The organism is Desulfovibrio legallii, assembly GCF_900102485.1.
Taxonomy (GTDB): Bacteria; Desulfobacterota; Desulfovibrionia; order Desulfovibrionales; family Desulfovibrionaceae; genus Desulfovibrio; species Desulfovibrio legallii_A.
Genome location: NZ_FNBX01000001.1, coordinates 56,540 through 113,149 on the forward strand (window position 1 = coordinate 56,540; position 56,610 = coordinate 113,149).

Below are 56,610 nucleotides of genomic sequence, written 5' to 3' on the forward strand. Positions count from 1 at the left end.
AGATCTCGTCTGCCGATATGCATAGCATCCTCCTGTTTGTGCTGCATAGCACATACTATGGTGTTAAAAAAATCACTATCTGGTATGGGGCGGGCCGGTCAAGGCTTCCGGACGAGCTTGACAATCTTTTTGCAAAAAAAATTTTTAGCGCCCTCTGGACGCGCCCGGAGAAGGACTTACTTAAAGGACGCGCTGGGCACACCAGCCGCCCTATCCGCACGCTTTACGATTTTCAGCCAAAGGCGCGCCCCGCCGCGCGCCGGGCCTGCGGCGGACCGCGCCGGACCCTCGCTTGCGCGCTTGCGGTTCGGATACTGAAGATTTTTCCTGAGGAGGATCCGGATATGTCCAAAATTATCGGCATTGACCTGGGCACCACCAACTCCTGCGTTTACGTCATGGAGGGCAAGGACCCCAAATGCATTACCAATCCCGAAGGCGGCCGCACCACCCCTTCCGTGGTCGCCTTTACTGATAAGGAACGCCTGGTGGGCGACATTGCCAAACGGCAGGCCGTCACCAATCCCAAGCGCACCATCTTCGCCATCAAGCGGCTTATGGGCCGCAAGTATGACACCCCTGAGGTGGATCGCTGGAAAGAGCACTCCCCCTACGCCATCGTCAAGGCCGCCAACGGCGACGCCGGCGTGGAAGTGGACAGCCGCACCTACAGCGCGCCGGAAATCTCGGCCATGATTCTGGCCAAGCTCAAAGCCGACGCCGAAGCCTACCTGGGCGAAACCGTGAGCGAGGCCGTCATCACCGTGCCCGCTTACTTCAACGACGCCCAGCGGCAGGCCACCAAGGACGCGGGCCGCATCGCCGGCCTTGAGGTCAAGCGGATCATCAACGAGCCCACCGCGGCCTCCCTGGCCTACGGCGCGGACAAAAAGGCCAACGAAAAAATCGCCGTCTTTGACCTGGGCGGCGGCACTTTCGATATTTCCATCCTGGAAGTGGGCGACAACGTGGTGGAAGTGCGCGCCACCAACGGCGACACCTTCCTGGGCGGCGAAGACTTCGACCAGCGCGTCATCAACTACCTGGTGGAAGAATTCAAGAAGGAAAACGGCATCGACCTCACCAAGGACAGCATGGCCCTGCAACGCCTGAAAGAGGCGGCGGAAAAGGCCAAAAAAGACCTCTCCACCTCCATGGAGGCCGAGGTCAACCTGCCCTTCATCACCGCGGACCAAAACGGCCCCAAGCACCTGCTCATGAAGATCGGCCGGGCCAAACTGGAATCCCTGGTCAGCGACCTGGTGGACCGCACCATTGAGCCCTGCAAGAAGGCCCTGGCAGACGCGGGCATGACCGCCGCGCAGATCGACGAAGTCATCCTGGTGGGCGGCATGACCCGTATGCCCCTGGTGCAGCAGGTGGTGGGCAAATTCTTCGGCAAAGATCCCAACCGCTCCGTGAACCCTGACGAAGTGGTGGCCATGGGCGCGGCCATTCAGGGCGGCATCCTGACCGGCGACGTGAAGGACGTGCTGCTGCTGGACGTGACCCCGCTTTCCCTGGGCATTGAAACCATGGGCGGCGTGTTCACCAGGCTCATCGACCGCAACACCACCATCCCCACGCGCAAAAGTCAGGTCTTCACCACGGCTTCGGACAACCAGCCCTCGGTGTCCATCCATGTGCTCCAGGGCGAACGCCCCATGGCCGCGGACAACATGACCCTGGCCCGCTTCGACCTCACGGGCATTCCCCCGGCCCCGCGCGGCGTGCCGCAGGTCGAGGTCTCCTTCGACATCGACGCCAACGGCATCGTTAACGTTTCGGCCAAGGACATGGGCACGGGCAAGGAGCAATCCATCAAAATCACGGCCTCGTCCGGCCTTTCCGAGGACGACATCCAGCGCCTGGTGCGCGAGGCTGAGGCCCACGCCGGCGAGGATAAGAAAAAACAGGAAGTGATCGAAGCCCGCAACCATGCGGACAGCCTGATCTACGGCACGGAGAAATCCCTGACCGACCTGGGCGACAAGGCCGACGCTGCGGTGAAGAGCGACATTGAGGCCAAGATCGCCGAGCTGCGCAAAATTATGGAAGGCGAGGACGCCGAGGCCATCAAGGCGGCCACCGACGCTCTGGCCAAAGCCTCCCACAAGCTGGCTGAGCAGCTCTACCAGCAGCAGGCGCAGCAGACCGGCGGTCAGCCGGGCGGGGCCCAGCAGGATGCCGGGGCCGCCCAGAGCGGCAACAACGGCGGCGACGACGTGGTGGACGCCGACTACACCGAAGTGAAAAAATAGCAAACTTGCCAGCGCGCTTGCGCTGTACTAAAAAAGGTCTGGCTCCACGGAGCCGGACCTTTTTTTTCACTATCAAAAAAATGGAGGCTTCATGCCCTGTCTCCGCCGCACCTGGATCGTGCCGACGCTGCTCCTGCCTTTCTTTCTGCTGACCAGCGGCTGCTACATGGCCCCGCCGCCTCCGGATTCCGGTTACGACAACAGCCCGCCGCCCAGCCGGACGCGGCCCGAACCGCAGCCAGCGCCGCAGCCCCGGCCCGCGCAGCGGCCTGAGCCCACGCCTGCGCGCCGGCCCGACGCCAAGCCCGACCGCCCCGCCGTCAAACAGCAGCGGGACCGCCGCCCCGACCAGGCGCGCCCGGCAGGCGCGCAACGCCCGGCGCAGGAGCGCCCCCAAGGCCGCGACGCCGCGCAGCAACCGGATCGCCCCCAACAGCCATAGGATGTTGCCATGCCCTCTTGCCGTTCTTTTTTCCAGCCTTTGCGTTTGTTGGCCCTTCTGGCGGCCCTGGGCGGCCTGACCGCCTGTCAGATGCCCTTCGGCCTGGGGCAGCGAGCGACGCAGCCCGCCAAACCGGCCAAGCCCGCCGCACCCGCCGGTCCCTGCGTGGTGCTGGCCCTGCCCGCATCCGGCCCCTACGCCCCCATTGCCGGCAAAATCCGCCACGGGGCGCAGCTGGCCAAGGACGAAATGGCGGCCAACGGCGTGGCCATTCGGCTGGAAACAATCAACACCAGCGAGAGCGCCTGGCTGCAGAAGCTGGCGGCGCTGCCCCCGGCCTGCGCCGTGGTGGGCGGCCCCCTGCAAACCGGCGTCTATGCGCGGGCCCGTGAGGCCGGCGCGCTGGAGCAACGGGCCTTCTTCACCTTTCTGCCCACCCTGGAGCCGGGCGACGAGGGCGCGCGGGCCTGGCGCATGTTCCCCAGCCCGCAGGACCAGATCGACGCCCTCATCCACTTTGCCTCCGAAGGGCTGAACATCCGCACCTACGGCGCCTTTTATCCCAACGACGCCTACGGCATGCGCATGACCGGCCTGCTGGAACAAAGCCTGGCCAGCCGTAACATGCTGCTGCAAAAGGCGGTCTACAACCCGTCGGATCCCGCCTCCTGGAGCGCGGCCGTGGCCCCGCTCATCAACGCCCAGACGCCGGAAGGCGGCACCGCGCCCATTCCGCAGACCGCTTTTGAGGCCCTGTTCCTGCCCGATTCATGGAAGAACATGGAGATGCTCACCACCAGTCTGCTCTACAACGGCGAGGACCGCCTGGTGCTGCTGGGCACCACCCTCTGGGAGCAGAGCCTGACCGGGAAAACCGTGCCCCATGCGGAAAGCTACGCCCTGGCTGTCTTCCCTGGGGCCTGGAACGCCCTGCAGGCCCCACGCGCGCTGCAGGTTCCGGGTACGGATTTCTGGACGGCCCTCGGCTACGACTACGCCCGCTTTGCTGCGGCCCTGGGCCTGGAATCCCGGCCCGAGGCCGCCCAAGTCACGGCCCGGGCCCGTCGCGCCGCGCAGATGATCTGGGGCATGGCCCCCGTGAGCTGGGACGCGAAGGGCGTGGCCCATCAGAAGCTCTTTATTTTCGGCGTTACTGCCCAGGGCATGACGCCCGTTACCCTGGACGCCTTCCAGCAGACCCGGACCCAGGTGCTGCAGCAGGCCGCCCTGCGCATGCAGGGCCTGCCCCCGGTGGACGCCGCGGGCAATCCCCTGGCGGCCCCTGCCGCCGGTGCGGCCGCCGATATGGCGGCCCCGGCCCAGCCCGCCGCTGCGCCTGTAAGCACCACCCCGCGCCCCTCGTACAAACTGAGCCTGCCCGGCAACCGCTGATCGGCCCCACGCCGCCAACGCCGCAACAACGACTATGAGGTAAGGATACACGCATGAGCAGCAAAACCATCGGCAAGGAAGACGTGCGCCACATGGCCGCCCTCTCCCGCCTGCAGATCAGCGAAGCGGAACAGGACATGTTCGCCCGGCAACTGGGCGACATCCTGGGCTATATGGACGTGCTTTCCCGCGTGGACACCAGCGCGGTGGAACCCCTCTACAGCCCGGCCCTGCACCAGGGCCCCCTGCGGGAAGACACGGCCGAACGCCGCCGGCGGCGCGAAGAAATTCTTGCCAACGCCCCCGAAGCGGACGGAGAATATTTTATCGTGCCCCGCATCGTGTAAAAACCGGGCCCCACACAGCACCACGCCGAGAACGCCATGACCGACATCTGCTCCCTTACGCTGACCGCCCTGACCAGGGCCCTGCAAACCAAAGAACTGAGCGCCTCGGAGGCCACTGCCGCCTGCCTGGAGCGCATCAACGCCACCGAACCCCGCCTGGCCGCCCTGCTCACGCTGGACCGGGAAGGCGCGCTGGCCGCGGCCGCCGCACTGGATAAAGAAGGGCCGGATCCCTCCCGCCCCCTCTGGGGCGTGCCCATGACCGTCAAAGACGCCCTTTCCACCAAGGGCCTGCGTACCACGGCGGGCTCGCGCATCCTTGAAAACTACACGCCCTTCTACGACGCCTGGGCTGTGGAGCGCCTGCGCGCCGCCGGGGCCATCATCCTCGGCAAGGCCAATCTGGACGAGTTTGCCATGGGCTCCACCACGGAGAATTCCGCCTACCAAACCACCCGCAACCCCTGGAACACCGCCAAGGTGCCCGGCGGATCCAGCGGCGGTTCCGCGGCCTCGGTGCGCGCGGGCCAGTGCTTTGCCTCCCTGGGCACGGATACGGGCGGTTCCATCCGCCAGCCCGCCGCCCTCTGCGGCTGCGTGGGGCTCAAGCCCACCTACGGCCGGGTTTCGCGCTACGGCCTCATCGCCTACGGCTCCTCCCTGGACCAGATCGGCCCCCTCACCCGCACGGTGGAGGACTGCGCCCGCGTGCTGGGCGTCATTGCCGGGCACGACCCGCGCGACGCCACCAGCGCCCCCCTGCCCACGGCAGACTATGCTGCCGCCCTGGAAAGCAAACCCCTCAAGGGCGCGCGCCTGGGCCTGCCCAAGGAATTTTACGGCCAGGGCCTGGACCCGGAAGTGCGCGCCGCCTGCGAAGCCGCCCTGCATACGGCGGAAGCGCAGGGCGCGACCCTGGTGGACGTAAGCCTGCCCCATACGGACGCGGCCATCGCCACCTACTACATCATCGCCATGGCCGAGGCCAGCTCCAACCTGGCCCGCTTCGATGGGGTGCGCTACGGCCGCCGGGCCGCGCAGATCAACAATCTGGAAGAACTCTATGTGCGCTCGCGCAGCGAGGGCTTCGGCCAGGAAGTCAAACGCCGCATCATGCTGGGGGCCTATGTGCTTTCCTCCGGCTATTATGACGCTTACTACCGCAAGGCCGCCCAGGTGCGCCGCTGCATCCGCGACGAATACCTGACCGCGCTGGAACAGTGCGACGCCCTCCTGGCCCCGGTTTCCCCGGTTACGGCCTGGGATCTGGGCAGCCACAGCGGCGACCCATTGCAGATGTACCTCATGGACGCCTACACCCTGTCCCTGAATCTGGCGGGCCTGCCCGGCCTTTCCCTGCCCGTGGGCCTGGGCGCAGCCAGCCGCATGCCCGTGGGCATGCAGCTCATCGGCAAGGCCTTTGCCGAGGCGGAACTCCTGGCCCTGGGGCAATCCCTGGCCCAGGCCCTGCCTTCCATCGGCGCACCGGAGCTGTAAGCCAGGGCCCCGCTGCCCTTTCATACGCCCATAGCAAAAGCCCCTGCGTTGGCCAACAACGCAGGGGCTTTTTTTCGTCGTGCAGTTATGGGCATTGCAACGTTGCAATGCCGTGGCTGAGTGCAGACCACCGTTGAGGCGTAAGCGCGCGGTTACGCGCCACAACGAGCGTGCCGCAGACTTTGAGAATGCGTATTCTCAAAGGTAATCCGCTCTATGGTCTGGCGCGCTCAGACCCGCGTGCCAGACCAGCCGCGCGAAGTCTGGATCAGACCGTCGCGGCGCACCAGGCAGCAGGCGCACCCGGGCAGACTGTCCGCCAGGGCCAGGGCCTGGCGCGGCGGCAGGACGGAAAAAGCCGTGGCCAGGGCATCGGCCGTGCAGCCGTCCGGGGCCGCCACGGTAACGCCGGCCTGGGCCGCGTCCTGCCCCGTAGCGGGGTTAATGAGATGGCTGCGGGCGTGGGCCGCATCGTAAAAAGCCTCATATACGCCGGAGGTGGCCACGCCGCCGCCCTGCGGCAGCTCCAGAACCTGCAGCGACCTGCCGCGCACGCGCGGGTCTTCCACGCCGATGCGCCAGGGGCGGCCCGCCGCGTTGCGGCCACGGGCCACAATGTCACCGCCGGCATTGACGCAGTGGTCAGGGCAGCCTGCCGCGCTCAGCTCCCTGGACATGGCGTCCGCAATGTGCCCCTTGGCGATGCCGTCCAGGGTAAGGGCCATGCCCTGCCGCTCCAGGCGCAGCCCGCCGTCGTCCAGGCGCAGGCGCTCCATGCCCACCAGGGCCAGGGCCTCGCGCGCTGCGGCCGCCGAAAAGGCCGCCGGGTTCTCCCGGCTGTTTTCCAGCAGCGTCACCAGGGGCAGCACCGTGGGGTCAAAAGCGCCGTCCGTAAGGCGGTGCATATCTGCCGTAACGCGCAGCAGGGCCGTCAGCCGGGGCGGCACGTCGCGCAGGCGCCCTGCGGCATTAACCTGCCCCAGGGGAGCGTCGGCCGTAAAGCGGGTAAATATTTTTTCCAGCTCGCGGCCCAGGGCAAAGGCGCGCGCCGTGGCCTCCGCCGCCTGGTCCATCGTGGCGCGGGCCACGCTGACGGTGACCAAAGTGCCCATGAACAGGGCGGAGCGGCTCTCGGGCAGGGGCGCGTCCGTCGCCAGGGCGGGCGTGCGCGCGGCAACGGGCGCGGCGGTCAGCAGGGACAACAGCGGGGCCGCCCCCAGAAGGCCGCCGCCCAAGAGCGCGGCCCGCAACATATCTCTACGGCTGTAACACCTGGGCATACTTTCCTCCATAGGCCGCTTCAGGAGCGGACCGCTTCCTCTTGGCGCGCGTGCGGTTCCCGGGCCGTGACGGCCGTGAGGGCGTCGGGGGCGTCCTCCGTGCATTCCGCCGCCTCGGGCGGCCTGGTGTAACGAAAGATTTTTCTGGGGCAGGCGGCCACACAGGCCTCATGGCAACTTGTCCCATAGGAACAGCAAAGCATATGGTCGATGACGATGCGGTTGTCCTCCAGCCGCACGGCCTTGGCTGGGCAGGCTTTGACGCACTTCATGCACTTGATGCAGCCCACCTTGCAAACGTCGGTAACCGCCCGGAGTTTCTCGCGCGTGTTGCAGTATACGGCCACTCTGGCCCGCAGGGGGGTCAGCTCCAGCACGCCGCGCGGGCAGACGGCAATGCAGGTGCCGCAGCCCGTGCAGACGGCGGTATTGACCTCCACCACGCCGTCCACAATGCGCATGGCGTCAAAGGGGCAGGCCTGCACGCAGTCGCCAAACCCCAGGCAGGAGAAGGCGCATTCGTCCGTGCCGCCGCGCATGAGCGCTGCGGCAGCGCAGGAAGGCATGCCCTGATACTCGTAACGCGGCCCCACCTGCCCGCCCAGCTTATCGCAGCGGCGCAAGGCAAACAGCGGCTCGGCCTCAGCCACGGTCTTGCCCGTCAGTTCGCCCACCACAACGCTGGTGGCGGCCCCGCCGGCGCAGCACTTGTTGGCCGGCACATTGGGGTCGTTGAGCACGGCCCTGGCATAGCCCTCGCAGCCGGCAAAGCCGCAGCCGCCGCAGTTGGCCCCGGGCAGGGCCTCCAGCACGGCCTCAATGCGCGGATCCTCCTCCACATAAAAAACCCGGGCCGCCACCGCCAGAATGATGGAAGCCGCCAGCCCCAGCCCAAACAGGGTCACAATGGATGCAACAACCATAGTCTCGTCCTTGGTAGGCGCTTTGCGCCGTCGAGCGGCACAAGCGCGTGAAAATCCGCCCCCTGCGGGCGTCAGACGCCGTACGGCGTTATTGCCCCATCCCCTTGAAGCCCATAAAGGCCAGCGACATGAGCCCGGCCATAATCAGGGCCAGCGGCGTGCCTGCCATGACGCCGGGCAGCCGACAGGTGTCCAGCCGTTCGCGGATGCCCGCCATGAGCAACAGGGCCAGGGTGAAGCCCAGGCTGTAGGCCAGCCCCCAGACCAGCGATTCCAGAAGGTTGTAGCCCTCGCGCTGCACCAGAATGGTGACGCCCATGACCGCGCAGTTAGTGGTGATAAGCGGCAGAAAAATGCCCAGAGCCGCGTACAGCGGCGGCATGGCCTTTTTGAGGAACATCTCCACAAACTGCACCAGCGCGGCAATGACCACAATAAAGACTATGGTCTGCAAATAACCAAGGTTGAGGGGATCCAGCACCTGCTTCTGCATAAGCCAGGTGCAGAGCGTGGCCACAATGATGACAAAGATCACCGCCCCGCCCATGCCCAGGGCCACACCCCGCTCCTTGGAACAGCCCAGGTACGGGCAGTTGCCCAGATACTGGGCCAGCACGATGTTGTTGACGAAAATGGCCGCAATAAAGATGGAGAGAATATCCATAACGTTTCCTCACGCTCCGCGGCGTTACGAACGTTGCGCCGAGGGTTCGCCCCCGGCTGTCGCGGCCGTGCCGCAGGCGGCGCAGCCGGAGCAGCACCCGCAGCCCTGCAGGCTTTCCACCCTACCGCCGCGTCGGCTGGCCTGCCAGACGTTGATCAGGTTCATGCCGGCCAGCATGAGGCCCAGACTGATGAAGGCCCCAGGGGCCTGCACCATGATGCGGAAAGGTTCAAACCCCTCCCACATGACGTAGTGGCCGAACCAAGTGCCGTTGCCCAGCACCTCGCGCAGCGAACCCAGCAGGGTCAGCGAAATGGTGTAGCCGATGCCAATGCCGAAACCGTCCGCAATGGAGGCTGGCACGGTATTTTTGGCGGCAAAGGCCTCTGCCCGGCCGAGGATGATGCAGTTCACCACAATAAGCGGCACAAAAATGCCCAGGCGCTGGTACAAAGGATAGGCGTAGGCCTGCATGAGCAGCTCCACCGCCACCACCAGCGAAGCCGCAATAACAATGAAGCAGGCGATGCGCACGGTTTTGGGGATAATGGCGCGCACCATGGATATCAGCATGTTGGACAACACCAGCACAAAGATGACGGCCAGCCCCATGCCCAGGCCATTGTCGGCCGAATTGGTCACGGCCAGGGTGGGGCAAAGCCCCAGCACCAGCCGGAACGGCGGCAGTTCCTTCCACAGGCCTTTGGTGAATTCACTCATGATGCTCATGGCGATCTCCAGCCCGGCGGGGCTACTTTCCGCCCCAGGCGCGGAGGATTTCTGGTTTGAGCGCCGCGTAGGTTCTGGCGGCGCGGTTTACGGCCTCCACTGCGCCGGTGGAGGAAATGGTGGCCCCGGAAACCGCGTCCACCTTGCCCCCGTTGGCCTTAAGGCCCACCGGCGTAGTGAACCCGGCGAACTGGGCGGTAAAGCCCGGCTCCACCACGCGCATGCCCAGGCCCGGCGTTTCCTTAAGTGTGGTGATGCCGATGCCCGCCAGGGTGTCGTCCGCCACGTTAAAGCCCACCAGCACGCCGATGGGGCCGCCGTAGCCCTTGCCGGATTCCTCCAGGGCCACTCCGGCCAGTTTGCCGCCCCGCATGACCGGAAAGACAGTGGTCTGCCGCCCGTCGGGCAAGGCAAACTTGCGTCTGTCGGCAATGGGCGCGTTTTCCGCCACGGCAAACACGCTGTGCAGGGCCGGGCCTTGCACATAGGTCAGAACCTGTTCCTCAATCCGCGGTGCCGTGATCATCTTCAGATACGAGAGCGCAAAGCCCGAAAGCCCGCACAGCAGGGAAAGCACGGCCACCGTTCGCAGCATAGTCAACATCAGCGCCGACCTCCAAAGGGTTTGGGGCGGATCATATCAAGATACGGGGTCGTCAGGTTGGCCAGCAGGATGGCAAAGGGCACGCCGTCCAGCCACACGCCGTACTTGCGGATGAGCATGGTCAGCACGCCGCCCAGAAGCCCGTACAGAAACATGGGCAAGGGCCGCGAGGGCGTATTGCCGATCTCCGTGGCCATAAAAAAGCCGCCCAGCATGACCGAGCCGGTGCAGAGATGGAACAGGGGCGAGGCGTTCTGCGCGGGGTCCAGCATCTGGAACAGGGCCGCCAGCCCGCACACGCCCAGGAAAAAGCCCAGGGAGACCTGCCAGCGCACAATGCCCCGCGCGCAAAGGAAGGAGCCGCCCAGGAAGAGGCCCAGCACCTGGCCCGCGCCCAGGCCGTCGATCTGCCGCCCCAGCAGCAGATCCGCTAAGGGGATGTCCCCCGCGGCCGCCGCGCCGAAAAACTTGAGCCGCACCAGCGGATCCAGAAAATCCGTCTGCAGCTGCATGGCGTTGGCGTCCATAAAGAGGGGGAAGGAGACCGCCAGGATGGCCCAGCCCACCAGGGGCGTGCTCACGGGGTTGGCCCCCAGCCCGCCGAAGACCATCTTGCCGAAAACCATGCACAGCCCGGCCCCCAGCACAACCAGCCACCAGGGGGATGCGGCGGGCAGCAGAAAGGCGAACAGCAGCCCCGCGTAAACGGCCGTGAGGTCGTCCACCATCACTTCCCGGCCCATGGCCTTTTCACACAGGGCCTCCACCGCCACGCAGACAACTACGCTCAGGGCCATGACGCGCGCCGCGGGCAGGCCCCAGTTCCACAGGGCCATGAGCACGGCGGGCATACAGCCCATAATGGCGTAAAAACTGATCTTGCGGATGGTGCGCCCGCAGTGCCAGTAGGCCGGGGCGCTCATGGCAAGCAATACGGAACCGGATGTTGCGGCGGACATCAGTTGCCTCCCTGCGCTGCGGCCGGGGCGGAGGAAGACGCGGATTCAAGGGCCTGCCCTTCCGCGCCGCGCGCTTTGGCGGCCTCGCTCAGCCGGTATTTGGAAAGACGAATGTACTGCAGCACGGGCCGCCGGGCGATGCAGACATAGCCGCACAACCCACACTCCAGACAGGAAAAAATATGTTCTCCCAGGTTTCGCTCGTGCAGGGCGAACTCGGCGTTGCGGCTCAGCATGCTGGGCCTGAGCCGCGCGGGACAGGCCAGCACGCAGGCCCCGCAGTTGATGCAGGGGCTGTGCCCCTCCATGGGCGGAATGGTGCCCGCCTCCACCACAAAGACCCCTGTGGTGCCGCGGGTGACGCTGCGGCTGAGTTTATCCACGCTTTCGCCCCGCAAGGGGCCGCCGCGCACCAGGGTATCGCCCGTATGCACGGGAATGTGGGCAAACTCCAGCAGATCGCCGATAAAGCTGCCTTCGCGCACAATATAGTTGCCGGAATGCTCCAGGCTGCCTAGGGTGACCACGGTCTCCGTAAGGGGCAGCCCGGTGCGGCCCACATGGCCCAGGCTCCACAGATTGTGCAGCCCCACAATGCCCACGCCGACGGGGTTCTCCTTGCCGGTAACGGCCTTGATCGCCAGAGCGTTGATGCTGGAGGGATAGTAGGCCGGCACATGCGCCACCTCGATATCGTGCAGGTGCAGGCGCAGCTCCTTGGGAACGGCCAGGATGATCCGCCGGGCCGGCGACAGCCGCCGCAGCAGCGTCATGCCTGCCCGCAACGTATCCTGGTGCGCCAGCAGCATAGGCTCGGCCCAGGTGACGCCGGGGTCGGGGTTGAGGCCATTGATGATCAGCGTCTCGCAGTTCTGGCCCAGGGACCGGGTATTTACCCCCAGGCCTTTCAGGGTTGCCGCCAAAGCCTCACCGACAGTCTCTTCGGCGAACAGGTCCGTTTTTTCCACAGCCGCGGCGGCCTCAAGCAGGGCGCTGTCCGGCTCCAGCGCATCAATAAATATGCTGCGCTCGGAAACTTCCTTAATCTGCCCGAAGATGGGGGAAAACACGTCGCCCCTGCCGGGGTGCGGGTGAACCGCAAGCCGCATGTTGGGGTAGACTTTGGCGTTTTTGGTAACGCCTTCCGCCAGCTTGTAGCCTTCGCGCCGCAGGCGCGCCCGCTGCGGCACCGGCCCGAGGCTGAAGCGCTGCGTGATCCCGTAGAGCAGATGAAAACGAGGATCGTGCGTTATCTGAAACAGTTCTTTCATCCCCGCCTCACTTTCCCGTATGGCACTGGGAGCAGGATTTTTTGCCGTAGGGGCCCGTGCCCAGTTTTTCGTGACAGCCCATGCAGTTTTTGTGGTATGCGTCCATGGAACCGAGAATCAGCTTCTGCGCGCCCTTGCCGTGGCAGACTGCGCAATCGGCGTACAGAGGGTTGAGCTTGACCCGCCCGGTTTTCGGCAGATTTTCCCGCACGGATCTGAGCGTGTGGCAAGCGGCGCAGCCTTTTTCACCGGCCTGGAAAAGATCTTCATGGCAGGTCATGCACCGGGCGTGCACGGCATCGGCCAGGTTGGGTGGCGTGCCGGGCTCGGCCTTGCGGCCGGAAGGCGCGCCGGATTCGTGGCAATCGGCGCAGTTCTGGGGCTCCGGCTCAATGGCAGCGTCTTTGTGGTGGCAGTCAGCGCAGCTGAGGCCCAGCTCCGTCGCATGCTTGTCGTGCCCCCATTTTTTGGCTGTCAGCTCATAGTGGTGGCAGGTGGCGCAGGCGGCGTTGTCGTCCCCGAAAAACGCCTGGTGCCGCTGCGCAAAGGCAGCGTCAAACGTGACGCCGTGGCAGGATTTACATCGCTGGACCTTGGTCCGCTTTTCAGGACTTTCATGATGGCAGTCCTGACAGGGAACGCCATAGGCCTCGGCATGCGCGGCATGCGGCAGAACCACAGCGCCCCCCGCGTTGCGTAGCAGCACCCGCCGGGGAACGGCCTCGCCTTTCTCCGGCAGCAGGTAACCCGCCAGGGCCGCCGCCGCCAAAAGGCCCGCCAACACCGCGATGAAAAGATATCGCTTTTGCAATCTTGCCTCCCTTCAATCCTTGCAGTCGGGCGTAATCGTGCGCACCCTTCCAGGTTCCACGCAGGCGGTTTTCCTTGCGGCCTGGGCCTGCCATGCCAATGCCAATACCAATGCATACTTGTCAGTTTATGCAGCTTTTGGGGGATTAGTAACCTATTTTTGTGGATAATGCTACCATTTCGCCAAAGACATTTCTTCACATTCAAATAAATTTTCCGCAGCAGCCCCAGGCAACGCCTTACAGGCGCACAGCGCGGTGCCCAGGGCTGCCCCCGATTTTTGGTGCAGGCCCCAATCTTTGATAACGTACGGTATTTTTCGCACATTAAAAAAATGAAAGTGGCCCGCCAAGTTGGTTAGACGGGGCGTCACGAGATTATCTAGAATTTTATTTTGTGGCATAGTTCGCTTGCCTTCAACCACAAACGGGGGAACGCATGCCACTGCCAGCCCACAGACGACACGACATTTCAGATGCTGTTTGGAAGAAATTTGCGCCGCATTTACCTGGCCGTGCTGGGAGCTGGGGTGACCTTGCGCATGATAACCGGCTGTTTATAAATGCAGTCTTTTGGATAATGCGTACAGGTGCGCCGTGGCGAGATTTACCGCCGGACTTCGGCGGCTGGAGCAACACGCACCGTCGCTTCATCCGCTGGCGTGACAAGGGAGTATGGGAGCGATTACTCGAAATTTTGATTGATGAGCCTGATTTTGAATGGCTGATGATCAACGCCAGCCATTGCAAGGTCCATCCCCAGGCGGCAGGTGCAAAAGGTGGTAATCAGAACATGAGCCGCACAAAAAGGGGGCTCAACACAAAATTGCATTTGGCCGTGGATGCGCATGGTATGCCGCTCAGGGCCATTGTTACACAAGGTACAGTGGCAGATTGTGCGCAAACAATTGCTTTAATTAGCTTGGTTACCGCATAAAACCTTTTTGCAGACAAAGGTTATGATACAGATACAATTCTTGATCAGGCTGAAAGGCAAGGTATGCTGCCGGTTATTCCTCCAAAAAAGAGTCGCAAAAAGCAGCGCTATTATGGCAATGAACTTTATAAGGCGCGCACTTGATAGAAAATGCATTTCTTCATCTGAAGCTGTGGCGCGGAATAACCACCAGGGACGCAAAGAATACGGCATCATTTCTTGCCGCCGTCCACATCAGGTGTATCTTTTTATGGATCTCTATCTCGTGACTATACTATCTAGAGCAGATTACCTTTGAGAACAGGCATTCTCAAAGTTTAAGGCACGCTCGTTTCGGCGCTCAACAGCGCAAATAAATTGCGCTTACGCCTCCACAGCGGGCGTCTGCTCACGCAGACGCCAGGGCATTTCAAAATTGAAATGCCCTAAAAAGCGCTGCCGCCGAAGACGGAGTCCCAGAGAGAGGTTTTGGGCGGCACGGCGTCGGGGTCCACCCAGGTCAGCACTTCACGCCCCATGTCCCAGGCCAGGGAGCGGGCGATGAAGCCTGCGGGGTCGCCGGGGTTGCGCTCCTTGATGGAGAAAAGATAAAAATCGTGCACCTGGCGGGCTTCCATAAGGCCGCCCTGAGCCATGGACCAAAGCAAGACGCCCGTGCGGACGTCGTAAATCTCCAGAGCCAGAGAAAGGGAGCTGGTGCCGCCGGAGCCGCCGTCCATATAGTGGTTGATGTAGCCGCCCACCACCATTTCCGCCCCGCGTTTACGGGCCAGCGCCATGGCCCGGTTGGGTTCGTAAGGACCGGCGTCGGCGGCGTATTCCAGGGTCTGAAAGGCGTTAAGCGAGAGCCAGACCTGCCAGATCTGGCGGGAGAAGGCAGTGCTGAAGCTCACGGGATCCGCAATCTGCTGCACCATGCGCAAGGGCACAAACAGGGCCCTGGGCCGCCGGTTGAGGCTCTCGCGCGGGGCCACATACACGGCGGGCGGCTGGCGGCGCACAAAATTGTTGATCTGCACCTGAAAAGGCGTGCTGAAGTCGCCGGAGACCTTCAGCGTACTGCGGCTGTCGTCCGGCGCGCGGCTGCAGCCCAAAGCCGCCAGGGCCAGCAGAAGCAGCGCGGCCAGCAGGGCCAGGAGCGCCCGGCTCCGCGCGGCCGCCCGGCAGAGGGCGGATCCATGTTGCACGGCTGGGCAATGCCGCCCCTTGCCGCAGTATTCCCACAGAGCGTTCATTGGCGTTTCTCCGTCATCAGCCGCGCCCGGCCCAGAAGAACCAGCAATCCGGCCCGGGCCGTCATCAGGCGCGTGTGCAGCTCCAGCCGCTTTTGGGGCGGCAGGCGGCGGAAGGCAGGGCTCTCGGCCGCCCGCGCCACGCGGCGCAGTTCCGCCGCCAGGCGGGCCAGACGGCGCAGCTCGTCTTCCGCAAACAGTGCGCTCCGTCCGGCTTCCTCCGCCCAGGCGGCCAGCTCGCGGGCCTGGACGGCAATGGTCGCCGGTCGGATGGCCGCGCCATATTTTCGACGTATGCAAAACCCGCGCCAGAGATCCGCAAGCCACCGACGCACCCGGTCCATACCGCCTTCAGAACTGCGTGGCCTGCGCCATCTGCAGCAAAAGCGGGGCCAGCAGAAGCAGAATGGGCGCAAGCCCCATAAGCGTCTGCGGCCAGCTCAGCCGCAGAGCCGCACGGCAGCCCACCAGAATGCAGGCAAAGCTCCAGATGAAGCCCACCACCGAGCCCAGCAGGGGCACGATGCAGAGCAGCCCCGGCGCGGAGGCGTAGGCCATAACCTGGAAGACCAGGGAAAAATCCTGCCGCTTGCTGGCGACAAAGCCGTAGGTGAACTGGATAAGCGCGCTGAGCACATAGATCTGCACCACAGAGACGGCCAGCTTGAGCAGCACGGTCATGGGCAGGCTCATCTGCGGCGAAAGCAGGATGAGCATTTTTTCCAGCTGCGGATCCGAAGCCGCGCTGGGGGCCATGAGGGAGAGAAAAACCCCGGACCAGACCCGCTCCACCGCCACCTGCACCGCGCTGATGATCAGGTAGAAGATCAGGGCCCGCGTCTGGGCCTCACCGGGCCGTAAGGCGGCAAAAAAACGCTGGCTGCCGAACATGACCCGCATGCAGGTATGGTAGAAGGCGGCCGGCCAGCCGTCCGGCTCCGGCGCGCGACGCCAGGGATTGTCCTCCCCGGCCTCCTGGTCGAACCCGGCCTCCGCCTCCCGGCCCTCCCGCTTCCGGTCACGCGCGGCATTCCGGCCCGCGTCTTCTGCCGCTGCGTCCTCGTCCCAGCGGGGCCTTGCGGCCTTGCGCGCCGGGGCGGCGGCCTCCTCGTCTTCCCGGCTGCTGTCCGCTTTTTCGGCACCGGCGGCCGGCGGCGCTGGGCGGCCCGGCACAATGGCCCCAGGGGGCAAGGGGTCATCCCCGCCGCCCGGAGCGGCCGGGGGCGTCTGCGCCATATCCTGCGGCGGTTCCTGCGCCGCGCCCGGCACAGGGGCGAGCACCTCCAGCACGCCCGCATCAGGCGCAAAGCGGAACCGGCAGGCGCACTGCGGACAGGTGGCGATAACCGGGCGGCGCGGCAGGCGGTCGTCAGGCAAAGGGCGGCTGAAGCCGCAACGCGGGCAGGTAATGTTCACAAACTTCTCCTCGCAAAGATGCCGGAAAGGCCGCCCGTTGCGGACAGCGGAACCGGCAGGAATTTTCCCGCCCATACTAGCCGCAGGCCAGGACGCTGGCAAGCGCCCGAAGGCTTGACAAGTCCGGGCCGCGCCCGTAGGGTGAAAAACACAAGGGGAGTAACTGGGTTCCTGTAGCCCGGACGGCATCAACAGCATGGCCTTTGGCCTGGTGCCGTCGTCGGTTTTACCGATGAGTGAGACCTTGGCAGCAATGCCAGGGTCTTTTTTTTATTTTTACCTGGAGAACGCCATGACCATCCGTTCGCTGCGGCCATACATCATTGCCGTGCTGCTGACCCTGCCCGGCGTAGGGCTGCGCTTTATGGACCATGCGGGCATGTCGCCCATTGTGGTGGCCCTGCTTTCCGGCATCGCCATTCTGGGGGCTTCCTTTCTGCTCACCTGGGCCTGCGAGGTGGCGCAGATGGACATTCCCCAGGCTGTGGCCGTGGCCGTGGTGGCCTTTATCGCCGTGCTGCCGGAATACGCCGTGGACATGTACTTTACCTGGATGGCGGGGCAGCAGCCTGAAAGCGCCTATTCCCACTACGCCATCGCCAATATGACCGGGGCCAACCGGCTGCTCATCGGCGTGGGCTGGTCGGCCATTGTGCTGCTCTTCGCCAGCCGCTTCCACAAAGGCGTGCACCTGCCCGACGACAAACGCACGGACGTGCTTTTCCTGGGCCTGGCCACGCTGTACGCCCTGTGCATCCCCCTCAAGGGTTCCCTTACCTGGGTGGACGGTCTGGTGCTGCTGGGCGTTTACATCTGGTACATCTGCATCGTGGCCCGCCGCCCCGTGGAAGAGGAGGAACCCGAAGGCCCGGCCGCCGTGCTGGCCCGCTTTGCCAAAAAAGTGCGCCTGCGCAGCGTCATCGCCATCTTCCTTTTTGCGGCCCTGGTCATCCTGTGCAACGCCGAACCGTTCAGCGAAAATCTGGTGGCCAGCGGCAAACTTCTGGGCGTCAACGAATTTTTGCTGGTGCAGTGGCTTGCGCCCATCGCCTCGGAATCGCCGGAGTTCATCATCGCCATCATGTTCGCCTCGCGCGGCAACGCCTCCCTGGCTCTGGGCAGCCTGCTTTCTTCCAAGCTCAATCAGTGGACCCTGCTGGTGGGCATGATCCCCGGGGTCTACGCCATCTCCTCCGGCGGGCTTACCCCGCCCATCAACCTTGACACCCACCAGTTTCAAGAAATACTCTTGACTGCGGGGCAATCCCTGTTTGCCGTGGCCCTGCTGGTGGACCTGCGGCTGCACGTGCGGGAGGCCTTCTGGCTGCTGGTTCTGTTTCTGGCCCAGCTGCTTTCGCCTCTGTACGATGCGCAATTGGAGGCCCTGCTGGGCCTGCCCCACGATCCGTTGCGCCTGCACTTTTTTTATGCAAAGGTTTATATTGTCCTTGCCATAGTGCTGCTGCTCAAAAATTGGCGCAAGGTGCGGGATCTGCGCCTGGGCTTCAAGGTGTAACGTCACCGTAATGCACACAACCTCGCGGCCCGCGGAAAGGCGCGTCTGGCTCCGGAAGGGCCACCGGCCGCCCTCCGCGACGCGCCGCCGGGATCAAGGTAGAATTTTCATGCCCCGTTTGCTGTTTTTGCTCCTCTGCGTCCTGCTGCTGGGCGAAAGGGCCCAGGAAGCCGCGGCCCTGACCGGTGTCGGCGATCCGGACCGGACTGCCCCCCCCGCCGCCGGGTCCACGGCGTTGCCTGTGGCCCTTCCAGAGCCCGACGCGCCCGCCGATCCCCCGGCCGGGGCCGCTCCTGACGCTGAAGTCGGCCCCCTGCCCAGCGAAGCCGAACGCAGCGCCGCGGCAGCCATCATTTCCGGTTCGCGCCGCCCGGGCATTATTGAGCATTCCCTCATCCGCGGCGGCGCGGACGTGCCTGGCCTGCATATCCACATCAACTACCCCTCTGTGGGCAGCAAGGAGATCGACGCGGACATCCGCCAGTGGGTCACCGGCCTGGCCGAGGCCTTTGCCGCCAATGCCACGGCCCTGACCCTGCCCGGCGAGGACGACGCCCCGCCCAACGAGCTGTGGGGCTCCTACACTGTGGCGGCCCCTTCGCCTGCGGGCCTGAGCCTGACCTTTGAAATCTGGACTTACACGGGAGGCGCGCACGGCAATCTGGACGTGCTGACCCTTAACTACAGCCTGCTCACGGGGCAGCGCCTGGGCCTGGTGGATTTGTTTGAAGACCCGGAAGCTGCCCTGCGGATCATGTCCGACTGGGCTTACAAGGAACTTTCGCAACGCCTGGGCGGCATGCGGCAGGAGCAGACCCTGCGCACGGGCCTCACCCCCGTGCCGGAAAACTTCGCCAGCCTTACCCTGGTGCCGCAGGGCGTGCGCATAAACTTCCAGCCCTATCAGGTGGCCCCCTGGGCGGCCGGCGCGCAGAAGGTCACCATCCCGCTGGAAGAACTGTTGCCCGCGCGGCCCCTGCTGCGCCTTTGGGGCCGCTAGGCCGTGCCCGCCGCGCAGAAAGGGCCCTTCGGGCCTGATCCGTCCCTGCCGGACGCCGCCGGGGCCAAGGCCGCTCCGCCCCTTGCCCCCGGCCCACGCGCCCCCGCCCGCTCCCGCTGGCTTTTCGACCCGCAGGACCACAAACTCATGAAGCTGGTCAACAGCTTCGTGGCGGCCAGGGCCAACGCCCGCGCCCTGCCGCAGCCCGAACCCGGTCTGCACCCCCACGGCATTATTGAGATGACCTCCGACCACGGCCTGCGCATGGCCAAGGCCGCCATTGTCCTGCTGGAAAGCCTGGAAGCCGGCGGCCCGCGCGAAAGGCTCACGGCCCTGCGCCGCCTGCACGACGAGGTGCTCTATTCCGCCCGCTCCCCTTTGCAGAACAATACGGCGCGGGTGCTGATCCAGATCATGAAAGACCTGGTGCGCGCCAGCCCGGATCCCGCGCGGCAGCTGCCCCTGGCCCACGATTTTCACCGCGCTGTGGGCGGCACCCCGCGCATTGTCCGCGCCCTGCTGCGGCGCTACCATCTGCTGGAAATGCCTGAGGCCTGGAACCAGCACGCCTTTGACCACCATGTGCACGACGCCAACACCAAGGGCCGCAAAAGCCCAACCCATCTGGTTATGGACGCCTGGATCAAGGGCATCCGTTTTCTCACCGTCGTCTATTACAATACGGTGGATCCGGAGGCGGCGCGCGAGCTTTTGCGGGCCGCGCGCATTATGGGCATTACCGTGCGCATCGGCATCGAATTTCGGGCCGCGTTTGGGGACAAACTGGTGGAATTTACCTGGTCGCCGCTCAATACGGAGACCTCCAAGGCCTTCACCGAGCTGCTCCGGCGCAAGGACGTGGCCGCCGTGCTGGCCGCCCACGCTCCGGTCAACGCCTGGATGCGCGAGCACGCGCTGCTGCTCCTGCGGGCCTGGAACCAACGCCATGCCCCGGCCCTGGCCGCCCGCTGGGGCCTGGAAACCCCGCCGCCCCTGGAGGAAGAGGCCTTCCTGGCCTATGTGGGGCAGCGCCAGCCCTCCACCCTGCACCTGGCCGAATACATCTATCAGGAATGGCGGCCCCTGTTGCAGGCCAAGCGCGCGGCCACCGTCGCCGCCCTGGCCGCGGCCGCGGACCCGCACCAGCAACGGCAGCTGCGCGACAGACTGGACCGGCTGGACAATCTGGTGCCCGACGGCCTGCGGGAGGACTGGCTCGGCCCGGAGACCAACCCGGATATTGTCTTTCCCAACCGCCCGCATCCGGACCTGCCGCCCATCCTGCGCCAGACCCCCGAGGAGCTGGTGGAAAGCCTCGTCCCTCTGCACCCCTGCCAGATGATCCTCAGCCTCTCCGGCCTCACCGCCCAGGATGTGCTGGAGCTGCTCTGGCGCTGCCAGGGGCGCATTACCCACCTGGAGCTCTTCAATCTGCGGGAGTGGAATGAAGGACGGCTCCGGCACGCGGCGGCCATCAATGCCCTGCAGCGGGCCATCAACGAAGGTAGCACCCCCAGGCTCAAGCACGTCATCCGCCAGATCGTCCACGACGAACCCGCCGCCTCGCCCCGGCGCGCCCTGTTCCAAACCATCCTCGGCCGGCTGCCGCAGCTGCAGGAATGGTATGCCCTTGCGCGCTTGGGATCGCGCATCGGTACGGATTCCACCAGCAGCTCCCACCACACCCACGGCATGGGGCTTGTCTTTGTGGAAACCCTTCCCCCCAAGGCCAGGGCCGCCCTGCGGCGGGAGCGCAATACCCAACGCCTGACCCTGCCCGTGCACACGGATATTTACCGCTTTGTGCAGCAGCACGAGCCGCCGCAGCCGCAGCCCCGGTGGCAAACGCTGCTCCGGCGGCTGCCGGGCCTGAGCAACCTGGGCTGCCAGTGCGTGCGGGGCTGGGGCCTGGAAAAAAAGACCACCAGCGTCGGTCGCGACGGCAACCTGGTGACCCTGGGCGGCGTGGACGACCGGGGCATCAGCCGCGACGCCGCCGATGGCCGCCCGCCGGAAGAGGAAGCCTGGACCTTCGCCCGCGCGCTTGCCTGCTGCAACAGCGCCCTGGCCAATACCCTGAAAATTCTGGCGGGCTTTCTGGCCGCCCAGTGGGCCTTCTGGTATGTGGACAGCTGGTGGGTGCTGACCTGGTTCGGCGCGCTGACCTGGTTTGCCATCACAGCCGTGCGCAACGTGGCGCAGGCCGTGGTGGGGGGCGGGGCCTTTACCCGCTCCCTGCTGCTGCCCTGGAAACGCTTTGTGAGCTGGGGGCGCATTGCCGATTCCCTCTTCTACACGGGGATATCCGTCCCCCTGCTGGAGGTGGGCGTGCGGCTCTGGCTTCTGCAGGATACGCTGGGCATTACGGTGGAGACAAGCCCGCTGATCGTCTACACGGTCATTGCCCTGGTCAACAGCGCCTATATTTCCGGGCACAATCTCTACCGCGGCCTGCCGCGCGAGGCCGTGGTCGGCAATCTTTTTCGCAGCGCCCTGTCTATCCCCCTCTCCCTGGCGCTGGGGCAGGGGCTGCTGGGCGCATTTACGCTGCTGGCCCTGCCCAACCCGCTGGCGCTGCTGCAAAATTGCGCGGCCATCGTCTCCAAATGCGCTTCGGACATGGTGGCGGCCGTCATTGAGGGCTTTGCCGACCGCAACGCCTTTCTGCGCCTCCGGCAGCGCGACTACGACAGCAAACTGCGCCAGATGTACGCCAACCTCACCCGGCAGGAGCTGCTCTTCCCCCACCGCGACCTGGAACGCATGCTGGAAAAGCCCGAAGACTACTGGCGGCAGCTCTACGCCAAAGACCCCGCCGTGGCCCGCGAAGCTGTGGCCCACCTGCTGGACATGCTCTACATGTGGTACTACCAGCCCCGCGCGCGCCAGGTCTTCTGGCGCAAAATGCGCGCCGCCCCGCCGGAGGAGCGGGGCATTGTGCTGGGCCTGCACGCCCTGCTGGGCCTGGAACGGGAGATCAGCACCCTTATCCTCAACGGCCTGCTGGAGCATGACTTTGCCCGCGCTCTGGCCTTTTACCTGCAAAATAACCGCAGCTATCTGCGCGACCTGCACGCCGACGCCGCGCAAAAACTCAACTGCCCGGATGTCTGCCAGTTTTGATAACAATTCCCACAATATGTCTAACAGTCCAATTTCCTTTGGCAAGCATAAAATTTTTAAAAAAATCTGAAAAAAATTGTCCCGGCCCCCTTCTCAAGCCGCCAGCGTGTCTTATTTGTATGCCGGTGCGGGGCCGTACCACGGCGCTCTTTCGCCACGGCCCATTACGCGCAATATTTCCGGCGCGGCCGCTTCAGGGCGGCCTTCGTCGCGTCCCCTCTGGGACAAGAAAAACAATATTTCCGGGAGGATTTGACGTCATGAAGCTGAAACCCCTCAACGACCGTGTGCTGGTCAAGCGTCTTGAGTCCGAAGAAAAGACCGCCGGCGGCCTGTATATTCCTGATACGGCCAAAGAAAAGCCCTCCAAGGGCGAGGTCGTGGCCGTGGGCCCGGGCAAGGTTGGGGAAAAGGGCGAGCGCGTGGCTCTGGCCGTGAAGCCCGGCGATATGGTGCTGTTCAACAAGTATGCCGGCACGGAAGTGAAACTGGACGGCGTTGACCACCTGGTCATGCGCGAAGAAGACATCCTGGCCGTTATTGACTAGCTCACCCCACAGCGTTTTCATTTTCAGGAGGAAATATCCCCATGTCTGCTAAAGAAATTCTTTTTGACGTTAAAGCCCGTGAAAAACTCGCCCGCGGCGTGGACAAACTTGCTGACGCCGTTAAGGTTACCCTTGGCCCCAAGGGACGCAACGTCGCCATTGAAAAATCCTTCGGCGCGCCCGTCATCACCAAGGACGGCGTGACCGTGGCCAAAGAGATCGAGCTGAGCGACAAGTTTGAGAACATGGGCGCGCAGCTGGTCAAGGAAGTGGCTTCCAAAACCTCCGACGCCGCCGGCGATGGCACCACCACCGCCACCATTCTGGCTCAGGCCATCTACCACGAAGGCATCAAGCTCGTGGCCGCCGGCCGCAACCCCATGGCTGTGAAGCGCGGCATCGACAAGGGCGTTGAAGCCCTTATCGCCGAGCTCGCCAACCTGGCCAAGCCCACCCGCGACCAAAAAGAAATCGCCCAGATCGGCACCATTTCCGCCAACTCCGACGCCACCATCGGCAATATCATTGCCGAGGCCATGGCCAAAGTGGGCAAAGAAGGCGTCATCACCGTGGAGGAAGCCAAGGGCCTGGAAACCACCATGGACGTGGTGGAAGGCATGCGCTTCGACCGCGGCTACCTCTCCCCCTATTTCGTGACCAACGCGGAAAAGATGATCTGCGAGATGGACAACCCCTACATCCTGTGCACGGAAAAGAAGATTTCCAGCATGAAAGACATGCTGCCCGTGCTGGAGCAGGTTGCCAAGGTTAACCGTCCGCTCATGATCATCGCTGAGGACGTGGAAGGCGAAGCCCTGGCCACCCTGGTGGTCAACAAGCTGCGCGGCGCGCTGCAGGTGGTGGCCGTCAAAGCCCCCGGCTTCGGCGACCGCCGCAAGGCCATGCTGCAGGATATCGCCATCCTCACCGGCGGCGAAGTGGCCTCTGACGAGACCGGCGCCAAGCTGGAGAACATGACCCTGGCCCAGCTCGGCACCGCCAAGCGCATTGTGGTGGATAAAGAAAACACCACCATCGTGGACGGCGCGGGCAAGAGCGAAGACATTAAGGGCCGCGTGAAGCAGATCCGCGCCCAGATCGAAGAAAGCACCTCCGACTACGACCGCGAGAAGCTCCAGGAACGCCTGGCCAAGCTCGTGGGCGGCGTGGCCGTCGTCCATGTGGGCGCCGCCACCGAAGTGGAAATGAAGGAAAAGAAAGACCGCGTGGAAGACGCCCTTAACGCCACCCGCGCCGCGGTGGAGGAAGGCATCGTCCCCGGCGGCGGCACGGCCCTTATCCGCGTGAGCAAGGTGCTCAACGACATCAAGCCCGCAGACGACGACGAACTGGCTGGCGTGAACATCGTGCGCCGCGCCATTGAAGAGCCCCTGCGCCAGATCGCCCACAACGCGGGCTTTGAAGGCTCCATCGTGGTGGAAAAAGTGCGCCAGGGCAAGGACGGCTTCGGCTTCAACGCCGCTACCGGCGAATACGAAGACCTCATCAAGGCCGGCGTTATCGACCCGAAAAAGGTTACCCGCACGGCCCTGCAGAATGCCGCCTCCGTGGCTTCCCTGCTGCTGACCACCGAGTGCGCCATCGCCGAAAAGCCCGAACCCAAGAAGGACGCTCCCATGCCCGGCGGCATGGGCGGCATGGGCGGCATGGACGGCATGTACTAAGCCGCTCTTCTCCCTTTGCCCCTCTCCGGCGGGGTCTCTGCGTAAGCGGGGACCCCGCTTTTTTACGCCCGTACCGCGCCTGCTCAGAGCACAGGCGCCCCCATGCACCCGGCCGCCGCCAGCCGCTACGAAATGTGCGAAAAATTCTGGACACTACCGCAACGACTCCAGCGCCGCCTGGCGGGCTGTTTGTCTGGCGGTTAGCCTTTCCGCCCTGGGAAGCGGTATTCCCAAAAGCCGGCGCCTGACCGCCACGCCCTTGCAGTTGAAAAGCCCTACAAACTTTGGCATAGTTAAAAGGAAAAGGAATTGCTATTATTCTGTTGACATCCACAAGCAACGGCATATGCCAAGGAGGCTTCATGGCCGCCGAACGCACCATCAGCGCAAAAGACTTGCACACCCTGGATCTGCAACAAATGCTTATTGTGGACGTGCGCACCCCCATGGAATTCGCCGAAAAACGCCTGGCCCGGCCCACGGCGTTTGCTCCGGTTGCGGAGCTGAATCCCAGGGACGTGGCCCTGCGCAGCGGCGCGCTGCAAGACACCCCCATCCTTACCCTCTGCGCCAGCGGCCGCCGCGCCCAGACCGCCGCCGCCAAATTCCTGGAAGCCGGCTTCACAGACGTGCGCGTCATTGAGGGCGGCCTGGCCGCCTGCCAGGAGGCGGGCCTGCCGACCGCCGGCCAGGGCCAGCCCAAAACCGCGGAAGCCTCGCCCGCCCTGGACCGTCAGGTGCGCCTTGCCGCGGGCGCGCTTTCCGTCATCTTTATTCTGCTGGGCATCTTCGTCCACGGCGTCTTTTTCCTGGGCGCGCTGTTCGTGGGCGCGGGGCAGGTTTTCTCCGGCCTGACCAACTGGTGCGGCCTGGCCATGCTGCTCATGCGCGCCCCCTGGAACAAAAAATCTGCCTGCGCCACAGGTTCCTGCGCCATCGGCGGCGGCAAAAGCCCCGGCGCCAGCTGCCAGTAGCCATCACCCCAGGCCAAAGGAGTCCGCCATGTCTGCGCCTGTTGTTCGTGGTTTTTTTGACCCCGTCACCGCCACCTGGACCTATGTGGTCTGGTCCGCCGAGGACGCCCAGCGCCGCTGCGCCGTCATCGACAGCGTGCTGGACTACGACCTGCCCTCCAGCCGCACTGCCACAACCTCCGCCGATGCGGTCATTGCCTTCATCCGCGCCCAGAGCCTGAGCGTGGAGTGGATTCTTGAAACCCACATCCACGCCGACCACCTCACCGCCGCCAGCTACATCAAGGCGCAGCTGGGCGGCAAAATTGCCATCAGCCGCCATATCCTGGACATTATCAAAACCTGGACGCCCATCTTCCAGACCCAGGAGGATACCCCGGCCGACGGCTCACAGTTCGACTGCCTCTTTGCCAACGATGAAGAGTTCAGCCTGGCCGGCATGCCCGCCAGGATCATTCACACCCCCGGCCACACCCCGGCGGACACCACCTATATTGTGGGCGACGCCGCCTTTGTGGGCGACACTATCTTCCTGCCCGACGTGGGATCGGGCCGCTGCGACTTCCCCGGCGGCAGCGCCGAGGATTCCTACGAATCCTCCCGCAAACTCTTTGCCCTGCCCGACCACTGCCGCATCTATGTGGGGCACGACTACCCGCCCGACGGTGCGCGCGGCCCTCAGTGCATGGCCACCGTGGCCGAACAGAAAGCCCACAACGTGCGCCTGCACACGGGCATAGACAAAGCCGCCTTTGTCTCCCGCCGCAAGGCTGACGATACCGGCAAAGCCGTGCCGCCCCTGATCCTGCCCTCCATCCAGGCCAATATGCGCACCGGCCAGTTCGGCGCGGCCGTCAACGGCATCCAGTACATCAAACTGCCCGTGAACAAGATATAAGGGGAAAAGGGATTTTTTGTGGGGGGGAGAGGGGGAGCTTTTGTGAACAAAAGTTTCCCCTCTCCCCCCACCCGCCATCCCCTTCAAAAAACGTTTCCCTGGGCATGCGCCAGGAGGCCAGATGCAGAAAGCAACCTGCTGATATTCCAGAAATTTAACAAAAGCAAAGTTATTCTGTATGCTTTAAGCATCTACCCAGGAGGCAATATGAATCCCCTCTTTACCCCCATCGCCATCGACGGCCTGACCCTGGCCAACCGTATCGTCATCCCCCCCATGGACCAGTATTCCGCACAGGACGGCAGCCCCACGGCCTGGCACAGCATGCATTACGGGCATCTGGCCCTTTCCGGCGCGGGCCTGCTGGTTGTGGAGGCCACGGCTGTGGAGCCCGCCGGGCGCATCTCGCCCTACGATCTCGGCCTGTGGGACGATACGCAGGAAGCCGCGCACAAGGCCATGCTCCAATTTATCCGCCAGTGCGGCAACGCCGCGCCCATTGCCGTGCAGCTGGGCCATTCCGGCCGCAAGGGCGCTACAGCCCGCCCTTGGGAAGGCGGCGGCCCTCTGGCCCCCGGCCAGGGCGGCTGGGAAATCTATGCCCCCTCCCCCCTGCCCTACGCCCCTGACCACCAGACCCCCACGGCTCTGAGCGCAGCCGATCTGGATCGGCTGACCGCGGCTTTTGCCCAGGCGGCCCACCGCGCCGTGCGCGCCGGCTACAACGCCATTGAGCTCCATGTGGCCCACGGCTACCTTATGCACCAATTCCTCTCCCCCTTGAGCAACCGCCGCACGGACGCCTACGGCGGCAGCCTGGAAAACCGCATGCGCTTCCCACTGGCCGTGCTCACGGCCGTACGCGCCGCCGTGCCCCAGGGCTTCCCCGTGGGGGTGCGTGTTTCCGGCACGGATTTCGCCCCCGGCGGCTGGGATGTGGAGGAATGCGCCGTCTTCGCCCAGGCTGTGGCCCAGGGCGGCGCGGCCTACATCCACGTTTCCGGCGGCGGGCTTACGCCGGAGCAGCACATTGATCTCGCCCCAGGCTACCAGGTGGGCCTGGCCGCTCGCGTCAAGGCCGCCGTGCCCGGCCTGCCGGTCATCGCCGTGGGGCTGATCACTGAGGCGGAGCTGGCCTCCAGCATTGTGGTTACCGGCCAGGCGGACATGGTGGCCATCGGCCGCGGCATGCTCTACGACCCGCGCTGGCCCTGGCACGCCGCCGCAACCCTGGGCCAGACCCTTCCCGGCGCGCCACGCCAGTACCTGCGCTCCAGGCCCCATAACGTCAAGGAGCTCTTTGCCGACTGACGCCACAGAACGTCGGCGATAAATCTCTCGTCCGGCCATGCACGCAAAAAGCGGCTTGTCTCCTGGAGGCAAGCCGCTTTTTGCGTCCTCAAAAGGGCAGACAAGCCGCCCCTTCTGTCCTGAACCGCGCTGCAAAGCTGCCGCGCTTGCGCTTTTGGCGAACGTTTCTTGACGCAACCGCCAGCGGGCGCTTCAAGCGTGAATGCTCAAGCGTTGTACAATGCGCTACCCCTTGGAGCCGCGCTTGGAGGCCTTGAGCGGATTCACCTTTTTGGTGGCCACGGTTTCGGATCTGATGCGGTGCTGGTTGCCGCTCCAAAGCTCTTCCGGGTCCAGTCCCAGCGCCGTCAGACGCGCCTTGACGCCCTTGCGCTCTGCGCTGTAGCGGTGGCGGTCCGCCATAACGCTGCCCACATAGTTGGGCGTGGTCAGGTACAAGCCCGCTTTGTCAATGGCCAGCATATAGCTAGCGCCGTTTTCCTCAACTGCCTGAATGACCATATCTTCAGTGGTGCCAAAGCGATTTTCCATGCTGCGTTCTCCTTCTGCTGCTCCGTGGGGCGTCTCAGCCCGCACTGGACCAGTCTATACGAAAAAGAATTTCATTGTCAAATACACGTCAAAGCCCCCCACGCCAGAAGGGGGTTCCGAAGCGAACCCACCTCTACCAACAGACGAACAATCCGCGTAAAAAAACAGGACACGCCCCGTCCGAAGGGCATGCCCTGTTTCCCCATTTGGGGAACAAAAATTATTCTGCAAGAAGAATATTACGGGTTGACCATCACCTTGGCCGGGCGCAGCAGTCTGTCGCCCAGCTTGTAACCGCGCTGCAGCACGCGGGTGACCGATTGGGGGGCCAGGTCGGGCCGGGCGTCAAAGCCCACGGCCTCGTGCAGGCCGGGGTTGAACTCCTCGCCTTCTTCGCCGATGGGGCGCAGCCCGTGCTTGGTCACGGCGTCCAGCAAGAGCTTGCGGGTCATGGCCACGCCCTGCAGCATATCTTTGCAGGCTTCGGCCTTGCTGCCGTACTGCAGGGCCAGGTCCAGATTGTCCAGGGTGGGCAGCAAGTCGCCCAGCACCTTTTCGGCCGCATAGCGCACCTGCTCCTGATGTTCGCGGGTCAGGCGCTTCTTGAAATTGTCCATTTCAGCAACGGCGCGCAGACGCATTTCTTCCATCTCCGCCTTGCAGCGCGCCAGCGCGTCCTCGCCCGCAGGCGCGGCGTCGGGCACAAACATCTCCACCACATCCTCGTCCCCGGCGGGCTCCGTAGCGGGCGTCCCGCCGTCGGGCCGCGCGGCGGCCGTCGCCTGGGCATCCACCGCCGGGCCGGACGTTGCGTTCGCCTGGGGCGCGCCCTGGGTGGCTGCGTCCGCCTGGGCGCAGGTTTCCCGCTGGTCGCGGGGGTCAGTTTCCGGCGCGGTCTCCCCGTCCGCCGCATTGTGGAAGGGCTGGGGCTGCCCGTAAAAATGGTGCATCTTATGACGCTGCATGCTTCCTCCAGAATATCCCGCCAGGGGGCGGCATCATTGTTGCTAAGTAAGGTCGCCCTCCCCCTCTGTCAAGGGCGCTCGCCCTGCGCCGTCCGGCGGGCCGCTTGCATTCGCCCTTGCCTTGGCCTACACTTTTGCAATTCAGCGCAGGAAGGATGCCATGCTCCGTAGTATGACCGGATTCGGCCGCTGTGTGGTGGAAGGCCCCCTCTTCACCCAGCAGTGGGAAGTGAAAAGCGTCAACAGCCGTCACCTGGATCTCAAGTGGCGTCTGCCCCCCACCCTGCGCAGCCTGGAGGCCCGGCTGGAAAAAGTCGTGCGCCGCTACGCTTCGCGCGGGCGGGCGGACATCAGCCTCATGCTCCAGTACGCGCCCGGCGGCGCGCCCTCCATGCGCTTTGACGCGCCTCAAGCCGCGGCCATGCTGGACAGTCTCCAGGCTCTGGCCCTGACCAGGGGCGACGATTTTACCCCGGACTACAACCAGCTGCTGGGCATCAACGCCCTGTGGGGCGACAACGGCGAGGAACTGGACGAAGACACCGCCGCCACCCTGGAAGACGGCCTGGCCCTGGCCCTGGAAGACTGGAACGAGGCCCGCGCCGCCGAAGGCCGCGCTCTGGCCACGGACATGCACTCCCGCATCCTGCGCATGGAAGAATGGACCGGCCTGATCGCCGAGCGCGCCCCGGCCATCAAGGACGAAAGGGCGACCGTGCTGCACGAGCGCCTGAACGAAGCCCTGGCCCAGAGCGGGCAGGAGCTGGACGAAGGCCGCTTTCTGCAGGAGGTGGTCACCCTGGCCGACCGCCTGGACGTGAGCGAAGAGCTCACCCGCCTGGCCACCCACCTGGCCCGGCTGCACGATCTGCTCCAGTCCGGCGGGGACGCCGGCCGGCGGCTGGACTTCACCCTGCAGGAGTGCTTCCGCGAGATCAACACCTGCGGCAACAAGCTGCCTGACGTGCAGCTCTCCCGCCTGGTGGTGGACTTCAAGAACGAACTGGAAAAATGCCGCGAACAGGTCCAGAATCTGGAATAACCCATGCCCCGAGACAGACTTATCAACATCGGCTTCGGCAACTATGTGCTGGCGGGCCGGGTGGTGGGCATCGTGAACCCCGCATCCTCGCCCATGAAGCGGCTGCGCGAGGACGCCAGGGCCGAGGGCCGGCTGATTGACGCCACCCAGGGCCGCAAAACCCGCTCCATTCTGGTGACCGATTCCAACCACGTGATCCTCTCCTCCATTCAGCCGGAGACCATCAGTCAGCGCTTTGCGCAAGAGGAAGAACCCCGATGACCCGCCACGGCATCGCCTTGGTTTTGAGCGCCCCCTCCGGCGCGGGCAAAACCACCCTGATCAAACGCCTGCGGGCGGAGTTTCCCGGTTTTGCCTACTCCGTTTCCTGCACCACCAGAGCGCCCCGCCCTGGCGAAACGGACGGCAAGGACTACTATTTTCTGCCCCGGGAAACCTTTGAGCGCCGCCGCGCTGAAAACTATTTTGCGGAATGGGCCGAAGTGCACGGCAATCTGTACGGCACGCCGCTGGAACCGGTAAAGGAAGCCCTGCGCCGGGGCACGGACCTTATCTTTGACATTGACGTGCAGGGCGCGGCCCAGCTCAAGCTCAGTCTTGCCGAGGCCCTTTTTGTCTTCATCCTCCCGCCCGGCCTGGACGAACTGGAGAGCCGCCTGCGCGGACGGGGGCAGGACGACGAAGCCAGCATCCAACGCCGCCTGGCCAACGCCCGGAGTGAAATGGCCCAGGCCCGCTGGTACGACGCCCTGGTGGTCAACGACGACCTGGACCAGGCCTATGACCGGCTGCGTGCCGCCTACCTGGCGGCCACCCTGGCCCCCGCGCGCAACCCCGGCTTGGTGGAAGCCCTGCTGGCCCGTTGACGCCGCATCCTTTACCGCCTTTGAGGAAGCTATGCCCCTGACCCGCATCCCTCCCCGCCCTGATCTGGTCGTGGCCCTGGACCTGCCGGACAAAGACCGCGCTTTGAGCCTGGCCCGCAGGCTGCGCGGCGTCGCGCCCTGGTGCAAGGTGGGCATGGAGCTTTTTACCCTGGCTGGCCCAGCCCTGCTGGAATCCCTGCGCGGTCTGGGCTTTAACGTCTTTCTGGACCTGAAATTTTACGATATCCCCCACACGGTGGCCCAGGCCGTCAAGGCCGCCGCTGCCGGCGGCGCGGACCTGCTCACCCTGCACTGCCAGGGCGGGGAGCGCATGTGCCGCGCGGCGCGGGAAGCGGCGGCGGGCCTGCCCGGCGGCGGGCCGCTGCTCTTCGGCGTCACGGTGCTCACCAGTTTTGCCCAGGGCGAAATGCCGGGCATTGTCGCCGCACCCCAGGACTTTGCGCTCTCTCTGGCCCGGGGCGCGGCGGCCTGGGGACTGGACGGCGTGGTCTGCTCCGGCCATGAAGTCCCAGAGATCAAAAAAGCCTGCCCCGGCCTGCGCTGCCTCTGCCCCGGCATTCGTCCGGAAGGCGCAGCCGCGGACGATCAGCGCCGGGTCATGACGCCCGCCATGGCCGTGGCCGCCGGGGCGGACTACCTGGTGGCGGGCAGGCCCATCATTGCCGCGCCGGATCCGGCCGAAGCCGCACGGGCCATGGCCGCCGCCATCCGCCACGCGGCCCTGCGCGCCCAGGGCGTTCCCCCTGCGGCGCACAGCCCGGCGTAAGGCCCTGCCGCCAGCCGCGCCGATGTTGTTCCGGCACCGTTAACCGCGCCAGACACTTTGGCAGAAGAGAAAAAGCATGACAGCCCCTACGCCTTCATCCGCTCCCCAGGCCGCCTCCAAGGCTGCCGCCCCCGTCACCAACGGCAAAACGCAGGTGCGCGGCGTGTTTTCGACCCAGGAAGTCCGCAAGGTGGGCACCGGCACCACCACCCGCAAAACCGTGCAGAAAAATTTCTGGTTTGTGGAGCAACAGGGCACGGTCATCCAGTGCCAGCCCCTCAACCCCAATTATGTGCCCAGCGGCCCCAAGCGCACCATCACCATGGATGAGCTGCTTACCAAATTCGCGCCGGAACCGGAGTTCTACCTCAATTCCGTGTTCCCCAAGATGCTGGAATTGCAGCGCAGCGTGGAAAACGGCGACAGCCTCCGCGAAAAGGGCGACACCTTTGCCGCCGAGTTTGAATACGACCACGCCCTTAAAATCGACGAAGAGAACGTGCGGGCCAACTTCGGCATCGGACTCACCTACCTGGAACGCGGCGATACGGAGCGCGCTCAGGATATCTTCAAACGCCTGGTCAAGCTGGACGGCGCATTTGAGCCGGAGCACAAGCACCTGTTCAACGAGTTTGGCATCAGCCTGCGCAAAAACCACATGCTGGAGCAATCCCTGGCCTACTACCGCCGCGCCCTGGAGCTGACCAAGAACGACGAAAACCTCTACATGAACATGGCCCGCGTGCAACTGGAGGCCAAAGACCTGCCCAGCTGCGTTGACAACCTGCTGGAAGCCCTGCGCCTGGCCCCCCGCCACGAACCTTCCCTCAAATTCCTGGCCTGGCTCATCCAGAAGCAGATGGTGCCCGCCGACAAGGTGGACGACGTGCGCACGGCCCTGCAGGCCGCCGCCCAGGCCGCCGCGCCCCAGGCTCCTTCCGGCGCGCCAGCCGCAGCGCCGCCCTCTGCACCGCAAAGCGGCGGGACGCAAGCGTGAAAACCTGGCGACAACGGCAAGCGCCTGAGGGACAGCCCTCTGCGCCGCCCCAGGCCTGGGCCGAAGAACTGGGCATCTCTCTTCCCCTTCTGGAGCTGCTCTGGCGGCGGGGCTTTACCCGCCGGGAAGCTATGGACGCCTTTCTTTCCGCCCGGTTGGGCGCGCTCACTCCGCCCGCCCGCTGGCCGCAGATTCCGGAGGCCGCCGACCTTCTGGCCCGCGAACTCATGGCGGGCAAACCTCTGGCCGTCTGGGGCGATTACGACGTGGACGGCATTACGGCCACGGCCCTGGTGCTGGACGTGCTGGAAAGCCACGGCCTGGACGTCCGCTGGCACATCCCGGACCGCCGCAGCGAAGGCTACGGGCTCAACCTGCCCCAGGTGGAGGCCCTGGCCGCCCAGGGCTGCCGCCTGCTGCTCACGGTAGATTGCGGCATTGCCGATGTGGCCGCCGTGGCCCGCGCCCGCGAGCTGGGCCTGACCGTGGTGGTTTCGGACCACCACCTGCCCGGCCCGGAGCTGCCCCCGGCCCAGGCCCTCTGCAATCCCCGCCTCTGCCCGGAGGCGGAGCTGCCCTACCCCCACCTGGCGGGCGTGGGCGTGGCTTTTTACCTTATGGGGGCGCTCAACGCCGCCCTGGCCCCGCACACGGGCCGCCGCCACCGCATGGACAACGTGCTGGATCTGGTGGCCCTGGGCACGTTGGCAGACGTTATGCCCCTTACGGGCGAAAACCGCATTCTGGTGCGCGGCGGGCTCACCTACATGGCCGCGGCCGCCCGGCCGGGCCTGGCGGCCCTTAAGGCCGTGAGCAAACTGGACCCGGCCGCCGCCCTGAGCAGCGGGCAGGCCGTCTTTCGCCTGGCCCCGCGCATCAACGCCGCCGGCCGCATGGGCCAGGGGGCGCTGGCCCTGCGCCTGCTGCGGGAAAAGGACCACGCCAAAGCCGCCGCCCTGGCCCAAGAGCTGGACGCCCTCAACACCAGCCGCCGCCAGGAGGAAGAACGCATCCACACCGCGGCCCGCGCCCAGGCCCTGGACCTGCTGGACCGCGAGCCCCGCGCCGGTCTGGTGCTCTACGGCAAGGACTGGCACCCCGGCGTGGTGGGCATTGTGGCCTCGCGCATGGTGGAGGAATTTTACCGCCCCACCGTCATCCTCTGCGACGACGGCGGCTGCGTCAAAGGTTCCGGCCGCTCGGTGCGGGAATTTGACCTCCACGCGGGCCTGGCCCGCACGGCCTCCTGCCTGCTGGGCTTCGGCGGGCACCGCCTGGCCGCGGGCGTGCGCCTTACGCCAGGCAACGTGGCGACCTTCCGCGCGGCGTTTGAAGCCGTCTGCGCGGACATCCTGGGCACAACGCCCCTTACCCCCAGCCTGACCCTCGAAGGCGAGCTGGGCTTTGACCAGGCAAGCAACCGCGACTTTCTCAAGGAGCTGGAGCTGCTGCGCCCCTTTGGGCCCGGCAATGCCGAGCCCGTCTTTGCCTCCCCCCCCCTGCTGGTGCGCGACCGCGCGCCCCTGGGCCACAGCCGGGAACATGTGCGCCTGCGCCTCCAGGATGAAACCAGCGGCATCACCCTCAGCGCCAAAGGCTGGGGCCTGGGCAAAAATATGCCCGCCTCCCTCACCGGCCGCCGCATCCGCGTGGCCTATACGCCCAGACTGGATACCTACAACGGCGTGGCCTCCGTAGACGTGGGCATCAAGGACTGGCAACCCGCGTAACAAGTATTTTTGCGAGGGAGGACGCTTTGTTCAAAAAGCGCCCTCCCTCATCCCCCCACCCCGCAAAAACTTTCATCCTTCTCAGCCGGCACGCCAGGCCTATCCTGTGCATAGGCCGCACCCGCCAATGAAAAACGGCGCAGTCGGAAAATCCTGGCCGCGCCGTTGCTGTTGCCCCGGACATGCTTTCGCGGCCTAAGGCGTTTCAAAGTCGAAATGCCCTACCCCTGCTTCATCTGCTCGATAAGGCCGCGCAGCACCTGGGCCTGGCGGGCCAGGTCGGCCACGGAGCCGGCGGCGTGGTGCATGGCTTCGGAAGTTTCAGCGGAGATGCGGTTCACGTCCTCTATGGAGTGGTTGATTTCCTCGCTGGCGGCGGACTGTTCTTCGGCCGCGGCGGCGATGGACTGCACCTGCTGGGCCGTGGCGTCCACCAGGGAGACAATCTCGTGCAGAGCTGCGCCGGATTTGCCGGCCAGCTCGGTGGTGCCGACCACCACTTCCACCACATGCTCCACATTATCCACGTTTTTGCGCGTGCCGGACTGGATTTCGTGAATGGCGTCGCCCACCTGCTTGGTGGCGGTCATGGTTTTTTCCGCCAGTTTGCGCACCTCATCGGCCACCACGGCAAAGCCGCGCCCGGCTTCGCCCGCGCGGGCGGCTTCAATGGCCGCGTTGAGGGCCAGGAGGTTGGTCTGGTCTGCAATGTCGGAGATAACGCCCAGGATCTGCCCGATGCCTTCGGCCTGCTGGCCCAGCACGGTCATTTCGTCCTTAAGGCCCAGGGCCTGTTCGCGCAGGTGGCCGATGCCGTCCACCACCTGGGCCACCACGCCCGCGCCGTCCGCAGCCTTGGTTTTGGCTGTCTTGGCCGAATCCGCCGCTTCGGCGGCGTTGCGGGCCACTTCCATGACTGTGGCGTTCATTTCTTCCATGGCCGTGGCGGTTTCGCTGGCCCGGGCGCTTTGGCGCTCGGCCCCGCGGCTGGACTGCTCCACCTGGGCGGAGAGCTGCTCAGAGGCTGTAGTCACCGTGCCCACCACGCCTTCCAACTGGTCCGCGGCCTGAAGCATGCCCTCGGCCTTGGCCCGTTCGGCTGCGGCGCGGGCGGCTTCGGCCTCGGCTGTGGCCTGGGCGGCGCGTTCCGATTCCTCCTGCGCCTTGCGGGTATTTTCGTCCGCCTCGGCAATCTTGGCTTTGAGGTTAGCCACCATGGCGCGCAGGGCGTCGGCCAGTTTGCCTATTTCGTTCTTCAGGCGCAGGTCCAGGCTGGCGTTGAGGTCGCCGCCGGCCACCACGCCGGCATAGGCTTCCAGCTTGCGCAAGGGGCGGATAGCCACCTTTTCCAAGGTCAGCAGACAGACCACCAGCAAGAGCACCACTGCGGTTATACCCAGACCCAGCATGACGTTGCGCTGCTGCTGGGCCGGAGCCTGGATTTCGTCCAGATCCATAGTGAGGGCGACCTTCCAGTTCCAGTCAGGGACTGTGGCCCAGGCCAGCATCCGCGACACGCCGTTGCGCACATAGGGCACGCCCTGGCCGGAAGACGCGGCCAGCATTTCACGCACGCCGGGGTTGGCGCTGTGGTCCTGGAGCACCAGGCTGCTGTCTGGATGGGCCACAAACGGCCCCCCTGGGGCAATGATGAAGGGAAAGCCCGTCTGCCCTATTTTGAGGGTCTTGATATATTTTTCTTCCAGACTGTCAATGGCGTAGGACATGCCCACCCCGCCCGCTATCTTGCCGGCCTCGTCCAGCACCGGGGCCGTCACGCTGACGATAATCTTGCCCGTGGCGGAGCTTTTGGTGGGAGTACCGCTGAAGCCGGGCTTACCGGTCAAAGCCGCCCGCACATATTCCCGGCCGGTCAGATCGCTGAGCTGCGCAGAACTCTTGCCTTGAATGCAGAGAGCGCGCATCCGGCCCGCGGCGTCAAAGACGTACAGGGAATTGACGGCAGGCGAAGACTGCGACATGGCTGAAAGGAATTGGTGCACCCCTTCAAGCCCATCGCCTGTTTCCAGATAATGCTTGACCTTGTACGCCTTGGACATGCCGTTGACCAGCATGGACAACTGCTCGCCGAAGTCGCCCAAGGATTTGGCAATGGTCTCTGCCATCAGCCCCATCTCGCGTGTGCGGGCCTCCATAGTGGCATTGTAGGACAATCTGGCCACCACCCCCACAAGGGAAGACTGCACAACAATGATGACCATGCCAATCAGCAACAGTAGGACCACTCGAATACTGCGGAACATGTCTGTAACTCCTCATAAAAAAGCCATTTACACGCTCCAAACACGCCGGCCATGCGGGCTGCCACCACACCAAAGCAGGTTTCCCCGCAACGCCGTGCCCCGTTTTGCCGACCACACCCACCAACCTCAGACGCCATAGGGCGTTTCAACTTTGAAATGCCCTGGCGGCTGCGTGAGCAGACGCCCGCTGTGGAGGCGTAAGCGCAATTTATTTGCGCTGTTAAGCGCCGAAACAAGCGTGCCTTAAACTTTGAGAATGCCTGCTCTCAAAGTTAATCTGCTCCAGATCAGCCGACGCCACTCCGCGCCGGTCTCGCGCAAAAGATATTGCCGCTGCCGTCGTCGCTGCACGGCCGGACATTCCCCTTATCGGGAAATATTACTTTTCCTTTAGCTCAGCCGCACATTTTATCCATAAAAGGTCAAAAGAAAATCATCTGTCGCATGCAGAACGGCAATTCCACCGCTGGAAAACACTGCGATGTAGAAAAAATACATAAAAATTTTACCATATACAGTAAAACTGCATTCACCACGATGAAATATCGTACACGCTGCCTTCCGCAAAAAAGAACGCCCTGGATTGTCCAGGGCGTTCACAAGCTGCGGTCCGCGCACTGCAGGCGCGGGCATGGGCGCTTCAGGCCGGCGCAAACCGGATCAGGCCGCCGCGGCCTTGCTCAGGGCCTCGGCCAGCCTTTGCTGGATATATTCCCGCATGCGGGCGTCGTCCTCATCCAGGTTAAAACAGTGCGCATCCTCGCCCAAAAGGCCGCCGGGGACAAAATCGCCCTTCTCTTCAGGATCCGCAACCATGTCGTCGTAGAAGCACACGGAAAGCCAGCGATTTTCCGGTTCGTCGTCCACCACGTCCACCAGCACAAAGAGTTTGCGGTCGCGCTGCGCCGCATGAACCGCCCGCAAGGAATAACTGATGCCGGGACGGGCCTTGAACTCCAGGCTCACGCCGGGCTGAGCGGCCAGATAGTCTTTATACGCCGCAAAAGCCGTTTTGACGTTGCTGGGGTCCGCCTTCCACCCTTCCAGAAAATCCTGCACGGCGGCGTTGCAACTGCTGTTCATAAACGCTCCCATGGCAAAAAAATACGGCACAAAACCGTGCCTGCAAGGAGGGCCGGGCCTGTTCAGCGGCCCCACTGCCAAGGGGGGGTGCCGATGTTAAGGCCCCAGATGCCGCGCCGCTCCAGCACGGCCTGATGTTCCTGGATGTACCAGCGACGGCAGAAAACAGCCCTGCAACGCTGGCGATCCACCCAGGCCAGGCCCTCCATGACCAGTTGATAATTGACCGAGGTTCCCCCCACCTGCACGATGGCCACCAGAGGGCCGTCCTCGCTTTCGCCCACCGGATCGACACTCACCTTAGTGCCCACGGGCATGAGCGCGGCCAGACGGGCGCGCGCCTCCGGCCCCAAAGGCTGCTGCAGGGTGGGGGCCTCTATGCCGTAAAAACGCAGCACGGCATCGGGCTGCGTGCCTTCCGGCGCATAGGCTATGGTGACGGTATTGCCGTCCTCCACATGCAGCACATAGCCTTCCCGCGCTTTGGCCGCAGCGTTGGAAGCGGCCAGCAGGCCCAGCAGCAGCACGGCGCAGAATTTCCCTCTGGACATGGCGGTTCCCCCGGTACCGCAAGAATGCCCGCGCCGCCAAACCTTTGTCAAGGCGGCGGCGCGGGCGTTGAGGGCAGGGGATTGGCAGACGGGGCGCTACAGCACGCTCTTGCCTATCTGGTAGGCGGCCACCGCCACGACATAGGCCAGTGCCGTATTGAACAGGATGCTGAAGGCCAGCCAGCCCCAGCTGCCTGCCTCCTGCTTGATGACCACCAGGGCCACAAAGCAGGGGGAGTACATGAGCACAAAGAGCATCAGGGCCAGAGCCGAAGCCGGGGACCAGTTGTCGTCGGCCTTAAGGCGGTCGGCCAAGGGCGCGGCGTCCTCAGGATCCTGCTCGCCCAGGGCGTAAGCCGTGCCGAGGGTGGCCACAATGGATTCCTTGGCGGCCACGCCGGCCAGCAGGGCGATGTCCGTGCGCCAGTCAAAGCCCGCGGGGCGGGTAAAGGGTTCCACGGCCTTGCCCAGACGCCCGGCCACGGAGTAAGAGAGCTCCTCTTCCGAAAGCGTGTTCTTTGCCTCGCCCAGCTGGTCTTCCAGGGCGGCGCGGCCTTCCGCGCCTTCGGGCAGGGCGGAGATCTGCTCTTCAATCTGGGCGATCTGCTGTTCAAAGGGAGCGGCCTTGTCCTCAGGCAGGCTGGGGAAGGTCATGCCGGCCCAGATGATCACCGCCACGGCCACCAGGATGGTGCCGGCCTTTTTAATGTACATCCAGGCGCGCTCCCAGCAGTGCAGCAAAAGGCCGAAAGGCGTGGGCATGCGGTAAGGGGGCAGCTCCATCACAAAGGGCGTGGCCTCGCCCTTGACGATGGTGGAGCGCAGGAAGCGCGCCACCAGAAGGGCGATAACCCAGCCGGAAAGGGTGAGCAGGAACATGACCGTGGCCGCGTTGTCCGGGAAGAAGGCCCCGGCCAGCAGCAGAAAGACCGGCAGTTTGGCGCCGCAGGCCATGTACGGCAGGGTCAGCAGAGTGGCGAGCTTTTCCTTGGGGCTGCGCAGAGTGCGGGTGGCCATGGCCCCAGGGATGGCGCAGCCGCCGGCAATGCCGCCGGCAATGATGTAGGGCATGACCGAGGCCCCGTGCAGGCCGAAGAAGCGGAAAATGCGGTCCATCATGTAGGCCACGCGGGCCATGTAGCCGCTGTCTTCCATAAAGGAAATAAGCACAAACATGATCAGGATGAGCGGCACAAAGCTGAGCACGCCGCCCACGCCGGCGATGATGCCGTCCACAATAAGCGATTGGGCCAGGCCCTCAGGCAGGACTGCGGTGATGGCATCGCCCAGCCAGGTGAAGCCGTCCTCCACCCAGCCCTGGGGATACGCGCCCAGTTCAAACGTAACCTGAAACATGAGGTAGAGCACGCCGATCATGATCAGCGGCCCGAAAAAGGCGTTGGTCAGCACCTTGTCCAGCTTGTCCGAGAGGGCCAGCCGATCCTTGCCCGCGTCCTGCCGCACGATGCCGTCGCGCAGCAAGCTGCGGATATAGCCGAAGCGGTAGTCGGTGATGATGGATTCCAGGCTGGTGTTGAGCGTATCGCGCACATGGGCCGCGGTTTTGTTGCAGAGGTCCTGGAGATCCGTGGTGGTGCGCGCATCGGCGGCGCGCGCCTCGTGCCAGATTTCGCTGTCGCCTTCCAGCATTTTGAGGGCCACCCAGCTGGGCGCATAGCGGTCCGTCAGAAGCCGGCTTGCTGCGATGCGCTTTTCCATGTCCGCAATAACAGGGTCAAGGTCGCTGCCGTAGGAAAAGCGCAGGGGTTCGCGTTTGCCTTCGCGGGCCAGGGCAATGGCGGTCTTCATGGCCGCCTTGAGCCCCTCGCCGCTGCGGGCCACCATGGGCAGCACGGGGATGCCCAGCAGGCGGCTCAGGTGCTCCATATCAATATGGATGCCCGCGGCGCGGGCCTCGTCCATCATGTTGCAGCAGAGCACCAGGGGGGCGCCCATTTCCAGCATCTGGATGGTGAGGAGCATGTTGCGCTCCAGAGCGGAGGCGTCCACCACGTCGATAACCGCCTGCACATGGCCGGCGCTCAGTTCCCGCCGGGCCACCAGCTCTTCCTGCGAATAGGCGGTCAGGGAATAGGTGCCGGGCAGGTCCACCACGGTGACGGGCGTGCCGTCCACAACAATGTGCCCTTCCTTCCTGTCCACAGTGACGCCGGGGTAGTTCCCCACATGCTGGCGCGCGCCGGTGTAGCCGTTAAACACCGTGGTTTTGCCGGAGTTGGGATTGCCCGCCAGGGCAACGCGCACCGCAACGGCCTTCTTGCCGGGCCCATCTTCAAGGTTTTCAAACTGACGAACAGCACTCATGCACGCACCTCCCGCGCACGCCCGGGGCCCTGCGGCCGCCGGCTTGCCCCAAGATTCAGATTTCGTCCCCGGCCGTGGCCGGTTCGCGTCAAGGGCCGCGCCCAAAGCGCAGCCTGCCCCACGCGCCGTATCCGGACCGCGAGGACTACCCCAAAAAATTGCCTTGAGAATTGAAATTCAATTCCGAAGCACTTGTGGTGTAGACGCCCTTGCGCTGAAAGTCAAGGGTGCAGCAGAAAAAAAGATGCCGCACGGCGGAGGGCGCGGCGTGTGCGGTCGTGCAGCCGCAGGGGGCATATGGCAAGGCGACGGCGCGGCGGCCCCGTCTTGCAGGGGAAGCGATGCCGCGCCGCGGTACGGGGGCGCTTCCGCCGCCGCCAGCTCGCGGCCGGAGCCGTATGGGCGGGCGGGTGCCCAGCGACCGGGACGCCCCTGGTTCAGAAAACACGTCAGGCCGCAACGGCCCCGCCCCAGGTCTGGCGGTCAGGCCAGCACGGCGCGGGCCTCGGCCACGCGGGCCTCTTCCTCGCGGCCCAGGGCGCGTAGGGCGCGGGCCAGGGTCTGCCACGCCTCGGGCCGGTCCTGCAGGCCGGCGCTTTTGCGGGCCAGCATCTCGGCAATGGCGGGGTCTTCCCCCCCATCCAGGTAAATCCTGGCCAACAGCAGCATGGCAGCGGCGTCCTGCGGGTTGCGCACCAGGGCCTCGTGCAGCAGCTCGCGGGCCTCGCCTCCCCGGCGCTGGCGCACGGCCACTCGCGCAAGACAGCGCCGGGCCACGCTGGGCCCTTCGGGATGCGCGTCCTCAATGGCGGCCGCCTGTTCGTAGTGCCGCCTGGCCTCGGCCCGGCGGCCGCCCTGCTCACAGAGCTGCCCCAGACGGATATGGGCAAAAAGATGCTCCGGCGCGATCTTGACGCACTGGCGGAAGTAGCGGGCCGCAGCCCGGCGTTCGCCCAGGCTCTGGCAGACAGTGCCCAGGTTGTAGTAGACCTGCTCCGCCGCGGCCGGTTCCGGCTTATGGCGCAGGGCCTCCAGAAAATGCCGCCGCGCCTCGTGCTGACGGCCCAGGGCGGCCATGCACACGCCAAGAGAATTCCAGGCCATGACGTTGCCCGCATCCGCCAGCAAGGCCAGCTTGTATTCCTCCACCGCGCCGAACACGTCGCCCAGGCTGTAACGCCTGTCAGCGCTGATGTTCAGGGCCAGGGAGTTACAAACCCCGGCGCGCGGTTCCGGCAGCAGCAGCGCGTATTCCAAGGCCTTGAGGGCACAGTCGGGCATTTCCGCCTTGCGGAAGCGGAGAAAAGGATAACCCGCCAGGCCCGCGGCTGCGGCCAGACCGCACTTCTGCAGCGCCGCGCACAGCGCCTGATACGCGGGCAGCAGCGCGGCTGCCGGCTGGCCGGGATGAAAAAAGATCAGGCTGTTGCTGCCGTAAAGGCCCGCCAGGGGAGCCTCCGCCGCCGAGATCCCCGCCATTGGGGCACGCCAGAGCTCCAGAGCTCTGGCCAGGGGGTCCGCGCCACGCCTTCCCCCTTGCACAGGGCCATTCCCTTCGCCGTTGCGCGCCGTTTCCAGGCGCAGCAAAGCCAGGGTAAAGACGGCGCAGGGCTCCGCCGCCCCGGCGAAGCGGCGCAAAAAATCCCCATGCCCGCACAAATCGCCGGGCAGCGCTCCGGCGGCCGGGGCCGCGTGCGCGACGACGGATGCGGACGCGGCCTGCGCCGCCGCTGCGGGTTCCCTGGCCGCGCGCTCCTGCCGCCCGCCGTCCGCAGGCGTTGTTTCCGCCTGCGTCAGGGGAACGCCCCCCTCCTCCAGATCCGGGCTCAGGCCGGGCCCGGCCCCCAGCAGGGTCAGCCCGTCGCCGGGCGCGGGCTGGTTGGTGGCGTCGGCCAGGTGCACGATCTCGCCCACTGCATCCGTATCCCGCGCGCGCAGCAGCACTATCTCGCCCTTATTGCGCGGCTCGCCCCCCGGCGTTCGGTCCCAGAGGGCAAAGCGCATGCCTTCCCTGGCCTTGGCCTGACGCCCCAGGCTCACCCGCACCCGCCCCAGGGGCAGATTTTCCAGCACCAGCCCGCCTTCCTGCAGGATGCGGGCAAAGGGCATGACGCAGCAGGCCTTGCCCGGCGCGGCGCACACGGCCTGTCCAGCCACATCGGCGGCCAGCCTGGCGCGGTCCATGCAGCGGCGGGCCTGCTCGCTCATGGGCATCTTCATTTCCGGCCCCTGCATATCCTGCGGATAAAGGGCATGCCCGGCACAGAGCTCCAGCGGCGCGCGCTTGCGGGTCAGGGGCAGGCGCGTCTCCACGGCCCGCATGCGCTCCAGCGCGGCCACAGCCAGCTTATGGCACGCGCCGCGGCCGCTGGCCGCCAGCAAAAAAGCAAATTCATAGCGTCCCACCCGGGCCGTCAGCACGTCCGAAGGCAGATCCGCGCGGCAGGCCGCCGCCAGTGCCCGCAGCAGATCCTGAACAAAGCCGTGCCCCGCCAGCCGCAAGAGCTCCGGGCCGTTCTGCAGCCGCACCAGCACAAGCCCCATGCACAGGCGGTGCAGGGGGGCCTCGTGTCCGCCGGCCATAGCCGGGTCTTCCAGATGAGCGCGCACGCGCGCCGCGGCCTCTTCCATACGGGAAAACAACACGTCTTCCGTGGCCAGGCCGGTAAGCGCGTCCGTGCGGGAGGCCCGCACCCAGGCCAGATTATCCAGACACAAAGCCGTCACGGCCGGCAGCACGGGCAACAGGGCCCGCGCCGCGCGCGCCCGCACGCCGTGCAGCATGAGCACGCCCAGCGCCCGCCCCTCCCGCTGCAGCGGGAGCAGGAGCCGACGCTCCCGCGAAAGGAGCTGCGGCTCCGTGGGGGCATGCTCCGTGGGAAAATACAGCGCGTGCCCGCTGAAGGAGAAAAACGCCTCCAGCTGCCCGCAGAGCAGCCCTTCCATTTCGATGATGTCTTCACGCTCCAGCCGGGGAGGGGATAACAATGGCTTCATCCTGAAAGTGTAGGGCGGCGGCGGCGAATTGTCTAGAAAAATTCAGGAGACCCGCAGCCTCCGCCCTTGCCCGGTGCCTGGTTCCGGGCTAGACTGAAATCCGCTCTATCTTTCAGACCGGCGCTTCCGCCAAAGGATCTTTTATGGCCGTTGCAACCTTTCCCCTGGGCCCGCTGGAAACCAACAGCTACCTGCTGCACACCGCCGCGCAGGCCGTGGCCGTGGACGTGGGGGGCGACCCCGCGCCCATGCTGGACTACCTGCGGGAGCACAAGCTCGCCCTGGCGGCCATCTGCATCACGCACCGGCACTTCGACCATCTGTACGGCGTGGCCGACCTGGCAAAGGCCACGGACGCGCCCGTCTATGTGCCCCAGGGCGACGACGCCCTGGCCCAGACCGAATCCAGCCAGGGCGGGCTCTGGGGCTTCCCCCCGGTGCCGCCCTTCGTCAGCCAGCCCATGCCCGAAGGAACCGCCGCCTTCGGCGGCATGGACTGCCAGATACTGAACACGCCAGGCCACACGCCGGGCGGGGTTTCCCTGTACTTTCCGACGGAAGGCGTGGTCTTTACGGGCGACGCGCTCTTTTACCGCTCCATCGGTCGCACGGATTTCCCCGGCGGGGACCACGAAACCCTGCTCCATTCCGTGCGCGACGTGCTCTTCAAGCTGCCCGACGCCACGCGCGTCTTCCCCGGTCACGGCCCGGCCACCAGCATCGGCGACGAAAAACTGAATAACCCCTTCTGCGGCGAATTCCCCTCATGAACCGGCCGCTGGTCCTGCTCTGCAGCCCCCACCCCAACGGGGTTTCGGATACGGTAGCGGCCCTGTTCGCCCAGGGCATGGCCGACGCGGGGCAACAGCTGCGCCTCCTGCCTTTGCGGGATTACGCCTTCGCCCCCTGCACCAACTGCGGGGGCTGCGCGGCCCCACCCCACCGCTGCACGCTGGATACGGCCAACGACAAGGCGGCGCAGATCCTGCAGCTCATTCTGGACGCCCCCCTGGTGCTCCTTTCCTCCCCCATCTACTTTTATTCTCTGCCCGCGCACTTCAAGGCGCTTATCGACCGCTCCCAGCGCTTCTGGGCCGGGCAGGCTCACGATGCCGGGCACGCCGCCGCACAGCTCAAGCCGGTGCTGGCGGCCCTCTGCGCCGGACGCTCTCGCGGCAACAAGCTCTTTGCCGGGGCCCTGCTCACGCTGAAATACTTTCTGGCCCCGCTCCATGCGGGCATCCGCGAAACCCGCCTCCTGCGCGGGCTGGAAACCACGCAGGATCTGCTGGAGCGCCCGGCGGTCTGCGGCGCGCTGCGCTCCTGGGGGCACGACTGGGGCAGCCGCCTGGCCGCGCTGCCGCACGAAGCCCCCCACGGTCAGGCCGCACCGGACCTGTTCGCGCCACACCTGCCCGAACTGGATCCGTCCGCACCGGATCTGCCTCCCCAGGACCGGTGAACGGCCTTCCGCCTTTCCCGGCCCTGCCCGGCCCCGCCGCCTGGCCGCGCCTGCTGGGCCTGCTGGGCCTGCGCCAAAGGCGCTGCCTCCACTGCCTTGCCCCCTTCGTCCCTGCCCCCAACGCTGCGGGACACAACCCGGAAGCCCTGCTCTGCCCGGCCTGCCGCCCTTTGCTGGGCCCCTATGCCGGACCGCGCTGCCCCGCCTGCGGCCTGCCCCCGCCGGACTTTGCCCAGCGCACGGACCTAGGCGGCCTGTGCGGCCGTTGCCTTACGGAACCGCCCCCCTGGAGCGGCCTGGCATTTTATGGCCTGTACACGGGGGAGCTGCGGCATCTGCTGCTGCGCCTCAAATTTGACGGGCATCTCTATCTGGCGCCCTTGCTGGCCGGTCTGCTGCTGCGCGCTGCCCGGCATTTGCCGCGCCCGGACGCCCTGCTGGCCGTGCCGCAACACCCCGCCCACCTGCGCCGCCGCGGCTACAACCAGGCCCACGAGCTGGCCAGGGCCCTGGCCGCAAGCGCGGGCCTGCCCCTGCGCCCCGTCCTGCTGCGCCGCACAGCGCCGGGCCCGGCCCAATCCACCCTTACGGCGGCGCAACGCCGGGCCAACGTTCGCCACAGCTTTGCCGCCGCTGCGGAGGCGCAGGGGTTGCGCCTCTGGCTTCTGGACGACGTCATGACCACGGGCAGCACCCTGGCCGCGGCCGTCACCGCCCTGCGGGCCGCCGGGGCTGCGGCGGTGGACGTGCTGGCCGTGGCTCGCACGCCGCTGGACGAACACAGCACATGACAATGCCGGGCGCTTTCGCTATACTGGGGAGCGCGATTGTGTAGAATTGTTATAGAGTTGGCGCAGGGTACGCCCGTGCCTCCGGGCCGGCGGCAGAAAACCGCGCCGACACGATGCAGACCCTGGCGAGGGATCCCCCTTCGCCGCTGCCTGTCCTTGTTATGGACAGGCCCAGTGAGGACCACCATGCCGCACACCATTTTAGGTTTTTCCGCCCCGCGCCGCGCGCGGTCCGGTTGCCGCCGCGCGCCGCACGCCCTTGCGCGCCCGGCCCTGTTCTGTCTGCTGCTGACAGGGCTGTTCCTGACCGCCGCCCCCACGGCCCAGGCGCAGGTGACCCTGCTGGTGCCGAGCGCCCCCAGCGTGGAAGCTCCGCCGGAGCGGGCCGCAAAAGTCGAGGCCAGGCCCGAAACGGCGAAAAACGCCCCCAAGGCCGAAGCAAAGCCCGACGCCAGGGCCCGCGAGGACAAAAAAAATAAGGAGCAGAAGCCCGACGGTCCGGCCGAGGCCCTGCCCGCCGCCGCAGGCGCGGCGGCCCCTGCGGCGGCCAACGCCACCCTGCCCGCTTCCGCGGAAGCGCCTGCGGCTGCGCCGGCTGCGGAAGCGCCCCAGCCCGACATTGATGCGGAAGTGGACGTGCTTATCACCATGCTGCGGCCCTTCCAGTACGAGGGGCTGGTCATGGACATGCCCCAGCTTTTCGCCGTGCTGCGCTACGACAACGCCACGCCCCTCAAGGAAGGACATTTGCAGCCCGAACGCCGCGACCTGCTGGGCGATGTAGAGGAAATCCGCTACCTGGACCAGAAGGCCTGGGGGGCCAACGTGGCGCTGAACAAACCCGGCCTCTATCAGTTCATCATTGAGGCCCGGCCCTGGTGGGACGCCGCCCGCCAGCGGTTTGTCCAGCACTATGTGAAGACCATTCTGCCCGTGTACGGCGTAGAGCGCGGCTGGGACGCGCCCGTGGGGCAACGCTTTGAAATTGTGCCCCGCACGCGGCCCTTCGGCCTTATGGCGCCGGTTCTGTTCAGCGGCCAGGCGCGGCTGGAGGGCAAGCCCCTGCCCAACGCTCTGGTGCGCATGCGCCGCATCAATATGGAAAAAACGGCCGTGCCCACCCCCTGGCACGAAGAACTGGTGGCCAGGGCCGACAGCCAGGGCGCTTTCTCTTTTGTGCTGGGCCAGCCCGGCTGGTGGTGCTGCCAGGCCGAAACTGAAGGCGCGCCCCTCAAGGGGCCGGACGGCCAGCCCAGGCCCCTGGATATGGGCGCGCTGCTCTGGCTTTTTGTGGACGCCCCGCCCGCCGCGCCGCGCCAACGCTGAGCCCCTTGTTTGGGTGTACAGCTAACTGCAGCGTTTTACCCGCTTTTTTGCGATAGCGGGTGCGGAGCGTGCTGCCTTGGCCTTTTTTGTCCGGAGCGTGTATATTCAGCCATACATTGCCGGAGAGCCTCGGAGCAGGTTTTCGTCCGCCGTGGCGGCGGGCAGCCCTGAGGGCTTGCGGCAGCGCTTACGGGAACCGTTGCGGCCGGGCTATCAACCGCACAAACGCTCCAAGGAGAACAGCATGAACACCAGCGCGAGAAACGTGTTTCGCGGCAAAATCGTCGCCGTCCATTCCGGTGCCGTCAATGACGAAGTGGAACTGGCCGTGGAAGGCGGCCCGAGCATTGTGGCCTCCATCACCCAGGTGAGCACCAAAAAGCTGGGCCTCAAGCCCGGCGTAGAAGCCATGGCCCTGATCAAGGCCAGCTTCGTGCTGCTGGTGGAAGACGCGGAAAACTATCTGCTTTCCACCCGCAACCAGTTTCCCGGCACCATCGGCAAGGTGACCCCCGGCGCGGTCAACGCCGAAGTGGTGGTGGACCTGCCCGGCGGCACGTCCATTGCCTCCATCGTGACCATGGGCAGCGTGGAAAAAATGGGCCTCAAGCCCGGCAAAAAGATCACCGCCGTCGCCAAGGCCTCCCAGGTCATTCTGGCCGTGCCCAAATAGGATTCAGCCTTTAGAACAGATTCCCTTTGTGAATAGGTATTCTCAAAGGTTACGACACGTTCGTTCCGGCGCTTGCCAGCGCAGCTGCATTGCGCTTACGCCCGCACGGCGCGCGTCTGCCCGCGCAGCCGCCCGGCAGTGCAACGTTACAACGCCGTATATCAGCGGCACCTGCCCGGCAGAGGCTGCCCCCTTTCATGACAAAAACGCCCCAAGGCCGTAAGGCCCGGGGCGTTTTTTGCGTCAGCTGAAAGCCTGCTTATTTGAAGGCCTTCTCAAAATTGGGAACCACCTGCTTTTTGCGGCTCATGACGCCGGGCAGCCAGACGGAATCGCCCGCGGGCTTGACGCCGAAGGCTTTTTCCACCACGGCGGGGTTGTCGGAAACGATGAGCATTTCCGAGCCTTCCTTCATGATGTCCGTGAGCAGCAGGAAGACGCTGTGGCGGCCTTCGCCCTTGACCTTGGCGATCTCGGCCTGCAGGCCGGCCTTGACGGGCTCAAGGATGGAGAGGTCCACCACTTCCAGCTGGCCGATGCCCACTTTGTTGCCGTTCATGTCAAAGTCTTTGTAGTCGCGGAAGACCAGGTCGTGCATGGAGGTGCCGTCCACGGCGCTCTTGACCTTGAACATCTCCATGCCCAGCTTGACCACGTCGTCCACGCCCACAATCTTGGCCAGCTCTTCCACGGCTTTCTTGTCGGCAGGGGTACAGGTGGGGGACTTGAAAATGACGGTATCGGAGAGAATGGCGCAGAGCATGCCGCCGGCGATACTCTTGGGGATTTCCACGCCGTAGAAGTCATACATGTTCTTGAGCACGGTGTTGGAGCAGCCCACGGGCCAGATCCAGGCTTCCAGCGGCGTGGAGGTGGTCACGTCGCCCAGCTTGTGGTGGTCCACAATGCCCAGCACGGTGGCGGAGTCCATGCCCTTGGGGGCCTGGGCCAGGTCGGAATAATCCACCAGATACACTTCCTTGCCGGCCACGTCGGAGACCACCTGGGGCGCCGTCAGGCCGAACTTCTGCAGCACAAAGGCGGTTTCCGGGGAGGGCGCGCCCTGAGCCACCGGGGTGACGTCCAGGCCGCGTTTGCCGTACAGATCGGCGGCGGCAATGGCGGCAATGATGCTGTCGGTATCGGGATTCATGTGACCAAGAACTAATGCGGACATGGCAGTCTCTCCTTCCGTTGGTTCGGGTATGGGCGGTACCGTGGCACCGCTTTGTTCTCTTTAGCACAAAGTCAGGTCCATGCCAAGACCTTTTGCCGAAAATTCCCGGCTAAAACGCAGCAAAATTACAATAACATATTATAATATTTATATGTTAGACTGCGATTTACCCTTCTCGTGATTTTTTTATTTTTTCCCGGCCCTGGGGTGAGCCGCGTCATAGGTCTCCACCAGCCGTTCCAGGCTGACCTGCGTATAGCGCTGGGTGGTGGTCAGCCGTTTGTGGCCCAGAAGCTCCTGCACGCTGCGCAGGTCCGCCCCCGCCGCCAGCAGGTGGGTGGCGAAAGAGTGGCGCAGGCTGTGCGGTGAAACCGTCACCGCCAGCCCCGCCCGCCGACAGAGCCGCGCTATGATGCGCGCGGCCTCCCGCCGCTGCAGCCGGGCCCCGCGCGCGCCCACAAAAAGGGCCGTTTCTTCCGGCAAGGCCAGCAGGGGCCGCTCGCACAGCCAGGCCTGCAGGCGCTCGCAGGAGGCGTCCGAAAGCGGCGCAAGGCGCTCCCGCGAGCCCTTGCCCATAACCCGCAGCACCTGCGATGCAAGCTGCACGTCGTCCTGGTCCAGGCCCAGGGCCTCGGAAATGCGCAGGCCAGATCCGTAGAGCAGCTCGGCCAGGGCCAGATCGCGGCAGAGCAGGCGCTCCGCCTCGGCCGTAGCCGGCTGCCGCGCGCCGGGCGCGTCCAGCAAGGCGAAGGTCTCGTCCACATTGAGGGCGCGAGGCTGGCGTTTTTCCTGCCGGGGATTGCGCACCTGGGCGGCCACGTTCTCCCCCACCCGGCCGTTGCGCAGCTGAAGCCGAAAAAAAGAACGCGCCGCCGCCAGCTTGCGCGCCATGGAGCTTTTAGCCTCCCCCTGGTGGAACAGCCAGGCCAGAAAGGCCTGCACATGCCGTTTGGTCACGGTTTCTGGACGGCCCAGGTCCACCCCCTGGCCGCGCAAAAAATCCCGCAGCTGGGCCAGATCCGCGCCGTAGGCCCGTCGGGTGGCCTCCGCCGCCCCGCGCTGCACAACCATCCAGGCCAGGAAGGCGTCGATAAGCCTTGCTGCCGCGTCCGACCCGTCCCGTCCGGCCGGCTTGTCCAGCCCTTCTGGAGGAAAGTCGGCCGGGCGCGCCGCTGCGGCCTGTGTTCCTGCCGCGTCCGCCGCAAACCGCTCGCCATCCGCTCCTGACGCCCGCCGTTCTTGCCGCTTCATGCCTGCACCTCATAACGCGCCCCTGGCAGCCGCCGCACCTTGCCCTGCATCTCCAGCCCCACCAGAAGGCCGCTCAGGGCCGCCGGGGCCAGGCCCAAAGCCAGGCCCAAAGCGTCCACCTGCAAGGGACCGCGCTCCCGCAAATGCGCCAGCAGCCGCGCGCCCTGCGCCTCCGGGGCCAGCAGCGCCGCCACCGGGGGCGCGGGGGGCGTCGGCTCCACGGCAGAAGGGGCCGGGGCGGCCCCCACCGCTCTGCCCGCATCCCCGGCGGGCGCAGCCGCAGCCACGGTCTGGGGGGCTGCCCCATCCGCCGCCGCAAAACCGTCTGCCGCGGCCGCCTTTTCAGCTTCGGGCAGAGTATCGGGACTAATGCCGTAGGGCAGCAGCCGCGCCGCCAGATCGCGCAGCACGTCCTCGGCGTTGAATACGGGCCGCGCCCCCTGGCGCACCAGATCCTGGCTGCCCAGGCAGTGCGCGTCCAGGGCCGGACCGGGCACAGCGTAGACTTCCCGGTTCTGCTCCAGCGCCAGCCGGGCCGTGACCAGGCTGCCGGAGCGGCTGGCGGCCTCCGCCACCAGCACACCCAGCGCCAGACCGCTGATAATGCGGTTGCGCACGGGGAAGTTGGCCGCCATAGGCGGCGTGCCGGGCGGGAATTCCGAAACCAGCAGGCCCTCGCGCTCCATAGCCGCGAACACGGGGGCGTTGGCGGCGGGGTAACGCACGTCAATGCCCGTGCCCAGCACGCCGATGCTGCGGCCTACCTGGCCCAGTGCCGCCTCATGGGCCACGCGGTCAATGCCCTGGGCCATGCCTGAAACAATAGTCAGCCCGCAGGCGGCGAGGCAGCGCGCCATATAGGCCGCCGCGGCCTTGCCTTGGGCCGTGGCCCGGCGCGAGCCCACCACGGCAAAGACGGGCGCGCGCAACAGGCTGCCGTCGCCCCGGCAGTAGAGCACGGCGGGCGCGTCGGGAATCTCCCGCAATAACGGGGGATAGCCCGGATCAGACCAGAGCAGGATGCGCGCCTCCAGGCCGCGGGCGCTGTCCCATTCCCTTCTGGCCGCCGCGCGCCAGGATTCGGCCGCAAATTCCCGGGATGCCGAGAGCAGGCCGGCATCCCCCCAGCGCTGCCGGGCCTCCACCGCGCCGTAGGCGCTGCCGTACAGCCGCAGCAGTTTTGCCAGCGTACGCGCGCCTATGCCCTTGCAGTGGCGCAGGGCCAGAGTAGCCCAGAATTCTCTGCGCTGATCCGCATCCATCGCCCGCCACGGGCGTCCCGCACTTTCCGTCGCGTCCATGCCGGGCCCCTCAGCGGGCCAGCCCCCGCGCCCGCACCAGGCCTGCCGCCTCGGAGTGCGGGAAGCGCCGCAGCACTTCCCCATAGGCCTGGGCCGCGCCCTGGCGGTCGCCCAGACGGCTCAGGCTCATGCCGGCCTTGAGCAGGGCGTCGGCGGTTTTGTGGTGCCGGGGCCAGCCCGATTCCACCTTCCGGAACTGGTCCAGGGCCTCGCCATAGCGGCCCTGGGCGTACAGCCCTTCGCCGATCCAGTAGGTGGCGTTGGGGGCATAGCGCCCCTGCGGATAGCTTTGCAAAAAAGCCTGAAACTGCCCGATGCTCTGCGCGCTTTTGCCGGAAAGCGCCAGCCGCAGGGCCGCCTTGTAGGCGGCTTCCTCGCCCTTGGGGCTGGCGGCCGCGGCCGGAGCGGACGACGCAGACGCAGCGGACGACGCGGCGGTTCCGGCCGGGGGCGAAGCCTGCCCTGCGCTTTGCCCGCTGCGCTGCCCGGCGGGCCGGGACGCGGAAGCTGCCTTGGATGCGCCCTCCAGCGGGGGCAGGCCCAGACCGGCGGGCTCCGGCGGCAGGGAAAGTTCCTTGGGCGGCAGGCTCGGCACAGGCACGGACGTATTGCCGCCCGCGCCGGAGGCCGCTCTGCCGGAAGAACTCGCGGCCGCTCCGCCCTGGGCGGCTGCGCTGCGCTGCGCTGTCGGCGCGGGTTTACCCGCAGGCGCGGCAGCGGAACCGACCCCCGCCGGGGCCGCGGGCATACTTTCCGGCGGCAGGCCCAGAACGCCGGGCACGGCCGTGCGGCTGGCCCCCTGGGTGGGCACGACGGCCGGATTCCGGGCGGCGGGAGCGCCCCCTGCCGCAGGGGCGACAGACGCCGGGCGAACCGCACCAGAAGATTGCGCCGGGGCCTCCATGCGGCCGGGGAAGGGACGCGGCGGCGCGGCGGGGTTGATGCGCACCCCCTGCGGACCGTCCTGCGCTCCGCCGGACGGCGGCGCGGCGACAGAGCTGTGGACGGCGGAAGCCGTCGTTGCCGTAGCCCCTGCGCCGCTCTTTGGCCCGGACGCAGCCGCAACGGGCGCGGGTGCGACGGGCGCGGCCTGCGCCTTTGCCTCCCTGGCGGAAGCCGACGCCGCAGACGCGGAGGCCGGGGGCGACGCTGAGGCCGCAGCGGGAGCAGGCTGCACGGGCTGCGGCGGCAGGATGGGCACTACGCGGTAGCTGGTTTTGCGCCCGCCCGCCGTGCGGACCTCATAGACCCGGTTGTTGAGCCGGGCCACCTGGCTATCCAGCGCGCCCACGCTCTGTTCCAGGGCGTTCAGCCGCCGGTCCACGGTCTGGAGGCGTTTTTCCTGTTCGGCCTGCGCTTCCGTGCGCGCCTTGCCGGCGCAGCCGGCCACACACGCAAGGCAGCTCAACACAATGGCCAGTGAAGCATATTTCATATCCGGAAATCTCCGCACGAAGTTCCGCCCCGGCCCACACGCGCACGCGGTTGTCAGACGGCCCGGAATTGTGTCTTCGCCTGCCTGACCCTTGCGGCCAGAGCATTTTTCAGGCAAAAACAGGCGTGTCGCATTTTTTGTGAACATAGCGCACCAGCACTGACCAGCGCAAGACCGTAAGGAGCAGGCATGAGCTTTTCCATTCCGGTGCGGAAACCCGTGGGCGGTATCCGATGAACGTTTTGCAGGACATCCTGACGGCGGGCGGCGTCTGGCTTGACGCCCTGCGCCAGCTGCTGGCGGCCCATCCCCTGGTTCAGTCAGGTCTGGAGGCCGTTGCCCTGGCTGTGCCCCTGGCGGCACTGGCGGCCTTTGCCGGCCTGGGCTTTGTTTCGGGTGCGGCGCGCCTGCTGGCGGTTACGCGGCGACGCGCCTCCTATGAAAAATGCGCCCGGCAGCTGGCCCTGCTGGCCCTGACGCTGGGCTGGCCCCTGCTGGTGGGCAGCCGCATCTGGCTGTTTTTTACGCACGGTTCCTATACGCCCGATTCCCTGCCGGCCTTTATGGCGGAAATGGCCTGGATTCTGCTGGGCCTGGCCGTGCTGGTGAGCAGCCTGTACTTCTCCCTCTGGAAATTCCTGCCCAAGCTGCCCGTGCTCCACGCGGCGCTGGGCATCATCAGCGGCATCCAGGGCTGGCTTGCCCTGGCGGCCACCCTGGCCGCCGCCCGCCTGCTGGCGGCCTTTGCGCTGCCGGAGGCCGCCAACCTGACCCTGGGCGGCCTCTTCCTGCCCGGCTGGCTCTCCCCCTTCTGGTGCGCCCTCTACGCCACCCTGCCTCTGGCCCTGGGCCTGGCCGGCGGCACAGGCGCGCTGTGGCTGGCGCTGCGCCGCCGCCGGGACGACTTCGGCCGCGACCACTACAACGCCATGATCCCCTGGTGCGCCGTGTGGGCCAGCCGCGCCTGGACCCTGTTCTGGCTGGCGCTGCTGCTTTCTTCCGGCCTTGCCGTCTACGCGCGCTGGCAGGGCGGGGTCTTCACCACGGGCAACGCCCTGTGGGAAAGCGCCCGCCTACTGCTCTGGCTGCTGCCCGCCGTCCTCTGGGCCGTAGTCTGCCGCAGCGCCGCGCCCTTGCGCCACAAGCCCGCCCTGCTGGCGGCCCTGCTGGCGGCCATGACCTGCCTGCCCTTCTACGCCACGGCCGTTACGTCCATCGCCCTGCCGTAGCCAGGAGCCTTTGCCCCCGCGTCCGCAACACGCGCCCGGCGCGCCCTGAAAAAATTTTGCAGGGCTGGGGCGCGGGGGAAGGCGCCCTTTGCCGCACCTGCGCCCTTCTTCCGGCTGTCTTCCCTTACCGCTTGTACTGTTTGCGCCACTCGTCCAGAAACAGCAAACCGGCTTCAGCTTCGTCCAGCGCGCCGCTGCGGGCCCGCAGGGCGGCCACCACGTCGTCAAAGCCCGCGTGAGGCCCCAGGCCCAACCGCCGGACCATATCCTGGAGCTCCGCCGCCAGATCGGGCGGCAGCGCTTCCTCGTCGTTTGTCACGCTTCCGGCCGCAGCGGCCTCCGCCTCCGGCCACGGCCCCAGGCAGCGGGCCGCAGCGTCGAGCAGGGTTTGCATCCGCCTGGCGTAGGTATGCTCCGCCAGCACGCGCTCCCGCCCGCGCAGGGCCACGGCCTGGCGCTCCGCAGGATGGGCCAGGTAGTATTCAATGCCCTGGAGCATTTCAGAAAGCGTGGTAAAGGTGGCCAGCTCGCCGGGGGCGAACAGCTCCGGCATAAGGCCGCGCGCGTCCACCAGCTGGAAGGCCCCGGCGGCCGCCAGTTCAAAGGTGCGCGGGTTGACGAAGTCGCCGGGGACGACCGCTGCCGCGTCGCTCACGCTGGAGTGCAGGTTGAGGTTGACGCGGGTGGCGTTGTAGATTCTGACGCATTCCTCCTCCCCGATGCGCGCGCCGTGGCGCTGCAAATGCGGGGCCAGCAGCGGTTCGTCCTCCCAGTCCGATCCCCAGAGCTTGAAGTTCCGCCCCGCCAGGCTGCGGAAGGCCCGCCGCCGGTTGGGATAGCCCGCGCCCAGGAAGGCCACGTCCGCGCCGTATTCCCGTTGTTCCTCCGGGCGCAGCTCCAGGGGACGGTGGAAGTCCGGCAGGGCCGCCAGGGGCAGGTACAGGGCATTGGCCTGCCCCGCCTGCGCCAGCAGAGAAAGGAAGGGCTCCTTCTGGATGACGGCAAACAGGTCATACAGCGGAGCAAAGGCCCGCCAGTACTCAAAGACTTTGTAGTCCTCCACAAACCACATGGCCGTGCGCACCCCGGCGCGGCGCAGCCGCTGGAGCAGCCCGCGCCCCAGCGGAGCCTGGGCCAGCGCCAGCACCAGATGGGGCTCCTGCTCCCGCACCATGGCCCAGACGGCCTGGGAGACCAGCTGCAGGAAGGCCGTTTCCAGCTGCCCGGCCTGGGCCGGGGCCAGGCCCAGCTTGCGCAGACCGGTAAAGGCCGGATAGAGCGCAGGGGCCTCAAACACGCGCACGCTGTGGCCCAGCGCGCGCAGGGCGGCGGCGCAGTAGTGCCCGATGGGCAACGACCCCCCGTACATGGGCAGGACCACAAGGATGCGCAACGGCATGGCGGACATCAGCAGTATCTCCCTGGCGGCAACATCCAGTCCGCCTCCGGGGCGAACCATTCCGGCGCGGGCGCGGCGGCCCCCTCCGGCGCTTCCGGCAGCCGCAGACGCCGGAACAGCAGCCCTCGCAGCCGCCTTCGCGCTGCGGCCTGAGCATCCTCCCCGGCCAGCAGATCCAAGCGAGCGCCCAGGGCGTCCAGCCCCGTGCGCCAGACCTGCAGACCGGGCGGCTGGGGCGGCGCGACCCCGCCCTGCAGCACGGCCGCCACAGAGCGCAGCAACGCCGCAGACTGCAAGGGCCTGAGGCAGGCCGTATCCCTGGGGCAGGGCGCGGATTCCAGGCAGGGCGCGCAGGGCAGCGCCGCCTGCCAGACATAATGCCCCGGCCCGTAGGGGCCGGTTTCGTGCGCCCAGGCCGAGGAAAGAAAAAAGGCCAGCACCGGCACGCCCAGCCGCGCCGCCAGGTGCGTGCTGCCCGTATCCGGGGCGAGCAGAAGATCCAGCCCCGTAAGCGCCGCAGCCAGCGCGGGCCAATCCGTCTTGCCGCACAGATCTCTGGTCCGTTCCCGCACTTCCGGCGGCAGCAGACGCAGCAAACGACGGGCGGCGG

The 56,610-nt window shown here is 65.9% G+C and carries 51 protein-coding genes and 1 pseudogene (2 of these 52 only partly in view); 26 read left to right on the plus strand and 26 right to left on the minus strand.

The window, feature by feature from the left end:
- A protein-coding gene (locus BLS55_RS00235; protein WP_092152329.1) for a split-Soret cytochrome c crosses the window boundary here: on the minus strand, positions 1–23 show its beginning. The gene continues 817 nt to the left of window position 1, outside the view; 23 of the gene's 840 nt are visible here — the first part of the coding sequence; it begins with the start codon at positions 21–23; its stop codon lies beyond the left edge, outside the window.
- Positions 24–344: 321 nt separating this feature from the next.
- Between BLS55_RS00235 and dnaK the strand changes: the two genes are divergently transcribed.
- The 5 genes from dnaK to gatA all read left to right on the plus strand — a co-directional run bounded on the left by dnaK (position 345) and on the right by gatA (position 5,939).
- Positions 345–2,261: a molecular chaperone DnaK gene (gene dnaK / locus BLS55_RS00240; RefSeq protein ID WP_092152330.1), complete on the plus strand. Its 1,917-nt coding sequence runs from the start codon at positions 345–347 to the stop codon at positions 2,259–2,261.
- 91 nt (positions 2,262–2,352) lie between these two features.
- Positions 2,353–2,703, plus strand: a complete 351-nt coding sequence (locus tag BLS55_RS00245; protein ID WP_092152331.1) for a hypothetical protein — start codon at positions 2,353–2,355, stop codon at positions 2,701–2,703.
- A 9-nt stretch (positions 2,704–2,712) separates the two neighbouring features.
- Entirely contained in the window at positions 2,713–4,095 is a 1,383-nt protein-coding gene (locus tag BLS55_RS00250) for a type 1 periplasmic-binding domain-containing protein (RefSeq protein ID WP_092152332.1), read from the plus strand.
- Positions 4,096–4,148: 53 nt separating this feature from the next.
- Positions 4,149–4,442: an Asp-tRNA(Asn)/Glu-tRNA(Gln) amidotransferase subunit GatC gene (gene gatC, locus BLS55_RS00255; protein WP_092152333.1), complete on the plus strand. Its 294-nt coding sequence runs from the start codon at positions 4,149–4,151 to the stop codon at positions 4,440–4,442.
- Between the two features lie 36 nt (positions 4,443–4,478).
- Complete coding sequence (gene gatA, locus BLS55_RS00260) at positions 4,479–5,939, plus strand: Asp-tRNA(Asn)/Glu-tRNA(Gln) amidotransferase subunit GatA (protein ID WP_092152334.1); 1,461 nt, start codon at positions 4,479–4,481, stop codon at positions 5,937–5,939.
- Between the two features lie 230 nt (positions 5,940–6,169).
- Here gatA and BLS55_RS00265 read toward each other — a convergent pair whose 3' ends face one another.
- From BLS55_RS00265 to BLS55_RS12010, 9 genes are all read right to left on the minus strand, one after another.
- On the minus strand, positions 6,170–7,219 hold the full coding sequence (locus BLS55_RS00265) for an FAD:protein FMN transferase (RefSeq protein WP_092152335.1): 1,050 nt from the start codon (positions 7,217–7,219) through the stop codon (positions 6,170–6,172).
- A 20-nt stretch (positions 7,220–7,239) separates the two neighbouring features.
- On the minus strand, positions 7,240–8,142 hold the full coding sequence (rnfB, locus tag BLS55_RS00270; RefSeq protein WP_092152336.1) for an RnfABCDGE type electron transport complex subunit B: 903 nt from the start codon (positions 8,140–8,142) through the stop codon (positions 7,240–7,242).
- 88 nt (positions 8,143–8,230) lie between these two features.
- The gene (locus BLS55_RS00275) at positions 8,231–8,806 is read right to left on the minus strand and encodes an electron transport complex protein RnfA (protein WP_092152337.1); all 576 of its coding nucleotides are present in this window, start codon (positions 8,804–8,806) and stop codon (positions 8,231–8,233) included.
- Between the two features lie 24 nt (positions 8,807–8,830).
- Complete coding sequence (gene rsxE / locus BLS55_RS00280; protein WP_092152338.1) at positions 8,831–9,535, minus strand: electron transport complex subunit RsxE; 705 nt, start codon at positions 9,533–9,535, stop codon at positions 8,831–8,833.
- Positions 9,536–9,557: 22 nt separating this feature from the next.
- Positions 9,558–10,139 carry an RnfABCDGE type electron transport complex subunit G gene (gene rnfG, locus BLS55_RS00285; protein ID WP_092152339.1) on the minus strand — a complete coding sequence of 194 codons (582 nt, stop codon included), beginning with the start codon at positions 10,137–10,139 and terminating at the stop codon, positions 9,558–9,560.
- Positions 10,139–11,098 carry an RnfABCDGE type electron transport complex subunit D gene (locus BLS55_RS00290; protein ID WP_092152340.1) on the minus strand — a complete coding sequence of 320 codons (960 nt, stop codon included), beginning with the start codon at positions 11,096–11,098 and terminating at the stop codon, positions 10,139–10,141. The genes rnfG and BLS55_RS00290 overlap by 1 nt, the downstream gene beginning before the upstream one ends.
- Positions 11,098–12,369: a 4Fe-4S dicluster domain-containing protein gene (locus BLS55_RS00295; protein WP_092152341.1), complete on the minus strand. Its 1,272-nt coding sequence runs from the start codon at positions 12,367–12,369 to the stop codon at positions 11,098–11,100. The genes BLS55_RS00290 and BLS55_RS00295 overlap by 1 nt, the downstream gene beginning before the upstream one ends.
- Before the next feature lie 7 nt (positions 12,370–12,376).
- Positions 12,377–13,180: a cytochrome c3 family protein gene (locus tag BLS55_RS00300; RefSeq protein WP_257243067.1), complete on the minus strand. Its 804-nt coding sequence runs from the start codon at positions 13,178–13,180 to the stop codon at positions 12,377–12,379.
- Between the two features lie 171 nt (positions 13,181–13,351).
- Complete coding sequence (locus BLS55_RS12010; RefSeq protein ID WP_180365350.1) at positions 13,352–13,603, minus strand: hypothetical protein; 252 nt, start codon at positions 13,601–13,603, stop codon at positions 13,352–13,354.
- 14 nt (positions 13,604–13,617) lie between these two features.
- Between BLS55_RS12010 and BLS55_RS00305 the strand changes: the two are divergent.
- Positions 13,618–14,384, plus strand: a pseudogene (locus BLS55_RS00305) (IS5 family transposase).
- A gap of 156 nt (positions 14,385–14,540) precedes the next feature.
- On the opposite strand, the gene BLS55_RS00310 reads toward BLS55_RS00305, so the two are convergent.
- The 3 genes from BLS55_RS00310 to BLS55_RS00320 are packed head-to-tail and all read right to left on the minus strand — an operon-like array spanning position 14,541 to position 16,763.
- On the minus strand, positions 14,541–15,350 hold the full coding sequence (locus BLS55_RS00310; RefSeq protein WP_257243068.1) for a hypothetical protein: 810 nt from the start codon (positions 15,348–15,350) through the stop codon (positions 14,541–14,543).
- Positions 15,347–15,691 (minus strand): hypothetical protein, encoded by a 345-nt coding sequence (locus BLS55_RS00315; protein ID WP_092152342.1) that lies wholly within the window; start codon positions 15,689–15,691, stop codon positions 15,347–15,349. The genes BLS55_RS00310 and BLS55_RS00315 overlap by 4 nt, the downstream gene beginning before the upstream one ends.
- Before the next feature lie 7 nt (positions 15,692–15,698).
- The gene (locus BLS55_RS00320) at positions 15,699–16,763 is read right to left on the minus strand and encodes a YIP1 family protein (RefSeq protein ID WP_092152343.1); all 1,065 of its coding nucleotides are present in this window, start codon (positions 16,761–16,763) and stop codon (positions 15,699–15,701) included.
- Positions 16,764–17,055: 292 nt separating this feature from the next.
- On the opposite strand from BLS55_RS00320, the gene BLS55_RS00325 reads away from it, so the two are divergent.
- From BLS55_RS00325 to BLS55_RS00360, 8 genes are all read left to right on the plus strand, one after another.
- Positions 17,056–18,279: a sodium:proton exchanger gene (locus BLS55_RS00325; protein WP_092152521.1), complete on the plus strand. Its 1,224-nt coding sequence runs from the start codon at positions 17,056–17,058 to the stop codon at positions 18,277–18,279.
- A 109-nt stretch (positions 18,280–18,388) separates the two neighbouring features.
- The gene (locus BLS55_RS00330) at positions 18,389–19,279 is read left to right on the plus strand and encodes a DUF3298 and DUF4163 domain-containing protein (RefSeq protein WP_092152344.1); all 891 of its coding nucleotides are present in this window, start codon (positions 18,389–18,391) and stop codon (positions 19,277–19,279) included.
- Positions 19,280–19,282: 3 nt separating this feature from the next.
- Positions 19,283–22,402: a hypothetical protein gene (locus BLS55_RS00335; protein WP_180365351.1), complete on the plus strand. Its 3,120-nt coding sequence runs from the start codon at positions 19,283–19,285 to the stop codon at positions 22,400–22,402.
- Between the two features lie 260 nt (positions 22,403–22,662).
- The gene (gene groES / locus BLS55_RS00340; RefSeq protein ID WP_092152345.1) at positions 22,663–22,950 is read left to right on the plus strand and encodes a co-chaperone GroES; all 288 of its coding nucleotides are present in this window, start codon (positions 22,663–22,665) and stop codon (positions 22,948–22,950) included.
- Positions 22,951–22,991: 41 nt separating this feature from the next.
- Positions 22,992–24,635 carry a chaperonin GroEL gene (groL, locus tag BLS55_RS00345; protein WP_092152346.1) on the plus strand — a complete coding sequence of 548 codons (1,644 nt, stop codon included), beginning with the start codon at positions 22,992–22,994 and terminating at the stop codon, positions 24,633–24,635.
- 362 nt (positions 24,636–24,997) lie between these two features.
- Positions 24,998–25,609, plus strand: coding sequence for a rhodanese-like domain-containing protein (locus BLS55_RS00350; RefSeq protein WP_092152347.1), 612 nt, complete (start codon positions 24,998–25,000; stop codon positions 25,607–25,609).
- A gap of 28 nt (positions 25,610–25,637) precedes the next feature.
- Complete coding sequence (locus tag BLS55_RS00355; RefSeq protein WP_092152348.1) at positions 25,638–26,507, plus strand: MBL fold metallo-hydrolase; 870 nt, start codon at positions 25,638–25,640, stop codon at positions 26,505–26,507.
- Positions 26,508–26,714: 207 nt separating this feature from the next.
- On the plus strand, positions 26,715–27,818 hold the full coding sequence (locus BLS55_RS00360) for an NADH:flavin oxidoreductase/NADH oxidase (protein ID WP_092152349.1): 1,104 nt from the start codon (positions 26,715–26,717) through the stop codon (positions 27,816–27,818).
- A 225-nt stretch (positions 27,819–28,043) separates the two neighbouring features.
- On the opposite strand, the gene BLS55_RS00365 is transcribed toward BLS55_RS00360, so the two are convergent.
- A complete protein-coding gene (locus tag BLS55_RS00365; RefSeq protein WP_092152350.1) occupies positions 28,044–28,349 on the minus strand; it encodes a hypothetical protein in 306 nt (101 codons plus the stop codon).
- Between the two features lie 239 nt (positions 28,350–28,588).
- Entirely contained in the window at positions 28,589–29,314 is a 726-nt protein-coding gene (gene grpE / locus BLS55_RS12355; RefSeq protein WP_306806872.1) for a nucleotide exchange factor GrpE, read from the minus strand.
- Positions 29,315–29,474: 160 nt separating this feature from the next.
- Here grpE and BLS55_RS00375 point away from each other — a divergent pair, with 160 nt between their 5' ends.
- The 6 genes from BLS55_RS00375 (at position 29,475) to recJ (ending at position 34,736) form a co-directional block, all read left to right on the plus strand.
- Positions 29,475–30,356, plus strand: coding sequence for a YicC/YloC family endoribonuclease (locus BLS55_RS00375; protein WP_092152351.1), 882 nt, complete (start codon positions 29,475–29,477; stop codon positions 30,354–30,356).
- Between the two features lie 3 nt (positions 30,357–30,359).
- Positions 30,360–30,617, plus strand: a complete 258-nt coding sequence (locus BLS55_RS00380; protein ID WP_092152352.1) for a DUF370 domain-containing protein — start codon at positions 30,360–30,362, stop codon at positions 30,615–30,617.
- Positions 30,614–31,222: a guanylate kinase gene (gene gmk, locus BLS55_RS00385; protein WP_092152353.1), complete on the plus strand. Its 609-nt coding sequence runs from the start codon at positions 30,614–30,616 to the stop codon at positions 31,220–31,222. The genes BLS55_RS00380 and gmk overlap by 4 nt, the downstream gene beginning before the upstream one ends.
- A 31-nt stretch (positions 31,223–31,253) precedes the next feature.
- On the plus strand, positions 31,254–32,009 hold the full coding sequence (gene pyrF, locus BLS55_RS00390) for an orotidine-5'-phosphate decarboxylase (protein ID WP_092152354.1): 756 nt from the start codon (positions 31,254–31,256) through the stop codon (positions 32,007–32,009).
- A 76-nt stretch (positions 32,010–32,085) separates the two neighbouring features.
- On the plus strand, positions 32,086–33,006 hold the full coding sequence (locus BLS55_RS00395) for a tetratricopeptide repeat protein (RefSeq protein WP_143339486.1): 921 nt from the start codon (positions 32,086–32,088) through the stop codon (positions 33,004–33,006).
- Complete coding sequence (recJ, locus tag BLS55_RS00400) at positions 33,003–34,736, plus strand: single-stranded-DNA-specific exonuclease RecJ (RefSeq protein WP_092152355.1); 1,734 nt, start codon at positions 33,003–33,005, stop codon at positions 34,734–34,736. Before BLS55_RS00395 ends, recJ begins: the two co-directional genes overlap by 4 nt.
- Before the next feature lie 221 nt (positions 34,737–34,957).
- Here recJ and BLS55_RS00405 read toward each other — a convergent pair whose 3' ends face one another.
- The 5 genes from BLS55_RS00405 to BLS55_RS00425 form a co-directional block, all read right to left on the minus strand.
- Complete coding sequence (locus tag BLS55_RS00405) at positions 34,958–37,000, minus strand: methyl-accepting chemotaxis protein (protein ID WP_092152356.1); 2,043 nt, start codon at positions 36,998–37,000, stop codon at positions 34,958–34,960.
- Positions 37,001–37,660: 660 nt separating this feature from the next.
- Complete coding sequence (locus BLS55_RS00410; RefSeq protein WP_092152524.1) at positions 37,661–38,083, minus strand: hypothetical protein; 423 nt, start codon at positions 38,081–38,083, stop codon at positions 37,661–37,663.
- A gap of 62 nt (positions 38,084–38,145) precedes the next feature.
- On the minus strand, positions 38,146–38,634 hold the full coding sequence (locus BLS55_RS00415) for a thermonuclease family protein (RefSeq protein WP_257243069.1): 489 nt from the start codon (positions 38,632–38,634) through the stop codon (positions 38,146–38,148).
- Between the two features lie 96 nt (positions 38,635–38,730).
- Entirely contained in the window at positions 38,731–40,959 is a 2,229-nt protein-coding gene (gene feoB, locus BLS55_RS00420) for a ferrous iron transport protein B (protein WP_092152357.1), read from the minus strand.
- Between the two features lie 483 nt (positions 40,960–41,442).
- A complete protein-coding gene (locus tag BLS55_RS00425) occupies positions 41,443–43,956 on the minus strand; it encodes a tetratricopeptide repeat protein (RefSeq protein WP_092152358.1) in 2,514 nt (837 codons plus the stop codon).
- A 143-nt stretch (positions 43,957–44,099) separates the two neighbouring features.
- On the opposite strand from BLS55_RS00425, the gene BLS55_RS00430 reads away from it, so the two are divergent.
- The 5 genes from BLS55_RS00430 to BLS55_RS00450 all read left to right on the plus strand — a co-directional run bounded on the left by BLS55_RS00430 (position 44,100) and on the right by BLS55_RS00450 (position 48,208).
- Positions 44,100–44,726 (plus strand): MBL fold metallo-hydrolase, encoded by a 627-nt coding sequence (locus tag BLS55_RS00430; RefSeq protein WP_092152359.1) that lies wholly within the window; start codon positions 44,100–44,102, stop codon positions 44,724–44,726.
- Entirely contained in the window at positions 44,723–45,418 is a 696-nt protein-coding gene (locus BLS55_RS00435) for a flavodoxin family protein (RefSeq protein WP_092152360.1), read from the plus strand. Before BLS55_RS00430 ends, BLS55_RS00435 begins: the two co-directional genes overlap by 4 nt.
- Positions 45,415–46,209: a ComF family protein gene (locus BLS55_RS00440; RefSeq protein WP_143339487.1), complete on the plus strand. Its 795-nt coding sequence runs from the start codon at positions 45,415–45,417 to the stop codon at positions 46,207–46,209. The genes BLS55_RS00435 and BLS55_RS00440 overlap by 4 nt, the downstream gene beginning before the upstream one ends.
- Before the next feature lie 186 nt (positions 46,210–46,395).
- Complete coding sequence (locus BLS55_RS00445) at positions 46,396–47,535, plus strand: DUF4198 domain-containing protein (RefSeq protein ID WP_092152361.1); 1,140 nt, start codon at positions 46,396–46,398, stop codon at positions 47,533–47,535.
- A 244-nt stretch (positions 47,536–47,779) separates the two neighbouring features.
- Complete coding sequence (locus tag BLS55_RS00450) at positions 47,780–48,208, plus strand: TOBE domain-containing protein (RefSeq protein WP_092152362.1); 429 nt, start codon at positions 47,780–47,782, stop codon at positions 48,206–48,208.
- Positions 48,209–48,467: 259 nt separating this feature from the next.
- Here the strand turns inward: BLS55_RS00450 and BLS55_RS00455 are convergent, their stop codons facing one another.
- From BLS55_RS00455 to ybgF, 4 genes are all read right to left on the minus strand, one after another.
- Positions 48,468–49,385, minus strand: coding sequence for a manganese-dependent inorganic pyrophosphatase (locus BLS55_RS00455; protein ID WP_092152363.1), 918 nt, complete (start codon positions 49,383–49,385; stop codon positions 48,468–48,470).
- A 186-nt stretch (positions 49,386–49,571) separates the two neighbouring features.
- Positions 49,572–50,636 carry a tyrosine recombinase XerC gene (locus tag BLS55_RS00460; protein ID WP_092152364.1) on the minus strand — a complete coding sequence of 355 codons (1,065 nt, stop codon included), beginning with the start codon at positions 50,634–50,636 and terminating at the stop codon, positions 49,572–49,574.
- On the minus strand, positions 50,633–51,898 hold the full coding sequence (dprA, locus tag BLS55_RS00465; protein WP_257243071.1) for a DNA-processing protein DprA: 1,266 nt from the start codon (positions 51,896–51,898) through the stop codon (positions 50,633–50,635). The genes BLS55_RS00460 and dprA overlap by 4 nt, the downstream gene beginning before the upstream one ends.
- 49 nt (positions 51,899–51,947) lie before the next feature.
- Positions 51,948–53,372: a tol-pal system protein YbgF gene (gene ybgF / locus BLS55_RS00470; RefSeq protein WP_143339488.1), complete on the minus strand. Its 1,425-nt coding sequence runs from the start codon at positions 53,370–53,372 to the stop codon at positions 51,948–51,950.
- Positions 53,373–53,605: 233 nt separating this feature from the next.
- Here ybgF and BLS55_RS00475 point away from each other — a divergent pair, with 233 nt between their 5' ends.
- Positions 53,606–54,601, plus strand: coding sequence for a hypothetical protein (locus BLS55_RS00475; protein ID WP_092152367.1), 996 nt, complete (start codon positions 53,606–53,608; stop codon positions 54,599–54,601).
- A 124-nt stretch (positions 54,602–54,725) separates the two neighbouring features.
- On the opposite strand, the gene BLS55_RS00480 is transcribed toward BLS55_RS00475, so the two are convergent.
- Positions 54,726–56,009 (minus strand): CgeB family protein, encoded by a 1,284-nt coding sequence (locus BLS55_RS00480; protein ID WP_092152368.1) that lies wholly within the window; start codon positions 56,007–56,009, stop codon positions 54,726–54,728.
- Positions 56,009–56,610, minus strand: the 3' end of a protein-coding gene (locus BLS55_RS00485; RefSeq protein WP_092152369.1) for a glycosyltransferase family 9 protein. It continues 628 nt past the right edge of the window; the window shows 602 of its 1,230 coding nt (coding positions 629–1,230); the start codon falls outside the window, past its right edge; the stop codon is at positions 56,009–56,011. Before BLS55_RS00485 ends, BLS55_RS00480 begins: the two co-directional genes overlap by 1 nt.

Bases quoted from the DNA above. Each gene is read 5' to 3' on its own strand.
- dnaK (WP_092152330.1), top strand. From the start codon at position 345: ATGTCCAAAATTATCGGCATTGACCTGGGCACCACCAACTCCTGCGTT.
- gatA (WP_092152334.1), top strand. From the start codon at position 4,479: ATGACCGACATCTGCTCCCTTACGCTGACCGCCCTGACCAGGGCCCTG.
- BLS55_RS00435 (WP_092152360.1), top strand. From the start codon at position 44,723: ATGAACCGGCCGCTGGTCCTGCTCTGCAGCCCCCACCCCAACGGGGTT.
- BLS55_RS00325 (WP_092152521.1), top strand. From the start codon at position 17,056: ATGACCATCCGTTCGCTGCGGCCATACATCATTGCCGTGCTGCTGACC.
- BLS55_RS00410 (WP_092152524.1), bottom strand. From the start codon at position 38,083: ATGAACAGCAGTTGCAACGCCGCCGTGCAGGATTTTCTGGAAGGGTGG.
- BLS55_RS00275 (WP_092152337.1), bottom strand. From the start codon at position 8,806: ATGGATATTCTCTCCATCTTTATTGCGGCCATTTTCGTCAACAACATC.
- BLS55_RS00445 (WP_092152361.1), top strand. From the start codon at position 46,396: ATGCCGCACACCATTTTAGGTTTTTCCGCCCCGCGCCGCGCGCGGTCC.
- BLS55_RS00380 (WP_092152352.1), top strand. From the start codon at position 30,360: ATGCCCCGAGACAGACTTATCAACATCGGCTTCGGCAACTATGTGCTG.
- BLS55_RS00415 (WP_257243069.1), bottom strand. From the start codon at position 38,634: ATGTCCAGAGGGAAATTCTGCGCCGTGCTGCTGCTGGGCCTGCTGGCC.
- BLS55_RS00315 (WP_092152342.1), bottom strand. From the start codon at position 15,691: ATGGACCGGGTGCGTCGGTGGCTTGCGGATCTCTGGCGCGGGTTTTGC.
- BLS55_RS00480 (WP_092152368.1), bottom strand. From the start codon at position 56,009: ATGTCCGCCATGCCGTTGCGCATCCTTGTGGTCCTGCCCATGTACGGG.
- BLS55_RS00295 (WP_092152341.1), bottom strand. From the start codon at position 12,369: ATGAAAGAACTGTTTCAGATAACGCACGATCCTCGTTTTCATCTGCTC.
- groES (WP_092152345.1), top strand. From the start codon at position 22,663: ATGAAGCTGAAACCCCTCAACGACCGTGTGCTGGTCAAGCGTCTTGAG.
- BLS55_RS00350 (WP_092152347.1), top strand. From the start codon at position 24,998: ATGGCCGCCGAACGCACCATCAGCGCAAAAGACTTGCACACCCTGGAT.
- BLS55_RS00405 (WP_092152356.1), bottom strand. From the start codon at position 37,000: ATGTTCCGCAGTATTCGAGTGGTCCTACTGTTGCTGATTGGCATGGTC.
- BLS55_RS00455 (WP_092152363.1), bottom strand. From the start codon at position 49,385: ATGTCCGCATTAGTTCTTGGTCACATGAATCCCGATACCGACAGCATC.
- BLS55_RS00460 (WP_092152364.1), bottom strand. From the start codon at position 50,636: ATGAAGCGGCAAGAACGGCGGGCGTCAGGAGCGGATGGCGAGCGGTTT.
- BLS55_RS00265 (WP_092152335.1), bottom strand. From the start codon at position 7,219: ATGCCCAGGTGTTACAGCCGTAGAGATATGTTGCGGGCCGCGCTCTTG.
- rnfG (WP_092152339.1), bottom strand. From the start codon at position 10,139: ATGTTGACTATGCTGCGAACGGTGGCCGTGCTTTCCCTGCTGTGCGGG.
- gatC (WP_092152333.1), top strand. From the start codon at position 4,149: ATGAGCAGCAAAACCATCGGCAAGGAAGACGTGCGCCACATGGCCGCC.
- BLS55_RS00355 (WP_092152348.1), top strand. From the start codon at position 25,638: ATGTCTGCGCCTGTTGTTCGTGGTTTTTTTGACCCCGTCACCGCCACC.
- BLS55_RS00425 (WP_092152358.1), bottom strand. From the start codon at position 43,956: ATGAAGCCATTGTTATCCCCTCCCCGGCTGGAGCGTGAAGACATCATC.
- groL (WP_092152346.1), top strand. From the start codon at position 22,992: ATGTCTGCTAAAGAAATTCTTTTTGACGTTAAAGCCCGTGAAAAACTC.
- BLS55_RS00430 (WP_092152359.1), top strand. From the start codon at position 44,100: ATGGCCGTTGCAACCTTTCCCCTGGGCCCGCTGGAAACCAACAGCTAC.
- dprA (WP_257243071.1), bottom strand. From the start codon at position 51,898: ATGGATGCGGATCAGCGCAGAGAATTCTGGGCTACTCTGGCCCTGCGC.
- rnfB (WP_092152336.1), bottom strand. From the start codon at position 8,142: ATGGTTGTTGCATCCATTGTGACCCTGTTTGGGCTGGGGCTGGCGGCT.
- BLS55_RS00250 (WP_092152332.1), top strand. From the start codon at position 2,713: ATGCCCTCTTGCCGTTCTTTTTTCCAGCCTTTGCGTTTGTTGGCCCTT.
- pyrF (WP_092152354.1), top strand. From the start codon at position 31,254: ATGCCCCTGACCCGCATCCCTCCCCGCCCTGATCTGGTCGTGGCCCTG.
- BLS55_RS00450 (WP_092152362.1), top strand. From the start codon at position 47,780: ATGAACACCAGCGCGAGAAACGTGTTTCGCGGCAAAATCGTCGCCGTC.
- BLS55_RS00330 (WP_092152344.1), top strand. From the start codon at position 18,389: ATGCCCCGTTTGCTGTTTTTGCTCCTCTGCGTCCTGCTGCTGGGCGAA.
- gmk (WP_092152353.1), top strand. From the start codon at position 30,614: ATGACCCGCCACGGCATCGCCTTGGTTTTGAGCGCCCCCTCCGGCGCG.
- BLS55_RS00310 (WP_257243068.1), bottom strand. From the start codon at position 15,350: ATGAACGCTCTGTGGGAATACTGCGGCAAGGGGCGGCATTGCCCAGCC.
- BLS55_RS00290 (WP_092152340.1), bottom strand. From the start codon at position 11,098: ATGTCCGCCGCAACATCCGGTTCCGTATTGCTTGCCATGAGCGCCCCG.
- ybgF (WP_143339488.1), bottom strand. From the start codon at position 53,372: ATGAAATATGCTTCACTGGCCATTGTGTTGAGCTGCCTTGCGTGTGTG.
- grpE (WP_306806872.1), bottom strand. From the start codon at position 29,314: ATGCAGCGTCATAAGATGCACCATTTTTACGGGCAGCCCCAGCCCTTC.
- BLS55_RS00360 (WP_092152349.1), top strand. From the start codon at position 26,715: ATGAATCCCCTCTTTACCCCCATCGCCATCGACGGCCTGACCCTGGCC.
- BLS55_RS00475 (WP_092152367.1), top strand. From the start codon at position 53,606: ATGAACGTTTTGCAGGACATCCTGACGGCGGGCGGCGTCTGGCTTGAC.
- BLS55_RS00375 (WP_092152351.1), top strand. From the start codon at position 29,475: ATGCTCCGTAGTATGACCGGATTCGGCCGCTGTGTGGTGGAAGGCCCC.
- BLS55_RS00245 (WP_092152331.1), top strand. From the start codon at position 2,353: ATGCCCTGTCTCCGCCGCACCTGGATCGTGCCGACGCTGCTCCTGCCT.
- feoB (WP_092152357.1), bottom strand. From the start codon at position 40,959: ATGAGTGCTGTTCGTCAGTTTGAAAACCTTGAAGATGGGCCCGGCAAG.
- rsxE (WP_092152338.1), bottom strand. From the start codon at position 9,535: ATGAGCATCATGAGTGAATTCACCAAAGGCCTGTGGAAGGAACTGCCG.
- BLS55_RS00365 (WP_092152350.1), bottom strand. From the start codon at position 28,349: ATGGAAAATCGCTTTGGCACCACTGAAGATATGGTCATTCAGGCAGTT.
- BLS55_RS00395 (WP_143339486.1), top strand. From the start codon at position 32,086: ATGACAGCCCCTACGCCTTCATCCGCTCCCCAGGCCGCCTCCAAGGCT.